This window comes from Priestia koreensis, assembly GCF_001274935.1.
Lineage (GTDB): Bacteria > Bacillota > Bacilli > Bacillales > Bacillaceae_H > Bacillus_AG > Bacillus_AG koreensis.
Genome location: NZ_LILC01000030.1, coordinates 173,014 through 230,684 on the forward strand (window position 1 = coordinate 173,014; position 57,671 = coordinate 230,684).

Consider the following 57,671-nt stretch of genomic DNA (forward strand, 5'->3'; position numbering starts at 1 on the left):
TCGTTATTTTTTATTTGATACACGCCAGCTTCTACTTTCTTTTCTTTAAATAAGCTTTTTAATTCTTTTTTTCGATCCATGTGATCACTCCTTTACTTTTTCACCCAATACTTGCTCCCATCTGCTTCACGATCCAAAAAACCGTACTCAATTAAATATCTTCGTAACAGCACATCATCCTCATACAATCGCTTCAAGCCTTGCTTGACTTCTTGTTCGGTATATACCTTATTTGAATCAAAGATTTTACTAATTTCGGTCAAAAGAATTAGCCGCTGCTTCTCCTTCAGTGGAAATTTATTTAGTTTTCCTTCCAATCCGTCTGGAAGGTATTTGGCGACGACTTTTTCTTTCTCCTCTACCGTAAAGTTATAGCGCTCATCAATCATCTTCGCTTGTTGATGCACAGGTACAAAAGCTGGCGCATGCTCGTCTCGCTCTTTTAACAGCTCCATCATCGTTAGCAACAGCTTTGCCTGACGCTCCTTTTCTTTTAACGCAAAGCGGTGGTGACGAATCGTTGAGGCACTGCCAATACCTGTTTCTTTCTGAACCTCTTGATCGCTTTTTCCTTCATAAAACAGGCGAAGCAGCCGATTCTGATGATCCGTTAGTCCAGTTAGCTTTTTATCCAATCCGATTAGATAATCGAATACTGATCCATGAGACTCTTCAATATGCGCACGCATATAGCGCTCTGCCTCATATAAAACACTCTGATGTGGATAAATGACCCCTTTCTCCACCGCTTTGGAACAAAGCAGGCATATATAATACGTAGGCTCCTCTTTATATCCTTTTTTTAATTCTTCTAAAGACGATTCCCAAAACTGTTCTGAAATACTCATATTAACACCTCTTACACAAACTAATTTAACTATTGTTTGTTTATTTATAAACATAATATGTTATTGTTTAATAAATTGTCAATAAAACAAAAAAAAGAACTATCCGTCTGGAAAGTTCTTTTTTTAATCCTCATCTTTTACATCCATGTCTTCTGGAATTGGTTCGTTTAAAACCTCTTCTACATACTGCTTATATTTCTCTAGCTGCTCAAAATGTGTATCGAACTGCTTCTTATAAACGAGATATTCATTTCCGTCATAAAGTGCACGAATTTTCCCTTGTAAAATGAGCGACTTGACGTATGACTCGTCTACGGACAAATACTCCGCTGTTTCTTGAATCGTTAAATACATGATCATCTTCCTTTTTTATATAATTGACAGCATGATTTAATTGAAGCTACACAGATTCTATTAAATAGTCCCCAAACTTTATAAGTTTAGTAAGTTCCTCTATTATATCAGATCCTGATGTTTTCACGTGAAGCCAATTCGTTTATCTACTTTTCTTGTTCTGGTAAAATAAGGACAAAATATGTGTTAGGAGATGGTTAGATGACAACGCGTACACTTATTGTGGCTCAAAATATTGCTGAAAGCTATGCAGAAAAGATCAAAAAAATCGTACCGGACTGGAATGTTATTGTCGGAAAAGATCCGTCAGTTTGGAAAAATGATTTTTCCGATGCTGAGGTTATTGTCGGCTGGAAAAAAGCGATGGAACAACATCTTTCTCAGACAAAGTCATTAAAATGGATTCAAACGTGGAGCGCAGGGGTTAATAGCCTCCCGTTAGAGGATTTATCTAAGAAGAACGTCACAATTACAAGCGCAAATGGTGTTCACGCTTATCCTATTTCGGAAACGATTTTTGCATTTATGCTTGGATTGACACGAAAAATTCATACATATGTACAAAATCAGCAGGAAAAGAAGTGGCATCACGGCGACCTGAAGCTCGAAATTCACGGCAAAACCGTTGGGATATTAGGAATTGGGGCGATTGGCAAAGAAACAGCAAAAATCGCAAAAGCATTCGGAATGAACGTAATCGGTATGCGTCATTCAGGAAAAGACGCTGATTATGTAGATCAAATGTACAAGCCAGAACAATTGAACGAGCTGCTCCCGCAGTGTGATTACGTTGTCGTTACGCTTCCACTCACAGATGATACCCACCGTTTAATTGGTAAGGAGCAGTTTCAAGCAATGAAAAATACAGCCTTCTTTATTAACATAGGTCGAGGTGACATCGTCATCGAAGAAGAACTCATAGATGCGCTACAAAATGAAGAGATTTTAGGCGCAGGATTAGACGTCTTCGAGCATGAACCTCTCCAAGAAACGAGTCCATTATGGGAAATGGACAATGTAATTATTACACCTCATACTGCTGGCTCAACTGAGCACTATGAACAGCGTGTAATAGAAGATATTTTTCTTCCGAACTTAAAATCCTATGTTGAAAATAGTACCCCCTCTATTAACGTAGTAGATTATAAAAAGGGTTATTGAAAAACTTCGGATTTTTTAGATGATCAGTAGAACGTAAGACAGAAAAGCTGGATCCATTCCGTTTTTGGAATTTCTCCAGCTTTTTTTCATTCTTCCTTTGGTTTCCTTCATTATCTTTCACAATCTTTTTAGGTTGATGCTAAAAATGGCCCTTTCCCCTTGCATTTCCATGCCAACGGGACCCGTAGATGTGGCGACATCATACCCGTGTCTATGCTTTAATTCGTTATTCTTCCCTTCTATTTTAGACCGTTCCTTGGATTTCTCTCCTTGAAGTATGCTTCCTTTTGAATAAATGGATTTCTTTATTATCAAGCAAAAAACGGCCAAGTTCCTTTCGGAATAGAAACTTGGCCGTTCTACCTGATGCAGCCGCTCTAGGTTGTTTGAAACGGAAAGTGCGAGACTCCTGCGGGATTAGCGTGACAGGTGAGACCCCGCAGAGCAGCGAGGAGGCTCACCGCACGCCCCGCGGAAAGCGAAGCGACATGGAGTGGAAATCAACCGACTCCGTTATGAACACAATTCTTTACGTACTTTTTCAGTGACCTCAGGCTGATCCTGTCCTCTTTTATTTATGAAACGCCTCATGCAAGAAGTTTCCAAGCTCCTCTGTCGACTTTCTTCCTTCTGGCATTACGCGGCCGAAGAACGTAAAAATATGAAACATATCCTCCCATACTTTCGCTTCAGCATCGACACCTGCCTGCTTTGCCTTTTCTACAAACGCAAGCGAATCGTCCATTAGAATTTCATCTTTTCCTACATGAACACGTAAAGGCGGCAAGCCTGCCAGGTCTCCATATAAAGGAGATAGTAAATGATGAGCTCGGTCGTGATTGACCGCGTAATCCTGCGCAAAGTTTTCCACGGCTTCATTTGTAAGCCAAGGATCAGACTCTGCACGTTCTTGATAAGACTTACCGCTTAGCTTCATATCTGTCCAAGGAGACATGAGCACGGCTGCTTTCGGAAGTGGTAGTCCCTCGTCCTTTAACGCCAGCATCGTCACAAGCGTTAAATTACCACCCGCTGAATCTCCGGCAATCGCAATATTCTCAGGACTTACGTTTTTTAATAACTCCTTGTATACGGCTAATGCATCCTCTAGCGCTGCAGGGTATGGATGCTCTGGTGCAAGACGATAGTCAACAACAAGTGCTTTACTATTTGCTAATCGCGATAAGTCTGCCGCTAGATGGCGATGCGAAAAGATACTTCCTCTACTATAGCCGCCTCCGTGCAAATATAAGATAACCTTCTCTTCAGAACAGCCCTGAATCGTTACCCACTCGCATTGTACGCCTCTCATTTCAGTCTTCTCAAGCTTCACATCATCCTCTAAATCAAAAAGGCTTTCGGACATTTCATCCATCGCCTGACGCTTTTCTGCTAGCGTTTTTGTTGTTGCATCCTCTCGCTGCTTTTTAATCATTTCTCGTAATGTTTGACTCTCTGGACTTCCCATGTTTTTTCCTCCTCTTGTTTCCTCTATACAATCATCTTTCACTTTATGAAATAAATTGAAACTATTGTATAAGGCCATCTTTTTAGAACTCAAAGTCAAGTGCTTTTCGTCTTTTAATCTAAGTGTGGTTAATAGATAGACGGTTTTGACAAAAGAAGTAGACTCAACAAGGATTGTGTGAAAAACAAGACGATGAGTCACTTTCTATTATATCATGCTGGAACCATAAACGAAGTTTCGTTACCACTACAGACAAGCATCTACGAGCATTTTCACGCTTCTTCCCGTCCATTGACAATCCAGCTATAATCAAGAAAGGGTATAGTGAAATGATTTAAACAACAATGAAAGTAGGTATTAAGGTGACGAACAACAATGAACATAACGTGGAAATACGAGAAGCAGTCGGAAGTGATGCAAAAACAATCATTGATTTCTATCAGATGGTTGGAGGCGAAACCGACTTTCTTTCCTTCGGTAAAGGTGAATTCAAACGGGACGTAATAGAGTATAAGAAAGAGATTGAACAAACGCGCTCGCAGTCAAACTCCATTATGATTCTCGCCCTTATTCAGCATGAAATAGTCGGAATTGCGACCATTCACTCAAGTCAGCGCGAACGCTCAAAGCATTCAGGTACGTTAGGGATTGTCATTGCAAAAGCATTCGCAGGAAAGGGGATTGGCAAAACGCTAATGAATGAGTTACTAGGTTGGGCATCCACAAACGGGATCACGAGAAAAATCAATCTAGCAACGCGTGAGGACAACGCTCATGCCATAAAGCTTTATAAGCAGCTCGGTTTTGAACAGGAAGGCGTTATTCGAAAGGAAACATTTATGAACGGACGCTATTACGACACGATCATGATGGGGTTATTTCTATAACAAAAAGCCCCTCTCTGTAGAGAAGGGCTTTTCAATTAAGCAAGCTTTCTTGTTTCGACTGGTGTTTCTATTTTTACACTTCGAGAAGAAACGAATAGTTGAACGGTACAAACAATGAAATATACAAAGGCTGCTAGCAAAACGTACGTCCACACTTGAGATACAAGCGGTGTTTTCCATACTCCCATTAATGAAAGTAGAGCTGGAACCGTCAGCGTCACCCAGGACTGAACAAACGCAACTTTTCCAACATAGGCATCAATCTTCTTATGAAGGGCCATTGATAAGAAGAATAAGAACCATAAATACGCCCACATCACCCAAGTTAGCGTGCTGACCGTATCATGAAACTTCACCGCAGATACCATCGCATAAACGACCGCAATAACGGAAACCCATACCGAAAACCAGCCTAATCCACTGCCGTTTAGGTTAGCTACATTCGTCATGCCTACGTACAAATACGTAAAACCGAACAAGAATACACAAGCTAAATTAAAAATCGTCCACGTTTGCTGATCGGAAACAGCAATCAAGTAAAAAGGAATGACTACTTGTAGGACCCCAATAAATAGGTTAAACACTCCTACACTTTTCCCATCCGCTTTTCCAAGCAACATCAAACTATTTAAAAACAAGGTTGCGCCAGATAATAATAGACCGACATCTCCCATAGAAGCTACTGAAGAAAATACGTCCTTTCTTCAGCATCTGTCACCTCACTTTTTATTAGGTTTCTAAAAAAGAAAAAGCAGCCCCTTCCATAGGAAATGCTTTTTCAATATAACGACTGAATAAAAGAATCAGTGAGCGGATGTTGCTACTCACTGATCTCATTTACTTATAGGATGAAGCTTACAATAATCGCAGACAGAACGCTTACTAATGTTGCTCCGTAAAGAAGCTTTAAGCCAAATCGTGCTACGACGTTTCCTTGCTTTTCGTTAAGTCCTTTCACGGCTCCAGCGATAATTCCAATTGAAGAGAAGTTCGCGAACGATACAAGGAATACAGAGATGATGCCTAGTGTACGTGGGCTCATTGCAACCTGTACTTTTCCAAGCTCAATCATTGCCACAAACTCATTTGTTACGAGTTTTGTCGCCATAATTCCACCAGCTTTAACTGCTTCACCCATTGGAACACCCATAATAAATGCAATTGGTGAGAAGATATACCCTAAAATATGTTGGAACGTTACTCCGAAGATGAGAGAGAATACGTTATCGATTGCTGCCATTAAGGCTACAAATCCGATAAGCATTGCTCCAACGATGATAGCTACTTTAAAACCATCTAGAATATATTCACCAAGCATTTCAAAGAACGATTGCTTTTCTTCTTCTTGAACCTCAAGAATATCTTCCTCATCACTAACTGTGTAAGGGTTGATAATTGAAGAAATGATGAAACCACCGAATAAGTTCAACACGATTGCTGTTACGACGTACTTTGGTTCAATCATCGTCATGTAAGCACCAACGATTGACATAGAAACTGTAGACATTGCGGAAGCACATAGTGTGTACAGGCGCTGCGGTGATAATTTACCAAGCTGTTTCTTAACTGTGATAAATACCTCAGATTGTCCCACAAGTGCAGAAGCAATACCGTTATAAGATTCTAATTTCCCCATTCCATTGACTTTACTAAGTAAAAATCCAATTCCTTTCATAACGAAAGGTAAGATTTTAAAGTATTGGAAGATCCCGATCAATACTGAAATAAAGACGATTGGAAGTAGTACATTTAAGAAGAACGGCATTTGACCGTCATTGGCAATACCACCAAAAACAAATGATACCCCTTGTCCTGCATACTCAAGCAATTTCTCAAATACGCCCGCAATTCCTTTGATCACCAATAACCCAAACTTTGTATTTAATAAGATGTACGCCAGCACAAGTTGCAGTACAAGCATAATCACGATTGGTTTAATTTTAATTGTCTTACGATTGTTGCTTGCAAGAAGTGCTAAAGCAAGTACGACGACAATCCCAATGATTGAAATGATGTATGACATATTCGTCTCTCCCCTGTTGTCATATGTGTATCAAAAAGCTTTCTTTATCGTTTTCCCCGTTACTTGTTCAAGTCTTTTGATGAAAAGAAACCAGGTAATAGCTCTTCGATCGATGTTTCTACTACGTTGCCTTTTAGATTCGCTAAAATCACTTTCGTTTCTGGAGCACAAAACTCTGCCATTACTTGGCGGCAAGCGCCACAAGGGGAAATAGGTCCTTCTGTATCTCCTACTACCGCAATCGCTTTGAAGTTTTTTTGTCCTTGTGAAACAGCTTTGAAAATAGCTGTTCGTTCGGCACAGTTTGTTAAACCGTATGAAGCGTTCTCGATGTTGCAGCCTTCTACTACTTCATCCTCGTCCGTTAGTAGTACAGCACCAACTTTGAAGTTTGAATAAGGTACATAAGCTGATTCGCGAGCTTTAATTGCTTGTTCCACTAGTTGTTTAACATCCATCGTTCATTCTCCGTTCCCCTGGTTATTTACTCTTGAACAAATGACTATCTTAGTAAGCAGAGTTAGACGTCTGACCATTTACGATAGCGACACCTGAGCTAGCTCCGATACGTGTTGCACCTGCTTTGATCATGTTTTCTGCATCTTCTAAGCTACGAACGCCACCTGATGCTTTTACGCCGATATCTGGTCCAACAGTTTTTCTCATTAATGCGATGTCTTCAACTGTTGCTCCACCTGTAGAGAATCCTGTTGACGTTTTTACGAAGTCAGCTCCAGCTTTCACTGATAATTGACATGCAATTTCTTTTTCTTCATCTGTTAATAAGCATGTTTCAATGATTACTTTTGTTAAAGCTTTTCCTTTTGCTGCTTCCACAACTGCTTTGATGTCATTTTCTACTACATCGTACTCTTTGTCTTTTAATGCACCGATGTTGATTACCATATCAACTTCAGTTGCGCCATTTTCAATTGCATTTGTTGTTTCAAATGCTTTCACAGCGCTTGTAGAAGCTCCAAGTGGGAAGCCAATTACTGTACAAACCTTTACTTCAGGTGCGTCTTTTAAAATGTCAGCCGCTGTTTTTACCCAAGTAGGGTTTACACATACAGATGCAAATGAATATTGTTTTGCTTCTTCAGAAAGCTTTACCACTTGCTCTTTTGTTGCGTCTGCTTTTAATAAAGTATGATCAATCATTCCAGCTAAATTTGTCATTGTTATATGTCCTCTCTTAGTAAGAAGTTAATTGTGTTACAATAAATCGTTACAGAAAGCGTTTTCAACAAGAGTGAAAAAGAGAATGGTTTCTCTTGCTCTTAAGTAGTTGAAAACCTTTGCATGATTACTATATCAATACGACGAACAATTGTAAACATCTTATTGAACAAATGTAAAAAATATTTTTTCCATCTAAAAAGCCCTGCCTATTAGAAAAGAGGAAGAGCTTTTTGTCTATTATTTATCAAGTAAAAAACGAGCGGTGAACTGGTCGGTCACTAATACATTGGCATACCCTGCTTTGAGCGCTCCGTAAATACCATCAATTTTTTGTGGTCCACCTGCAACTAAAACGGAGTATTCCTTTTCTTTTAGATCCTGTAGTTCAATTCCTAACGTTCGCTCATTTAAGCTTTCATTAAAAATATTTCCTTCTGCATCAAAAAAGCGAGAACAAATATCTCCTACTGCCTGCGAATAAATCATGTCTAAGTCTTCTTCAGAGAAATAACCGAGCTGAAATAGTAAGGACTCAGACTTAGTAGGCCCAATCGTAAACAATGCGATATTCGCTGCTTTTCCCGTTTCAAGCACTTTTTTAATATGCCGATCCGCTTCCATCGCCTGCTTGACTACGACATGATCCACAATAGCCGGAAGAGGTAAATGGATAGGATTTGTATTAAATGCCTTCCCAAACAGATATAAAATTTCCGAGTAGTACGTATTCGTCTCTGAATGGCTAATACCACCCTTTAACTGTACGACTTTTACGTCTTTGACAAGCTTCTGCTTCAAGCCGAGACCGACATGGTAGAGAGTTGTTCCCCACGTTACGCCAATCGTATCACCGTCTTTGACGATATCGTGTAAATAACAAGCCGCTGCTTCGCCTAAATAATTCTTAATAATGGTGTTCTCATATTGTGGAATTGATGTAACGACGGCTTTTTTCAAACCGAATTTTTCTTCAAGTTCATTTGATAAGTTTTCAACGTCATCCGTTGGGTCCATAATGGTAATTTGAACAAACCCTTCGCTTTTCGCCATTTGTAAAAGGCGAGAAACAGTTGGCCTTGATATCCCTAGCTTATGGGCAATTTGATTTTGATTGTAATCCAATAAGTAATAAAGCTTTGCTGCTTCAATCGCTTTTTTTACTTTTTCTTGCTCCATGACATCCTCCCACAATCCGCATTTATCTCTTATTTTACCAAATTTCACACAAGATGAACATTTGTAATCTTTATTGCACGCGAAAGATCTATTTAAGCATAAAAAAGAATAAGAAGGAAGACTCCTGCTTATTCTCTTACTAACTTGTGCATATTTTGTCTGCGAACCTCTTGCTCCTCTGGAGATACTAGATCATATTTCTTTAATAAGTGAAATACCTCATTTAGCGTCTCCTGTGAGCGTTCACTACTTAAATAAGTGTGAATTTCCTCATATAAAGAGGACGGAAGAAATTCCTTTTGACTCTCTAATTTTGAGAACACGCTTTCAAGTGAATGATCAATTTCACACGGCATGGTTGTCACCTCTTTTGTATACGTTCTTCCCTTATTCTATCATGAACTTCCTTTGTGTATTGAGACGAAGACTTACTTTACCATCCGAGATATTATACATTCTCACTCTTTACCCATCATCTAGCGCTGCTCTGCATAAATTCCTCTACCTCTTCTACAGTTGGATAAGAAGTTTGTGTACCTCTTTTTGTCACGCTAAGAGCGGCAAACACGGTCGCTGTTTCAAGTGCTTGTAGAACATCACGGGTTTTTACAAAGACGTGTGAAAAGCATCCGATAAATGCATCTCCCGCTCCTGTTGTATCGATCGCATTTACTCGGTGCGAAGAAATCGATTGGGTACGTTCTTTTGTTACCCACATCACTCCTCTACTTCCCATCGTTACAATGACGTTTTTGACTCCCTTCTCGACCAGCATAGAAGCCGCAGCTTGGATTTGTTTATCGGTTTCTACAGGCATATCGGTTAAAATTTCGAGCTCACTTTCATTCGGGACGAAGAAATCACATTTACATACGTAATCAAAATCTAATTCTTTCGATGCCGGCGCCGGATTTAAGATGACAGGAATTCCATATTCATTCCCGAACTCGATGGCATAGTAAATCGTTTCTAATGGAATTTCAAGTTGCAGAACAATAAGCGAACACTTTTTCAGCTGTTCAGCCGCCTCATCAATTGCACGTGGAGTCAAATGAGCATTCGCTCCTTTAATGATTAAAATTCGATTTTTGGACTCTTGATCCACAAATATCGGTGCTACTCCGCTCGACGTTCCGGGAACTTTTTGAGAAAATGCCGTATCAATTCCATATTCCTCAAGGTTACGAATCGTATTATCTGCAAACAGATCGTCACCGACTTTCGTGACCATCATCACCTTCGAACCCATTTTAGCTGCCGCTACTGCTTGATTGGCACCTTTCCCGCCACATCCAATTTTAAAATCAGGTGCCTCAAGTGTCTCACCTTCTTTTGGCATTTTATTAATGTATGAAATAAGATCGACCATATTCGATCCAATTACTGCGATATCCATTCAAAATCCCTCCTTATTTTTTACCTGTTCGAACTGTAAATGACCGTTCTTCCCCTGCCCCTAGCTTAATTAGCGTCCCTGACTGCTCAGCTGCTAAAAAGCCTTCTGGACGGCAAGTAGCTGGTAACACAAACGCACCAACCTGCTGGTCTTCGTTGTACAATAACCATCTTGTTGCATGGTTTAATTCCTCCGTTGAAAAGGACGTAAACAATGTCACCCCATTTGGTGATGTCATCGTAAATTCTACTTCTGTTCCGTACTGACTTAGCTGATCAGCAAAAAACACAATCTCTGGATCATACATGTCTGACTGATTTAACGTCGTCAATACTTCATCTCCAGCTAACAGTCTTTCATTGTAATCCAGCCATTTTTGAGTCGGTTTTACGTGCTCAGGAATTGATTTTCTAAGTGAAAAGACATCGTCTGGAACAGTTTGTTTCATCACGGCCCCTTCAAGATATGTATAGTTGGTATGACACATGTATTGTAGCGGCATTTCAACGCCTGCCATATTTTGAACTTTCATTGCAATATCAACATACGTTTGATCCGCAAACATCTCAACAGTCGGGCTTGCTAAATAGTGATGACCGAAACCTTTTACATATTCTGTTTCACCACATACTTTAATCCCTGTATCTGTCACCTCTAACCAAGCGCGGTCCATCTCAGCGCAAGCCATTTCTCCATGCAGTTCATGCTGATCATTAGGACCGGGACAGCCATTACTAATTAATCCCGAATGAAAAGCAAAACAGCCGTATGTATCTACAATGTTCGTTGCCTTTTTAGGCTGGCGAAACATATTTTTCATCTTTAAATCAATATCGTCAAATTCCAAATCCCAAATAATCTGTCCCATATATGGCAACACAATCATTTTTCCGTGTGCATTGTTAATTTCTAATGCTTCAATACCTGTTGAATAACGAAAAAGGTGAACGGTTAGCTGATCATTTTTATAAAAAAGCTTCTTCTCTTTAAAAAAGTCACGCTGTAATTCTATCGTTGCTTTCATACTCTTCATTCCTTTCTGATTTAGGCAAACCAGATGGCTAGACCATCTGGTTTGCCTGCACTTCTATTGAACGATTTCCATTTTTTTAGCCGGTTGAACTGATTTTTGCTTCTTCATTTCTCCGAAGAAATAGAAACCAATGTACACGAAACAGCCAAGTGATACGATAAAGGCCATTTGCATAGAGCCTAGCTTATCGGACACAAACTCTTGTAGTGCAGGGATAAATGCGCCTCCTACAATGGACATAACAAGAATTGCGCCTGCCATTTCTGTGTAGCGTTTCTCTTTTACTACTTCTAATGTTTCTGCGTAAATTGTTGCCCAGCAAGGACCAAATAACATACTCACACCGATTGCTGCATAAACAGCTGTCATATTCGGAACGAGCATAACGTAGACCATTAACCCTGACCCGATAATAGAATATGCAAACAGTACGGTCGAAGATGAAAAACGAGTCATAAGGAAATTCGCAATAAACTTACCGACAAAGAATGCAGCAAAACTATAAACCATAAAGTTTGAAGCCGTACGCTCATTAATATCTGGATTTAAATCCAGTGCAAGTCGAATCGTAAATGACCATACCGTTACCTGCATTCCTACATACAAGAACTGTGCGACAATCCCTTTACGAAAGCGAGCATTGCTAGATAAATATTTTAATGTATCCATAACCTTCGCAGATTTCTGTGAGCTGCCTTTTTGACTAGCAACAGGCTTACAAACGGGAAATTTCGTAAGAATGAATAGAATTAACACGCCGACTAGCACAAAAATAATGTATTTATATGGCTGCAACGTATGCTGTAGCATCTGCAATCCAAACGCTTGTGCTTCTGTAGGCGACATTTTCGCCATTTGTGCCTCCAAGCTTGCGCCTTCTTGGAATACTAAGTATTTTCCAAGCAAAATCCCTGCAATTGATCCTAGAGGATAAAACGTTTGGCTAATGTTAAGACGTAAAATAGAATACTGACGTGGGCCAATCATTGAGCTGTACGTATTGGCTGCCGTTTCAAGGAAACCTAAACCGATGGCAATTGAAAAAATAGCGAATAAAAACATTGTGTATGTAGCCATATGAGAAGCTGGATAAAACAACGTACATCCAACAATATAGAAAAGTAATCCTGTTATAATAGCAAACTTATACGTTGTCTTTTTAATAACGATTGATGCTGGTATTGCCACTAAAAAGTAACCGCCGTAAAAGGCACTTTGAACCAATGCACTGGCAAAGTCACTTAATTCAAATACATGCTTAAATTGCGTGATCAAAATATCATTTAAACTTGCAGCAACCGCCCAAAGTGGAAATAGCATAGACAACAAAATAAATTGAAAAATTGGTGTGCGATTTAAATACCCATCTGAAAGCTGAATTAACTGTTCATTTCTCACACATAACATCCCCTTGTATAAAAGTTTTTAAGTCTTCTCCCCTTAAATCCAATTCCTTAATAAAGCGCTTACATTTATATGGAAACTGAAAAGGTATTACTACCTCTTCAACCTCTACCGTTATGAAATTGAGGCAATCGACAAGATCCTCTTACAATAAGCTCAGGCGATAACAGATACTCACGTTTCGGCATGGCATCCTTAAACGAGATACGATCATGAAGCAGCTGAAATGCAATTTCCCCGACCGTGTTCATCGGACGTGTTACAACGCTTAGCTTTGGTTCCATAAACGTCGCAATATCTACATCGTCAAACCCAATAAAGGAAACCTCTTCTCCTAGCTTCCAACCTAAATCCTTTAGCGATTTCATACATCCAATAGTCATTAAGTTATTAGAAGAAAAGATAGCCGTTGGTTTATGCTCCGTATGAAACAACTTCTGAGCTGCTTCATAACCGCTTTTTTCGCTAAAGTCACCTTGTACAATATAACTTTCATTAAGTGGAACATTGTAATCCTCTAATGCCTTTTGATATCCTAGAAATCTCTCTAATCCTGGTTTTGTATTTTGCGGCCCACAAATAATCGCAATATCACGATGTCCTTGTAGAATAAGGTGTTGCACAGCTTGATAGGTTCCTTTTATGTTGTCGACGAACACACTGTCTACCTCGAGCTTTTTAATGCTTCGGTCTACCGCAACAACCGGAATTCCTTGTTCTTGAAGAAGGTTTAGGTGATCACCGTTTTCATTAGCCGTCGTAATAATGACGCCGTCTACACCACGCTCAATGAAATTTTTAACGATCTCCTCTTCCACAATCGGTGACTCGTTGGTGCTACTTAAAATAGTGAAGTACTCTTTTTCTCGTGCCTTCTGCTCAATTCCAGCCATTACAAGTGGAAAAAACGGGTTTTTAATGTCAGGCACGATTACACCTATTGTTTTTGTTTCCTTATTTTTCATCGTTCTGGCAGCGGCATTACGAATATAACCAAGATCTTGAATCGCTTTTACAATACGATCTTCGGTTGCTTTCCGTACTCCACCCTGATTATTAATAACTCTTGATACTGTTGCAATTGATACATTTGCAAGCTTTGCTACGTCTTGTATATTTGGCTTAGACTCCATTTTCAACGCCCCTAAAATGTAAACGTTTAGATTTTTTAAGAAAAAAATAGATTTATAAAGATTTTAATAGATATTTATCTGAATATATTTATGTAAACGTTTAGATTTCTCTTGGATTTACATTAACACCGCCCTAACCAAAAAGCAAGATATTTTTGTATGCGTTTTCAAAATAAAGATTTATTGTACCGTTTATTTCTTATAAGTTTAATTATCTGACGATTAACTATTATAGTGGTAAAATAAAGATGAAATTACATAGTCTTACATGAAGGACAATTGGGGAGGAATTACAATGACAACAAAACGTGTAGCGGTAATTACAGGCGGTGCAAGCGGAATTGGTCGTCAATCTTGCTTAAAATTCGCTCGTAAAGGGGATCAAGTCGTAGTCGCAGATTTTGATGGTGTTCGTGGGCAAGAAACGGTAGACCTAATTGCCGCTGAAGGTGGGGAAGCTCTTTTCGTTCAAACAGATGTATCAAAGTTTGAACAAGTAGAGGCTCTCATTGAGGAAACTGTTAATCGTTTCGGACGCATTGACGTAATGTTCAATAATGCGGGAATTGGTACACCTACACCTGTACTAGATCAAAAACTTGAAGACTACCATCGTATTATTGATATTAACCAGCACGGGGTTGCTTACGGGATTATTGCAGCTGGTAAAAAAATGCGTGAGCTGAACATTAAAGGGGTTATCATTAACACCACATCCGTATTTGGGGTTCTTGCTTCTCCTGGAACATTCGCTTATCACGCAACAAAGGGAGCCGTTAATATGATGACGAAATCAGCAGCTCTTGAGCTTTCTCCTTATGGAATTCGCGTGGTTGGAGTAGCGCCTGGAGTAGTTGATACACCAATCATTCAAGGTTACAAAGATAAAGGAATTATTGATGCAATGAAAGCAAAAGTAATGGGCAACAAGCTTACTCAGCCAGAACAACTAGCAGATGCGGTCTATCTTCTATCACTAGAAGAGGCAAGTGCAATTAACGGCAGTGTGGTAATGGCTGATGAAGGATATGCTTCTTTCAAATGATAAACAAAAGGCTCAGATTTTGCTGAGCCTTTCTTTTTATACAAATGGATTGTAAAAGCGATTGCCATCCACAAAGGTAACAACCATTGATAGAATAACTAATAGGGCGATGAATGTTAAAGCCATATAGTCTCTCTTCTTAAAATCGCGTGCACTAAACCATGTGCGCTTTTTATTTTTTCCAAACCCTCTTAGCTCCATCACATTGCTAATTTCTTCAATTCGATCCAAACTCGATAAAATGAGTGGCAAAATAATGCTAGATGCATTTTTAAGACGTTTGGACAATTTCTCTTTTTTAGACATATCCAACCCTCTTGCCTGCTGAGAAAGGGCAATATTATGATAATCCCGCTGAATATCTGGAATATATCGAAGAGCAATTGCCACAGAAAAGGCGATTCGATAGCTTACACCTATTTTATTAAGCGAGGAAGCAAATTCACTTGGATGAGTGGTCACAATGAATAATAGAGCAATTGGAATGACAATAAAATATTTTAGTGTAATATTACCTTGATAAAAAAGCTGCTCAATCGTGACGTTATATCGACCATAAAGATCTATAAGAACGTGTGCTGTGCCGTATATCTTCACACCCTCTTGAGGAGAAAAGATATAAATCGCGATGTTGTTAAGAAGTAAAAAGACGGCAATAAATCCTAACACAAACCCTACTTCTCCTATTTTTATCTTTGAAAAATAAAAAATAAATAGACTCACAGCAAACAATCCTAAAAGAATTCGTGTGTCATAAGTCAGCATGACGGCGAATGACCACAAAATGAAGCATATAAGCTTTGTAGCACCCGTTAATTCATGTACAGAAGAGCGACGGTCGATATAAGAAAGCATTTCTACTGCCATACTCGTCCCACCGCCTTTTCTTGATGGATGAATCGCTTTGTGAAACCTTCTACATCTTCAATGCCTGCGCGCTCGGCTAATTCAAATAATGAGGTCTCTTTTAAATTTGCCTCTTTGATTACAAATTCATCGCGCAGAGCACTAACGGTAGAACCATCCGCAATTTTTTCTCCGCTTGAAATTACAATCACTCTTTGCGTATATTCCAGCATTAAATGCATGTCGTGTGTGATGATTATAATGGTAACTCCTTGCTGATTTAATTCTGTGAGAAATTCCATAATTTCAGTATAATGACGGTAATCCTGTCCGGCTGTCGGCTCATCGAGAATAAGAATGTCAGGATTTAAGGCGAGAATAGAAGCAATGGTTACGCGTTTCTTTTGACCAAAGCTCAGTGCTGAAATAGGCCAATTACGAAATGGAAGTAGCCCGCATATTTTGAGCACCTTTTCTACTCTTTCTCTAATCTCCGCTTCCGCTACTCCTCTTAGCACTAAACCTAGTGCCACTTCATCATAAATCATATGCTTTGAAATCATATGGTTCGGATTTTGCATGACAAGACCAACTTTATCTGATCGCTCTTTAATACTATCCCTGATTGCATCTACTTCGTTAATTCGAATCGTCCCACTGTTTGGCTGTTCAAAATGACAGATAAGCTTCGTTAACGTAGACTTTCCCGCCCCATTATTTCCAGCTATGCTGACCATTTCACCTTTATACACTGTAAAAGAAATGTCATGGATAATGGTAGGACTAGACGGATACTTAAAATTAACGTTCTCAAGCTGTAAAACAGGCTCATCAAATATAGGATCTTTTTTTTCACGCGACGCTTCAAACCAATCCCTTAATTGACTTTCCCACTCCTTCATAGGCAACGAGGAGAAATTTTCAGGATGACTTTGTGGCGTTATGTGACAACCCGCATACTTAAGAGCTCTTATATAAAGCGGTTCACGAATATCGCATTCTTCTAGTATATTGGTGGCAAGAAGATCAGAAGGAGGAAGATCAGCTACTATTTTCCCATCGTACACGACAATAATGCGATCAACGTGTCGATAAAGAACATCTTCTAAACGGTGCTCAATGATTACGATCGTTTTATTCATTTCTCGATGAATACGATCAATTAATTCAATGGCGTACTTTCCCGTTGCTGGATCAAGATTTGCAAGGGGTTCATCAAATAAAAGAATATCCACATCATCGATCATGACCCCTCCCAAAGCAACTCTCTGTTTTTGTCCACCTGAAAGCTGATGAAGAGAGGAGTGGAGATGATCTTCCATCTCCACCATTTTAGCAACCGCTTTTACCCTTTCTTTCATATCCTGTTGTGGTACCATATCGTTTTCAAGCGAAAAGGCAATGTCCTCTCCTACGGTCAGTCCGATAAACTGACGATCAGGATCTTGAAGTACTGTACCTACCTTTTTAGACAGTTCAAAGATTCCCTGCTTTTTTGTGTCTTTTTCTGCTATTTTTAAACTACCTGTGACTTCTCCTTTATAAGAGAACGGAATTAAGCCATTTAAACAATGTCCTAACGTGCTTTTCCCAGAGCCAGATGGCCCTACAATTAAGATTTTTTCCCCCTCGTATATCGTTAAATCAATACCTGAAAGGGTCGGTTCCTCTTGACTTCGATACTTAAATCCAAAATGACTAAATTCAATAATAGGTTTCTTCATAGTTCTTCTCCTACGTGTTAAAGCTCATTCTACTGACAAATACTAAAAATTAAAGCGTTTCTTCTTTGCGGAGACTACCTGTTTTACTGCGTGTTTTAGCGTAAGTTGCTAAGAGGAATGTCCCGATGACTCCTACAGTTACGATATTAGAAAGTGCTGCAACAATTCCTTGTACATATACTTTATTTGCTGGCTCTGCATAGATGAGAATATCCAGCGTTGGGGCAATAACTACCCAACCGATTAGTTGGACCACCACTTGTGCCGCATTAAACGAAATGATTTGTTTTTTACCGAATTCGCCCTCTTCTACATTGATCTTGCGTGTTAAGAACCCGATCAATAAACCGACAAATGCCGATACAATTACCCAGCTCCACCACGGTGAGCCATAAAAAATAGCATCTTTTAGTGAATGTCCAATTAAACCAATGAGTCCTCCAGCAATCGGACCAAAAATAACGGCCATTAATGCAAGAAATGCGTAAGAGGTTTCAATATTTGTATTAGGAATACCAGACGGGATAGATCCAAATCTACCTAAAATAACAAAGATAGCTGCGCCAATCCCAATCGCCACAATCGTTTTTGTTGTTAACTTATTTTCCAATACGATCAGCTCCTTCTATAAACCAAATTCTTATTGCACTTTTTTCAATGTGACGGACCAATTTGAACCCGTTCCAACCCGATAGGCTTGAGAGAATGATCCTTGGTTAATTGCAATAGCTCCATTATCTAGCGAATTAATATAAACAATCGGCTCATTTATAGAAGTTGCAGCAAACGAACGGCCAAATATCATCGTATTGTTATACACTTGATGATTTGGCTGACCAATCGTCACATGTAATCGATCACCGTAGTGAATGCCTGCTTCTTCAAATAAGTATCTCGGAATATTCGTCCAGAGGTTGCCAAAACGAACATCTAAAATCTCGACTACTCCTTTTACGATTCCTGCCTTTTGTTCTGGGTGGGTTAAAGGTAGATTCACGATATCTCCTAACTCCATAGGTGGACCCACCCCATCAAATTGAATAACTCCGGCCGCTAGACGAGCACCCGTATAAGCATAAATATCTCGACCGTGAAACGTATAAGAATGCCCTGAGCGTGGTAAGCGGTTAATTGTCTCATCGAGCTGTCGTACTTCAACGATTCCGAGAACTTCTTGAAGGTGTGTAAGCGTGCCATTATCTGGGGTAATAATGTATTTGTGGTCAATGGTTTTTGCGACCACACTCTTTCGCACAGATCCTACTCCAGGATCAACTACGGAAACAAATACCGTTCCTTCAGGCCAATATGATACGGTCTGCAGTAATCGGTAAGATGCTTCCCATATGTTATAGGGAGGAATATCATGTGTTAAATCAAAAATACGGATCAAAGGACTTACAGAATACGCCACTCCATACATAGCACTAACTGCTCCATCACTGATACCAAAATCTGATTGTAAAACTAATGCTTTACTCATCACATCCACCCTTTCTATCTCTCATTCTCGTTAGACCCTTCTGTGTTACCTCACCTCCTTTTTCAAAATAAAAAACACCACACCCTCATCATTACTTTGATAAGGACGTAGTGTTGTGAACACACACGTGGTACCACCTTAATTCGTTACGAAAACGCAACCTCTATTCGTGCAAAAACACGATCGGTGTTGGTAACGAGCACCGCTTCTCGTCGCAGCCTACTAAGATAATCTTTTCGGAACGAAGCTCCGAGGCCATCCTTCAAGTCATCATTCTGCTTCTTTTCACCAACCGAAGCTCTCTATAAAGAATAATATGACCTTACTTCTCCTCATCAACGCCACTTATTAATCCAAACATTCAGAAAATATTATCATTATCATACACAAAACCTTTTTTAGTTTCAATACTAATTTTAGAAAATTTCATCTATTCACAGAAAATCATTTTCAGGTAGGTAATCTTAAACCTTTTCTTTTACATCGGAAGATAAAAGAGAGCGTTGCTGAATAATTTCTGCGTATCGATACGCACTGTCTTTCCAGATGCGCTCTTGGGAGTTGAAATCTACATAGAGAATGCCAAAGCGCTTGTCATAGCCAAAGCTCCATTCAAAGTTGTCCATCAGTGACCAAAGGAAATAGCCTTGAACATTCATACCTTCTTCATTTAAATCCGAAACGGCCTGCAGATGCTGCTCGATATAATCGACTCGTTCATGATCGTGCACCCTTCCGTTTTCTAGCTGATCATCAAAAGCGGCTCCGTTTTCTGTAATATAGATAGGAAGGTCCGTATAGTCTTGGCGAATACGACGAATCAAATCTTTAAACTCTAATGGTGAGATATCCCAGTCCATTCCCGTTTTTTGATAATCAGAGTGAGCGCCTCGATACATGAAATCATTCGCTGCATTAAACTCAACAAACGCTCTGCTGTAAAAGTTAATGCCTAAAAAGTCACACTCAGTCGCAATAATCGAGAGGTCACCTTGCTGTATAAAGTCATATGAGTGAACGTATTTAGCAAATAAATTCATCATATCCACTGGGTACGCACCCTTAAATACAGGATCTAGGAACCAACGATTTGAGTAGCCGTCCGCATTGTTACGAGCAATTTGATCGTTCATGGAGTCCGTTTTTGAATAGACTGGAGATAGATTAAGAGTGATACCGATTGGCGTTTTTGATCCTAGCTCTTTTTTTAACAATTGCACCGCTCTTCCATGAGATAGAAGGATATGATGAATCGCCTTTAGTGCCTCTTCCAAGTTCGTGTGTCCTGGTGCATGAACACCCTGATGATAGCCTAAAAATCCTGCACACCAAGGTTCATTGTGCGTAATCCATGAATCCACGTCTACATCTAATTCCTGAAAACATACTCGTGCATAATCTACAAACCATTCGACAGATTCACGATTCACCCAGCCTCCCTCTTCGTGTGCCCACATAGGCAAATCCCAATGATAAAGCGTGATGGCTGGTTTAATCTGTTCTTTCTTCAACTCGTTCACAAGGTTTTGATAAAACGCCATTCCCTCTGGATTGTATACCCCCTTTTGTGGGAAAATTCGTGACCATGAAATTGAAAAGCGATACGAGTCCACCCCTAGACGCTTAATATGCTGAATATCTTCTTCGTATCGGTAATAGTGATTGCAGGCGACGTCTCCATTATGCTGCTTATACACCCTTCCTGGAATATCACAAAACATATCCCATATGGACGGTGTTCTTCCACCCTCATTATGAGCCCCTTCGATCTGATACGACGATGTTGCTGTTCCGAAAACAAACGTTTGATCAAATTTCATTGAAATCATTCCCCTTTATTCTTTAATAGATCCAGCAGAAATGCTGCTGACAATGTATTTTGATAAAAACAGAAATGCTACCATGATAGGCACAACTGAAATCGCAATTCCTAAGTACATAGATCCTAGGTTTTGTGCCACCTGCGACCCTTTTAAAAAGCCCATTAACACCGGGAGCGGATATTTTTCCGGTGAGAACAAAATGACGAGTGGTGTAATGTAGTTGTTCCACGAGCCAATAAACGTAAAGATCGACATCGTGGCAACAGCTGGCATCATCACGGGAATCGCCACCGTATGAAAGATTTTAAACTCACTCGCTCCATCAATTCGAGCTGCCTCAATTAAACTCGGATGAAGCGTTGTTTGTAGATACTGACGTAGAAAGAAGACTACAAACGGGCTCGCTACGGCCGGTACAATTAATGGAATGAACGAATCTAAAATTCCTAAATTTTTACTCAACTCATAAAAGCCAATTAAGCCAAGCTGACCTGGAACCATCATCATGACGAGCATAAATACAAATAAAAAGTTCTTTCCTTTGAAGGTATAAAAGGCAAAGCCATAAGCCGTTAAAGCCGAGAAATACCCAGATAAACAGGTAACTAGAATGGAAATAATTAAGCTATTTTTAAATCCTGACCAGATATTTATGTAATCCATCATTGTCCGGTAGTTTTCCATCAGCGCGTGCCCTGGAATTAACGTGAATCCAGCTAAGATTTCTTCGTTTGACCTTGTCGCATTCACCATCATCATTAGAAATGGAATAAAGCAGATGACAGCCGTAACGATGAGCCCGATATAAATAATAGGCTTTACAAGCTTACGTATTTTTTTAGGGCGATTTGTTTCGATAGAAGATTGCGGAGCTTGCTCAAACTCTCTAACTGCTGTTCGTTCGATCATATCTACACCTGCCCTTGCTGTTTTCGTTGATTTCCATACATTCCTTTAAATACAATCAGGGAGAAAATAAGCGTGATGACGAACAAGCCGTATGCCACAGCAGCTGCATAGCCGTAGTTATTGTATTTGAATGCCTGATTATATAAGTACAGAACCATCGTGCTAAGTGATCCTTCAGGTGAACCGATTCCATCCGTTAAAAGCATCGGTAAATCAAACAATTGAAGGCCGCCAATAAGAGACGTAATCATGATGTACAATAAAATAGGCTTTAAAAGTGGAACGGTAATTCTAGTGAACGTTTGCCAGCGATTTGCTCCGTCAATTAACGCCGCTTCGTAATAATCCTTTGAAATCCCTGACACCCCTGCCATTACGACGATAAAAGAGTGACCAAACCACATCCACGTCAAAATGAGTGATACAGAAATTTGAGCACTAGCAGGCTCGTTCAGCCAATTAATAGGTTCAGATATAAGTCCAATCTTCATCAGCATCATATTTAGTGACCCATGCTGCCAATCAAGTAAAATTCCGAATAACAGTGCTACCGAGCTGATTGTAATAAGGTTTGGCAAGTAAAAAATGGAGCGAAAAAACGCAAGACCGCGAAGCTTCATGCGCATATCTGAAAAAATCATTGCTAGTAAAAGGGCAAGACCCATCTGAAGGACAAAGTTCACTCCCCAGATCTTCCACGTGTTAAAAAAGGCATCAATGAAATAGTGATCGGTTATTAACCTTTTATAATTTGCTAGTCCAACAATTTCTGCTGCCCCACTACCTGTGTAGTTGGTGAAACTATAATAAAAGGTTAAGGCAACTGGATAAATACTAAAGATTAAAAAGACAATCCAAAACGGTGCAATGAATAGATAACCATATCGATTGACTTTGCTCATTTCCCCCGTCTCCCTTCGTCAAATTCCTAGCAGCGAGTGGAGAATTGAAACTCGTACCCGCTGCATATAGGCTTACTTCTTTGGTACTTTTAGTTCTGGAAATGCGTTTTGTGCTTTTTGATAGAAATCCTTAATGGCTGCTTCTTTTGACTTTTTACCATCTACATAGTCACGAACAGCGTTTCCATAAAACGTATCTAGCTGCTGGTCATACTTTGTCACGATTCCTGGTTCAATTTTCTGTGCTTGATCAAGGAAAAACGTATAGTTATTTTGTCCACCAAGGAACTTGTCACTAAAGTTGTCTTTAATGGAATCTGTTACCGGTAAATAAGATAAAACGTCTCCTGTTTCCTTACTCCACTTTGTTAAAAATTCATCGTCTTGTGTCATCATTTTGACAAAGTCATACGCAAGCTTTTTATTTTTGGATTTGTTGTATACGCCTAACCATGTTCCGCCCCAGAAGTACGGGCTAGGTCCACTTGTTACTGCCCAATCCCCGACCGATTTTTTTACGTTGTCCTTCAACACACTATGAAGACCCCAAGTAGGAAGAACATATGAGAAAACCTGTGTTTCAACTTCTTTTCCACCTTCTTTTACTTTGACAGGCTTATCCATGGATTCATACCAAGCAGGAGACCATTCACTCGCTAGAGCCGTATAATTCTTTTTGCGTAGCTCTTTTGCATAGCTCATGAATTCAATTTTTTCATCTGTTAACTGTACTTTTTTATCTTTATCCACCCAAGCAGTTGGGTTATTTCCTTGAGAGAACCAACGAATAGATCCTTCATCTGGGAACATACGGTAGCCCTTCGCCTTCATTTTCTCTGCTACCGCAAATACGTTGTCCATTGAATTTAACATCTCACCAATCTCCGTAGGATCATCTGTTCCAAGCACCTCTTTCGCAATGCTGCGCTTGTAATAAATCCCTCCTGGAGTCGTTTGCCAAGAAAGTGCTCTTACATTTCCATCCTTGTCTTTTCCTAGATCAAATACATATGGAGTATACTTGTCTGCTAGTTTATCGACGTTATAAGGCTTCTCAGATAAGTTCTCCCAATACCCCGCATCAACCCATTGTTTTAAAAAGGCAATTTCCCCTGTGAATACATCCGGAGCACCTACTCCACTTTCAAGAACAGGCTTTAGCTTTGTCGGATAATCAGCAATTGGCACAATGGTCAGCTCGACCTTCACACCATTTTTCTCTTCAAACGTTTTAATTGGTTTCTTTAATTCATCCGTGAATGACCAAATGCGTAGGTCTACTTTCTTACCGTTTGAACTTCCACCCGCTTCTTTATTGCTACAGCCAGCAAGTAACCCAATTGCTAGAATTAGTGCCATTAGAACCGTAATCGTCTTTTTCATCATATAGCCCCTTCTCTTTCACGAAAGCGGTTTCGCTAATGTTTTTTAAAAAAACCGAAACCGCTTTCGATTGTCATTAAAAAAATTATTTTTTTCTTTTTTCTCTATTCGGCTCGCTACAAGATTCACGAATCATTAATTCCACTGGTATACGTTCAGAAACAATCATCTTATTTTTCTTATTGATTTGTTCAATTAAAATTTCAGCGGCTCGCTTTCCAATCTCTTCTGTATCTTGACGAATCGTCGTAAGCTTCGGCGTAATATACGAAGCCATTTCAATATCGTCGTACCCTATCACTGAAATATCTTCAGGCACTAATAGCCCATGCTCTTTAATCGCTTCGATTGCACCAATCGCCATATGATCACCTGCAACAAAAACTGATGTTGGTGTTTCAGGCAAATCTAATAGCCGCTTCATAGCCTGTTTACCACCTTCAATTGAAAACAATCCCCCATCGATTAAATACTCTGGATTATAGGGAAGCTGTAGCTCTTTTAACGCTTCTTCATATCCTCTAATTCGCTCATTTGATACATCTGAAGAACGAACACCCGCAATGTGGGCAATTTTAGTGTGGCCGAGATCATACAGATGACGAACAGCCATTTTTGCTCCCTCCACATTATCCGATTTGACGATACTACAGTTTTGATGATCCATATCAATAATGATGACGGGAAGCTCGCTTTCAACGATCTCCTTCACCTGTGGGTCCGTAGGGTCTGAACAGATGACGATCACCCCATCTACAGCACGGTGTAAGAAGTGTTCAAGATAGCTAGTATCTCTTGTTCGCAGATTACGAGATGCTAAGATTAAGTCGTATCCTCCTCGCTCGGCATACTTGCGAAAACTTTCAATAACCGCACTGAAAAAAGGATGCTTCATTCCAACTTCATTTGCTTCTGAAAACATGACGCCAAGCGTCCATGACTTCTTAGTAGACAGATACTGCGCATGGGCATTTGGTAAGTAACCCATCTCTGCAGCCGTCTCTAAAATTTTCTTTTTTGTTTTTTCACTTACATCTGAATAATTATTTAAAGCTTTAGACACGGTGGTACTCGAAAAACCACTCTTTTTTGCTACGTCATAGATTGTAACCATTACTATCTCCTCTTTATCGAAAGCGCTTTCGTTATTGTTATTATAGCTCACCCGTTTTGATGATTCAATATACTTTTTTACTATTTATCCAGTAATTTCAAAAAATAAAACAATGAAACATTTTACATATCGACTATTTTTCTGTTAATTTATTACATTAAATAGGTTTTCATGTAAAATCAATCGGGAAATTGAAAGATTAGGAAATTGGAGGGGTTTTATTGATCATCCTTCTTTTGTTTGTGGTTAGTATTTATTGTTTGATGGCGGCCATTGTTGTTTTTGTCATTTACCAAATGATCGTTAAAAAGAAGTGTCCTACTTCCTTTTATACTCCTTCTAATCATATTACTGGTCAAAGTATCACTAGCCTCTATGAAGGAAAAAAATACAAGGTAAAAGAGGATGATTCAGGTGATGGTAAAAATTAGATATAAAGAACCCGGATTCTACAAACCCTCTACTATCAACGGTTTACAATATACAAAACTTATCCATAATCGGTAATCACTAGTGTGATTGGGATCTTCTGTTTCCCTTTCGTAATACAACCTATATAATAGACACTGTGAAAAAATGAACCTACATAAATAGCAAATAAGGGAGAGAATAATATGACTACAATTGGAATTGATTTAGGGACTTCTAACAGCCTTGTTGCTTATTGGTCAGAAGATGGACCGAAAATCATCCCTAACGTATTAGGCAAAAACCTTACCCCATCTATTGTTAGTGTGGATGACAACGGTGAGATTTTAGTTGGGGATGTTGCTAAGGAACGTCTAATTACTCACCCCAACCTTACCGTTTCCACGTTTAAACGACATATGGGTACAAACAAAAACTACATTCTTGGATCGCATCGATTCTCACCGGAAGAATTATCTTCATTTGTTTTACAATCACTTAAAAAAGACGCCGAAGCTGCGTTAAATGAGGAGATTACAAGCGCTGTTATAAGCGTTCCTGCTTATTTTAATGACCGGCAGCGCAAAGCTACGAAGCGTGCCGCTGAATTAGCGGGGCTAAAGGTAGAACGTTTAATTAGCGAACCAACGGCTGCAGCCATCGCTTACGGCTTTCACCAACATGAAGATGATACGAAGTTTCTTGTATTTGACTTAGGCGGTGGAACATTTGACGTCTCTATTCTAGAGCTTTTTGATGGCGTAATGGAAGTAAAATCAATTGCTGGGGACAACTTTTTAGGTGGAGAGGATTTTACAGAGCTTCTCATGAACTATTTCGTTAGCGTTGAAAAGATTGACCCAAATTCTCTTACTCCACAGCAGCTATCCGTCCTATTCAAACAAGCTGAACAGTGTAAACGTCAAATTGGGGAAATGAATCAAAGTGCTGAAATGAACCTACACCTTGAAGATCGCCTACATACTGTAACAATCCAGCGCTCACAGTTTGATAAGCTTACACAGCCTTTATTACTTCGCGTTCGCAATCCAATTGAACGTGCGCTTCGAGATGCCGATCTTCACGTAAGCGAAATCGATGCAGTTATTTTAATTGGAGGCGCAACGCGTATGCCAATGATTAAAAATACTGTAAGCAAAATGTTTGGAAAGCTTCCTTTCCTAACCATTCACCCGGATGAAGCCGTTGCGCTAGGCGCAGCCGTACAAGTTGCGTTAAAAGAGCGAAACGAAGCGGTAAGCGAGCTCATTCTAACAGACGTCTGTCCATATTCACTTGGCACAAGCATATCAAGACAAGTCGGATATGATCAGTATTCATCTGGTCATTTTCTACCGATTATTGAACGAAATTCACCTATTCCTATTAGTCGGGTAGAGCGCGTTAATACGATTTACGATGGGCAAAAATTCGTGCGAATCGATGTGTATCAAGGTGAAAGTCGAATGGTTGAGAATAACCTCAAACTTGGTGAATTCGATGTCGCCATTCCACCTGCACCTGCCGGACAAGAACAAATTGATATTCGCTATACGTATGACGTTAACGGTCTTCTAGAGGTTGAAGCAACGATCGTAAGTACTGGTGAAAAAAAGCACATGCTTATTGAGCAAAATGAAGGTGGATTAACGGCTTCGGAAATGGCAGAGCGTATGGAACGATTAAAAGATATTAAGGTTCATCCACGTGAACGCACGGAAAACCGTCTGTTACTTGCACGCGGTGAACGTCTATATGAAGAATCCTTAGGAGACAAAAGACACATTGTGGCACATGCAATTGAACGCTTTGAACAGGCACTTGCCACGCAGGATGACAAAACGATTCGCCATGCAGCAGTAGATTTTACAAAAGCATTAGATGAATTCGAAAGTTGGCAACCTGTATGAAGTCACCTTGGGATATTCTTGAAATTGAGCCAACAGACGATCTTTCGGTGATTAAAAAAGCTTACTCAAAGAAGCTGAAGGTGTATCATCCGGAAGACGATCCAGAAGGGTACCAAATGCTTCGAGAAGCGTACGATCAGGCATCCAAACAAGCAAAGCGGAAGAAAAAGCAACGCGTAGCGGTACCGGACATACCTGAGGAAGAAGTAAATGATCAATCTACTCGAAATATTGAAGAAGAACTAAACGATCAACCTATCCTAAACGTTGAAGAAGAAGAACAATTTGATATTCCTTCTCTCATTAAGCTACCATCCCATCAAAATTTAGAGTGGGATAAAGAGGATGCGATTGAGCAGTTCTTCGATAACGCAGAAGATCTTTACAATGACTTCCCTTCTCGTATTGAGGAGGAAAAGTGGCTAGAGCTATTAGATGACGATCTCCTTTGGGATATGGAGCTAAAGCAACGTATCAGTGAAGATCTGCTCATCTTTATTACGCAGCATTACACCTTACCAAAACACATTTGGCTGCTGCTAGAAAATCAGTTTGCATGGCGAGCGATGATGGAATCCGGAAATCATGGATTAGACCCTGAGTCTACAGCGAATTTCTTACGCTTTTATAAACAGCGAATTGGTATTTATCCAGCTCTTTCGTTTGAAGCAATTAAGTATGCCAACATTGATCATGATGAGTTTCTCTCTCAGCGTGAAGAAGCACTCGGTTACCTTTTAGCAAACGAATTAGACGAAGCACTGCTCTCGATTGAACGTGCAGAAGCACTATTTGCAGACGATCCTGACCTTCTCCGGATTAAAGCAGATACGTTGTTTAAGCTTGGCATTGTTACAGAGTCCATTGCTTTGTGGAAGAAATATCTCACGCTTCGACCAAACGATATAGATGCCAAAATGTTTTTAGCCCGTGCGCTGTATACTCAAAAAATGTTTAGCGAAGCACAAGACCTATGTGACGAGCTTCTAGCCTCTCATCCTGAGCATACAGGGGCAATTAGCTTAAAGGGAAAAATCCTTCTAAAAGAAGGACGACTTGAGGAATCAAGACAGCAGTTCAAGGATCTCAAGAGACTTGTTCCATATGATGCGGAAGCTGTTACATACTTAAGTGAAATTCACCAACTAATGGGGACACCTGCATATCGAAAGAAGTATAAACACATTTTCCCAAAAGCATCCTTGCGTCGGGAACTGCAGGAAAAGAGTTTCATGAATAAGCTTGGTTCATTCATATTTAATCAGTTTCGACTTAGAACCCTTATCCCGATTATCCTTATTTTCGTTTTTTGGAACATGATTGGAATTGGTGGCAATGACTTCACAAGCGATGTACCACGGTGGGCTCTCATTATGGGGTCTATTACTTTTTTATTGACGGACCCCACTGCCGAACCTTTCTCAATCACGATTCCGACAGTTCTATTGTTTCTTTTAATCATACTATGTATGGTCAAAATTTTAAGAGAATGGAGACATCTCATTCGCGCCATGAAATAAAAAGGAGGAGAATCGAGTCATGCATAAACAACAAAGACGATTTATTTCCGCTCTTGCCTCCACTCGTTTTTATGGGCACGGCGCTTATTATTCAATGGTGAGATACACGACAAGCAGGAGATCAAACGGCCTGTCTAAGCGAGTATCCAAAAAAAACCTTGAATCCATTAACGTGGTTGACAACGAAAGTGCTCATCAAATGTTAAGCTGGATGGTGGAAACTGGTTCTCGCACTGAGTTTTATCGAATTCAAAACCTTTTATTGTTGCTTTCCAAAGAGGAACAGGACGCCCATATTGACTCCTTGACAGATGAACCACTAATCGTAAAGTTTCGAGTCGCTCAAGCATATCTTCATCGATTACCGGATGGTGGCGATGCGAACATTGGTGCGTTTGATTATGCTGGCTGTGTTCTATTTGCAGATATGGCACATCAAGTCGGTTATCTTTCAAAACAAGAAGCAGCTTACTATGAACGGTTATCCGCTCAAAAATCACAGGAGCATTACCAGAATTGGCAAGAGTATATTACCTCCGTCACCGCCGGAGTTCACTTTTCTCAGCTCAACGAGGAGCATCTACAGAGGCTGATTAGTTATCAGGAACATTACCTTGTTCGATCACTCGTTTCAAAAACAAGTCCATTAAGAAAAGTTGATTGGAATACGGAAATAAGTTAAAAAAATCAAAAAAGAGGAGCTAAATGCCCCTCTTTTTTTTATGCATGAAAATTAGTACCGTCTGTTGTTGCTTTGATGACTCCTGTGCGAATCACGAAATCACCAAAATGCTCTCCGTCTTGACGCTCTTTCGCATAGCTTGCAAGTAGACCACGAAGCTCGGTTAGAATCTCCTCTTCCCCGATGTTTTCACGATACATCTTGCTTAGACGACTGCCATCAAACGCTGCTCCAAGATACATGTTGTACTTTCCTGGTGCCTTTCCGATAAATCCAATCTCAGCAAGCGCATGTCGAGCACATCCATTCGGACAACCCGTCATACGAATCGTGATTTCCTCATCACGCAGACCGTTCTCATCAACGATTTCTTCGATTTTATCAATTAGCTTTGGAAGATAGCGTTCTGCTTCTGCCATTGCTAATCCACACGTTGGCAGTGATACACATGCCATTGAGCTACGGCGTAGGGCGGAGTAATTTTTTCCGTCGGTTAACCCGTATTCCTCAATTAGTGCATTGATCGCTTTCTTTTTCTGACTAGATACATTGGCGATGATTAGGTTTTGATTAGCCGTTAAGCGATAATCTCCCTTATGGACTTTTGCAATTTCGCGCAGTCCCGTCATCAGCTTATATCCGTCGTAGTCTGTCACGCGTCCACCCTCTACGAAAAGAGTGAAGTGCCATTTGCCGTTTGAGCCCTTTACCCATCCATAACGGTCACCGTTATGTGTGAAGTTGTATTCTCGTGCTTCTTCTAGGCCCCAGCCAAGACGATTTTCGAGTTCAGCTTTCACATTTTCAAGTCCTAGGCGATCAACCGTATATTTGAAACGCGCATTTTTACGTACAGAACGGTTTCCATAATCACGTTGAATCGTAATTACTTTCTCCGCAAGATCAAGGATCTGCTCAGGCTTACAGAAGCCAATGACTTTTGCCACCTGAGGATACGTTTCAGTATCACCGTGCGTCATTCCCATACCGCCACCGATTGCAACATTGAACCCAACAAGCTTGCCGTCTTCTACTACCGCAATAAATCCTAAGTCTTGTGAGAATACATCAATATCGTTGGAAGGTGGAACCGCGATCCCAATTTTAAATTTACGAGGCAAGTAAAGAGCTCCGTACATTGGCTCTACTTCCACATCCGGTGTTCCTTCGATCTTCTCCTCATCTAACCATAGTTCATGATACGCACGCGTGCGAGGAAGTAAGTAATCACTCAATTTTTTCGACCACTCATACACTTCACCATGGACGTCTGATTGATCAGGATTCGGGTTACACATGACGTTACGGTTTACGTCACCACAAGCCGCAATCGTATCTAAAAGAGACGCATGAATTTCTTGAATCGTCTTTTTCATATGCCATTTTAAAATACCGTGCATTTGGAACGTTTGACGAGTCGTTAGTTTCAGTGTTCCATTTCCATACTTTTGTGCTAGTTCATCCATGACTAGCCATTGCTCAGGTGTTGCGACTCCACCTGCCATACGAACGCGAAGCATAAATTGATAGGCTGGCTCTAGCTTTTGTTTTTGACGCTCGTTACGTAGATCACGATTGTCTTGCAAATAGCTTCCGTGGAATTTCATCAGGCGATTATCATCTTCTGAAATACCTGAACTGATTGGCTCAAGCATAGATTCTGCAAGCGTTCCGCGCAAGTAATTACTTCGCTCTTTAATTTCCTCCACATCACTTGGAGGGCCATCTGGTGCTTTTAACTTTGTGTTTACCATCTATAAAAACTCCTTTCCGTCAAACAGTTAGTGCATCAAGAGTATGATCAATATACATCACGCTGATAGCGTTTCGTTTGCTGCATATTCGCAAGGTATGCTTCCGCCTTTTCGTGGCTCATATTACCTTCTTGTTCAATGATTGTGAGAAGCGTTTCTTGAACATCGTGGGCCATATTCTTTTCGTCTCCGCAAATGTACACAGCCGCTCCTTCTTCTAACCAAGCAAACAGCTCCTTGCTCTTTTGAAGCATACGGTGCTGAACATAGACCTTTTCATCCGTATCACGAGAGAACGCAACGTCCATTTTCGTTAATACGCCTTCTTTGATCCATTTTTGCCATTCTGTTTGATATAAGAAATCCGTCACAAAGTGCTGATCCCCAAAGAATAGCCATGACTTTCCTTCGGCTCCTGATTCTTCTCGCTCCTGCATAAACGCACGGAATGGCGCAATGCCAGTTCCTGGTCCTACCATAATAATTGGGGTATCCGCATTTTCAGGAAGCTTGAAGTTTTGATTGTGCTGAATGTACACAGGAATCGTATCGCCCGGCTGCAGGCGTTCAGATGCTAGAACAGAACAAACACCTTTGCGCTCACGTCCATGTGCCGTGTAGCGTACAGCTCCAATCGTTAAATGAACCTCTTCAGGATTTGCTTCTAAACTACTCGCAATGGAATAGAGTCTTGCAGGCATCTTACGAAGAATCGAGACAAATTCCTGTGCGGACCCTTTCCAAGGACCGTAATCACGCAGCAAGTCGACGAAATCGCGTCCATTTATATAAGCCTTTAAGCTCTCTTCATTACCTTTTGCTACAAGCTCGGCTGTAGCCTCACTTTCAAGATAAGCGACAGCTTTTTCTAGCACGGGCTTCGTTAACGCTGTAATTTCAAAAGAAGATGTTAACGCGTCTTTTAACGTCGCACTCTCCCCTTGTTTGTTGATCACTACCTTATCGTCTGCGCTCCAGTTCCCTGCTTGCAGTAAAAGTTCGACTAGCTCCGGATCGTTCGTTGGGTAGATCCCTAAGCTGTCTCCTGGCTGATACTGAATCCCTGAACCTTCAAGAGACAGTTCTAAGTGACGCGTTTCCTTATTCGAGCCGCGTCCGTTCAAATTTAAGTTCTCAAGCACTTCTGCTTGAAAAGGATTTGTGCGTGAGTAAGAAGATGTTGCTGATGTTTGCGTCGTTTCTTGCACAGAAACCGTCGCACTGCTTTGACCCTCACTAAGTCCATCAAGCACACCCTGTAACCACTCAGATGCAGGTTCGTCGTAGTCTAAATCACAGTCGACGCGATTATATAAGCGCTCAGCACCTAGCTCAGCAAGACGCTCATCAAATTCTTTTCCTGTTTGACAGAAAAACTCATATGAACTGTCTCCTAAAGATAAAACCGAGTAACGAAGAGACTCAAGCTTCGGTGCTCTTCTGCCATGTAAAAATTCATGGAACGAAAGCGCATTATCAGGCGGGTCTCCCTCGCCGTGCGTGCTGACGACAATTAAAAGGTTCTCAAGTTTCTTTAAGGTATTGGGCTTAAAATCATTCATTGAAGAAAGAGTTACGTTAAACCCTTTTTCCTCTAGCTTTTTACCCGCATTTGTCGCAAGGCTCTGTGAATTGCCCGTTTGCGATCCGTACAAAACGGTTACGTCTTTTGATACAGCTTGTGTCTGTGGTGCAGGTGTTGGCGCTGTAGCCGCTTCCCCTTTCCCCTGAATAGCTGCTAAGTAGCCGCTTAGCCATATTTTTTGTGATTCCGTTAATGTTGGCAAAAGACGATTAAGAAGTTCTGCCTGCTCCTCATTAAATGGACTGTTCATAACTTGAAATTGCAACGATATCCACCTCTCAACAAAATCTCAACGATTCGTTATTCTCTTTATATACAAGGATGGTCGTTCCCCGTCCTTGTATTCCAATCTCCTAAAATTTTTCTCAATTCTATTTTCCCTATAAATTAAGTTGGTTTTTAGAAGATGAAATATTAAAAAAGTTTCTAATTCTTACTTTACCCAAAATGAACGCATTAGTAAAATAAATATAACTTATTATAACTATTAAGATTATTAATAATAAGGAGGGTCTCTAGTTGTACTATGATGAGTTAAAAACGTTTGTTACGCTTGCGGAAGTAAAGAACTTCACGAAAACAGCGAAGCTACTCATGATTTCTCAGCCAAGCGTGAGTTCTCATATAAAAAATCTCGAAAAAGAATTTCAAACAAAGCTGTTTGAGCGTTCACCAAAAGTATTAAAAATTACGCCTACAGGGGAAATTTTATACGAGCGTGCAAAGCAAATGATTATGATTTATGACCAGACTCGTCAAGAAATACTCGAGCATCATCATTCGATCAAGGGTGAATTAAAAATTGGTGCTAGTTTTACGATTGGTGAATATATCTTACCTTCTCTTCTACGGGATCTTCAGGATCACTATCCTGAGCTTGAACTTCAGGCCGTAATCGGAAACACGGAAGAAGTGATTCAGTATGTACGTCGCTTTGAAGTAGATATTGGGCTAATTGAGGGTCAGACTAATGAAAAAACGCTCTCTGTTCATCCCTTTATGCAGGACGAGCTTTTTATCACAGCTTCTACACAGCACCCTCTCGTACAGAAAGAAGAAATTACAGTAGCGGAGCTTCAAAATCAGTCGTGGATTACCCGTGAAGTCGGTTCAGGAACGAGGGAATATCTTAATCATGTTATTCGTTCAAATGGCTTAAAAGTAAAGTCACTGCTGACCATTAGCAGCAATCAAGGTATTAAGGAGTCACTCATTAGCGGAATGGGTCTGTCGCTTCTCTCGAAATATGTCATTGAGCGCGATGTGCGACAGAACAACCTATCTGTCGTAAAATTAAAGGATTATTCGTTTACTCGCACTCTATCTTACCTTTATGCGCCCATCATGGAACAAAAAAAGAGCGTAAAGATGTTTATTGAACTACTAGAAAAGAATGAGCGGAGCGAATAGACGTCCGTTTGCTGTTTATTCACAAGAATTTTGGAGAAACATATATAATGGACTTATCATCAGGTTTTTATTTTACATAATTGAGGTGCGTAACGATGCAATCAAAGAAACAACTACTTTTAGGTATTTTATATCTCGTCATTGTCTTGGCGGTTTACCTGTTCCACTTGCCACTAAGGGCTGCTTTCATTATTTTAGGAATTGTGGTGCTTGTTGATCTTCTTCTATCTATTGGAGAGAGAAACAAATTCAAAATCATTATGAATGCCATTACGCTTGTCGTGTTGGTTACAGGAGCAATTCTTCTGTAAGAAAAAAATCCCGTGCTCGTTATGCGACGAGCACGGGATTTTTATTAAAATACTTTTGCTTCTGATGCTGCTTTTTCAAGACCTGCTTCGACAATTTCACCCGCACGGTCTGGAAATTGATTATGTCCTTCAATAATGACACTGTTTAAGTTCGTAATACCGAAGAATGTCATAACATTGCTTACATAGTTTACAGCCATTTCAACTGACGCTGCAGGACCTTCTGAATAAACGCCACCACGCGCATTAAGAAGCATCACTTTTTTGTCACCAAGTAGTCCTACAGGACCTTCTTGTGTGTATTTGAACGTTTTCCCTGCTTGACTTAAATAATCTAAGTATGTGTGTAGTACGGCAGGTACTGTGAAGTTCCAAAGTGGGAATGCAAGTACGACTTTATCTGCTGCTACGAATTGATCTAAGTAGCGGTTTGCAACGTTTGCTGCATGTTGTTCTACTTCTGTTACGTCCATTCCGCGTCCAAGCTTAAATTGACCGTTAATTGTATCGGCATTTAAGTATGGAAGCTCTTCGTTGAATAGATCTAGCTCAACGACTTCCTCAGTTGGATGTGATTGTTTGTAGCTATTTAAAAAAGCTTCATATAGCTTTACTGTTGTTGATTCAGCTGATGTTCGGTTGTTTGCTTTTACAAAAAGAGTATAACTCATAATATGACCTCCACAAAGTTGTTTACAGTCATATATTACTCCCTTTTCACGCTCACTTCGAACGGCTTTGGTCTGAACTTATCTCAGACTTTAGACTGAGACGAGACCTCCATCTCCCAGCGCTCCTGCTCCGTCTTTTTCAACTGATCCTCTGTTTCTTGTGGGTGCACGATGCGAAATTTATGGTGGTCTTTCGGGATAACCTCAATCATTTTATAAATCATATCCTCAGGGTCAAACTGATCCTGTAACCCTTCTTCCTGCTTTTTCATCGATTCTCTGCTCGTCAAATGATGTTCTTCATCATACCATTTGTATTTTTCTTCTGCCGCACGATCATTAAAGCCCGTCTTATAAGCGCCAGGATTAATAGTGGCAACCTGCACATCAAATTCCTCTAGCTCGTTCTTTAGCGTCTGAGCAATTCCTTCGATCGCATGTTTCGTTGCCGTATAAGGCCCAACATACGGAGTAGCCGAGATTCCTGCCATTGAGCTCATAAAGATAATTTTCCCGCTGCGTTTCTTCATAAATTGTTGTGCTGCGAGCTGTACCGTTTCAAGTGTGGCAAATACATTCACCTCAAAAAGAGCGCGGAACCGGTCCATCGGCACTTCTGCAAGAGGTCCTCCTTCATTAATCGCAGCATTGGCAACAAATATATCAAAATCATATGCTAAGATCTGTTTGCGATCGCGTTCATTTGTGATATCCAGCTTAAATACTTCCACGTCTAGTCCCTTTTCCTCTACCTCTCTCAGTAAATCCGTTTTTTGTGCAGTCAGCTCCGTCGTTGCGATGATTCGGTGCCCCTGTTCCGCAAGACCAATCGCAGCTCCGCGGGCTAGTCCTGTTCCAGCTCCAGTAAAAAAGATTGTTTTTCCCATTGTAATCCCTCCAGGTAATTTAGCTTATGCTCGATTTTTCCCCATTGAGTTATTGCGCTAAACAATATAAGAGGTTTTTGACCTTTTTAAAAAAGTAACCCTTCTATCAGTTTTTTTCGTAAAAGCAACTTTTTTCACACCCTAAAAAAGTGCTGAACATTACTAAAAAGGTTGCTATAGACCCACTCAGCCACCGCTTGATAGTATAAAAGTAAATCATTTTCAAAGGAGCGTGAAACTAGTGAAAAATAACTCTGCTCGTATTGCCTTTTTGTCCGTAATCAGTAACAGCACTGTCGTCGTGTTAAAACTAATCGTAGGATTACTGACCGGTTCAGTTGCTGTTTTATCAGAAGCCATCCACTCTTCGCTCGATTTACTTGCTTCGTTAATTGCCTTCATTTCTGTTCGTATCTCTGGAAAACCTGCCGATAAACAACACCCTTACGGCCACGGGAAAGTAGAAAATATCTCCGGAACCATCGAAACGTTACTAATCTATGTCGCAGGGATATGGATTATTTACGAGTGTGTTCATAAGCTCATTGCGCCTGAACCTCTTAAACTTCCATGGCTCGGTATTGCAGTAATGTTTGTTGGTGCTCTTATTAATTTCATCGTATCTAGAGTTGTGAATAAAGAAGCAGAACGAGTGAACTCTGTCGCAATGAAATCAAATGCATTTCACTTATTAACCGATGTGTATACATCTCTTGGTGTTGCAGGGAGTTTAATCCTTGTTTCTCTTACAAAGTGGACGTTCTTAGATCCTATTATTGGTATTGTATTAGCACTTTATATTATGTTTGAAGCGACTAAATTGATGAAGGAAGCCTTCCCTCCTCTATTAGATGCTCGTTTAACAAAAGACGAGGAAGCCACTATTTTAAAAGCGATTGAATCATTTAAACACGAATATATTGAAGTGCACGATTTCAAAACGAGAAGAGCCGGATCTGAACAATATATTGATTTTCACCTCGTTGTACCTTCCCACCACAGCATTGAACGTATTCATGAGTTATGTGATCGAATTGAGGAAAAAATTCAGCGTCATTTTGAAAATGCCTCTATAATGATTCACCCTGAGCCTGAAGGGCATCAGTTGAAGAAAAGTCAGTAGGAACAGAGAACCGTTCATAAAACAATAAAACCCAAGAGGAGATTTTTGTCCTCTTGGGTTTTATTATGAAAACACCGTAATAAGAAATGCCGCAATACCTGCTAGATAATAGACCGCGGCAATAGCTAGTCCACCTGTTAATAATGTAAAAACACTTACCCCAATCGCAATTTTCGTTTTCATTCTCCGACACATCCTCTGATTGAATTAATAGTATAAGTATGTCCAAGAATGAGAGATTTATAACTATCATCTGCTAAAAATTTATGAGATCGTCCTACCGTTCTAAAATTAGCTATGCGGTCATACGCTGTTAGGAAGTTCGGATATGTTTGAAATGGGGGATGACAAATGGTAGCCGTACATTTTTTTGAAAATAAAACGCTCTTACTGAGTCAACTGCGACAAAATGTCCCTGCTACGGGAGAAGAGTTAAAAATTAAAGGGAAAAAGGCAAAGGTGCTTCTTGTAACAGACGTTGATGATGCAAACGTTCATATACAAGTAGCAGTGGAGAAAATTGTGAAGAAAAATCCTGTGGATGAAGCAAAGAAAAAACGCCGATAACGCACAGAACACCTCCAAACAGATGGAGGTGTTTTTTACATAAAAAAAGCACTCTACTGACCTGCAATAGAATGCTTCTACTTTTTATCCTCTATATTGTACCGTTAGACCACGAATGAACTTTCTCGCAAAGTTATCGCCACACTCTTTGTAATTTTTATGACCTTCTTTTCGTAATAAAGCACCAAGCTCACCCTTAGATACCGCAATACCACCGTCATCAAATATATCAAGCATATCTTCGCTCGTAAGGGACAGCGCAATCTTTACTTTCTTTAAGATGCGGTTATTCATGTTCACCGTATTTTTAACCGGTGGCTCTGGTTTCACCACTTGTCCTGGCTTTGGCTCCTGCTTTCCACGTTTAAATGTAATAAGACCATTTAAAAATGAATCGAGCATGATGTTATCACACGTAATGCGATCATCGTGTGCCGACAAATCCTCGTCACTGTCATAGCTCTCAGGCGACTTTGTTAAAATCTTGAACAGCTCTTCCTTTGTTACCTCTACTCCACCAAGCTTAAACATTTCAATCATATCTGTATTTTTAATATCCAGCGCATAGCGCAAGCGAATTAAAACATCGTTATTATCCATTTATAACTCTCCTATAACTTGTTGATTTATCCATAGTTTTGGTTAGTTTTTGTCAAACTAAACGCCAATTACGTTCTTCCGCACAAAAAGAAAAAGGCGATTACATCTTTTTCATTTATAAACCAAAATGAAAAAGTATCAGCCTTATCTACTGCTCATTATATCAAACTGTTCGTAGAGAACGAAGAATAATTTTATCGAAGAAGGTGAAATACCCTTATAAAATTTCTTAATGGATCAGGTTTCAAAGCATTCTTTTAAAGGTAAATTTTTGAAAGAACTGTTTTTACATGATACCCTTAAGAAAACCCACCTTTGCATCGCAAAAAGGTTTTTCCTCGATTTTAGCGTTACGAAACTATCAATAAGGAGAATCACAATGATCCAACTAACGAAAAAAGGACAATCAATTAACCTCTCAAAAGACACACATACCTCTCTAGGCGAAATTTCAGTAAATTTAAACTGGAATCAAAAATCAAGCTCTGGTGGCTTTTTTAAAGCTTTGCTGGGCGGAAACAAAAGCGCTGATCTTGATCTCGGATGCTTATATGAGATGCAGGACGGACGACGTGGCTGCGTGCAAGCACTCGGAAATGCCTTCGGAAACCTACAAGGAGATCCATACATACAGCTAGATCACGATGATCGTACAGGAGCATCAACAAACGGAGAAAACCTTCGTATTAACGGAGATAAACTAACGGATATTAAGCGAATCCTCGTTTATACCTTTATTTATGAAGGTGCTGCCAACTGGAATGAAGTTGGTGGCGTTGTAACGCTGAAGTATAAAAACGGAGAAGACATCGTCGTGAACATGGACGAGCATCGTAATGGAAAAATCATGTGCGCTATTGCCATGATCGAAAATGTCCAAAACCAAACGTTTAACGTTAAACGTCTTGTTGAATATTTTGACGGCCATCAGCAGATGGACAAAGCCTATAAATGGGGCATGCAGTGGACAGCTGGGCGAAAATAATAAAAGAAGGGCCTTTTATAGGTCCTTCTTTTGTTAGTAGTCTAGAAATTACTTTGGCATATACTCACGATTAAAATCAGCTGTTACCAAACGGATAGTCTTGTTCATGTATCGTTCTCATGTGTAATAAATTGAAGATCGCGAACTCCCTTTACCTTGGCGTTTTGATCTAGACTTTCGAGCTTTTCTTTGTTCTATCTATTTGTGGCAAAAGTGTTTACTTAAATCATTTACTCAAAAGCTTAACTGAGCCTAATTCTTAAAGGTAACGTGATCCAAATACAGCCCTTCTGCTTCAGCCATTCTTCCTGTCTGAATACGCTCTTTAGATGCTAAAATGCTTGGAATACTAGCAGCGTCTACATTCCCTACGCCTACTTCAATTAACGTACCTACAATTTTTCGTACCATGTTATATAAGAAGCCGTTTCCGCAAACCTTGATCTCAATAAAGCCATCATTTCTTTCAATCGTTAAGGAATAGATTTCACGCACCATCGACTTTTTCTTCGACTTAGCGTTTGAATACGAAGTAAAATCATGCTCACCGAGAAAATACTTGGCAGCCTCCCTCATCTTTTTAAAATCAAGCTGCTCTGGAACGTGCATGCTATATTTTCTCATGAACGGATGCGTGTATTTCTTATTCCAAATTTTATAGGAATACGTCTTCTCTTCCGCATTATAGCGAGCATGGAAACGATCATGAACCATCTCGACCCTTACAACGCTAATATCATTTGGAAGATAGTGATTTAAATAGTCCATTACTTCTTCCGTCGTCACATTTTTCTTCATTTTAAAATTTGCTACTTGAGCGAGCGCATGAACACCGGCATCTGTTCGTCCAGATCCAATAATTTCAATCTTCTCTCCCGCAAGTTCTGTTAACACATTCTCAATTTTACCCTGAATCGTACTATCACTATTTCCAAGACGCTGCCAGCCTTTGTAGCGAGCACCATCGTATTGAATCGTTAATTTATAGTTGTTCATGTGTTCTCCTTTTTAGTGAATTCTTCTTATATAGATTACCAGAGAGTAGAGATCTGTGAAATGCTTTTCACTCTTTCCATAACTGCTTCTATCAAAGGTTATTACTATTAATTATGGTCATTTTTCTGTAAAATAGAAACCGAATCTCCTATATGACATTTTTTTACACGTTTTCATATAGGAAGCGACAATACAGACGTTACGTAATATAAAAAATCTATACTGTTTAAAGGAGGCCATCATTATGGCATTATCATTGTCAAAAGGTCAAAAAGTCGATTTAACAAAAACAAATCCTGGTCTTACAAAAGTTCTCGTAGGACTTGGCTGGGATACAAACAGATACGATGGCGGAGGAGATTTTGATTTAGATGCCAGCGTGTTCCTTCTAGACTCTACGGGAAGATGTGCTTCTGAACGAGACTTTGTGTTCTATAACCAGCTTGAAGGTGGAAATGGTTCTGTTGTTCACACTGGAGATAATCGAACTGGTGAAGGTGACGGAGACGACGAGCAAATTAAAGTAGACTTAGCAAACGTGCCAGCAAGCGTTGAAAAAATTTCGTTCGTGATTACCATTCATGATGCGAATGAGCGCTCTCAAAACTTTGGTCAAGTATCCAACGCTTTCTGCCGAATTGTAAACGAAGCGACAAACGAAGAAGTTATTCGCTATGACCTAGGTGAAGATTTCTCCATTGAAACAGCGATCATCGCCGGTGACCTATACCGTCACAACGGCGAATGGAAGTTCTCAGCTGTAGGAGCTGGCTACCAAGGCGGATTGGGCCGTATTGCAACGGACTTTGGATTAGACGTTTAATTCTTTTTAAATGAGTTAATTAAATAGACTTAGCAACTAAAAAATAAGGATCCGATGACTGGTCCTTATTTTTTATGAATCGCGTTAGGCATGATTTTAGAGGTCAAACTCAAGGATTCTTTCCTCCAAAATATGTTACATTAGAAGATATCCATTCAGAAAGAAGGCTTTAACAATGATACCAACTACTATAGAAGAATTGGATCAAATAAAAAAAGAATGTACGAAGCTTGTAAACAAGCGAGCATCAGCCTCAGGTCTAGTCGCGGTTATTCCTGTTCCAGGTCTTGATGTAGGTGCAGATGTCGGGATTATGATGGAGCTAACGAGTAAAATTAATAAAAAGTTTGGATTATCAAGCGATCAAATTGACGAACTTGATACCGAAACAAAGCGTATTCTAATGATGATTATTAGCTCACTTGGTGCGGAACTAGCTGGAAAATTAATTACGAAAGAATTGGTCGTACAGCTTCTCAAAAAAGTGGGCGTTAAAGTAGCCACAAAAGCTTCTGTTAAGTTTGTCCCTATTATCGGACAAGCCGCCGCTGCAGGAATTAGCTTTGGAGCCATGAAGCTCCTCGGACGATCTCATGTGGAAGAATGCTATAAGATTTGTAAGAAGTATATTGAAGACCAACAGCAGGAACAGGTTTCTGAATTTGAGACGGTTTCTTCTAAATAATAAAAACAAGCGTAACCCCTCTGTGTTGAAACAAACATAGAGGGGTTTTTATTAACAAAATGCCCCCCTCTTCTTCTTTTTCAAAGGAAAGAGAACATTTTATAGCGAATAATTACATAGACTAATTTTAATTACGTAGACTACTATTTTATTTTCTAGTAAAAACCAAGGGGCTGTTATCTTTGAATATTGTCGATCTTGTTCAGTCACAGGTTATTGCATCCGTCAAAAGTGAAGCTGATATTGAGAAGGCGATCGCAAGTAATTGTGATACGGTTTTTCTTCTAACAGGGAATCTATTAAACATGCAAAATTACCTCGAACGACTCAAACGAGCAAAAAAACATATTTTTATTCACATTGATTTTATTGAAGGTCTTTCTAATACAAGAAGTGCTATTAAATACATTGCACAAATTTGGCAGCCAACAGGGATCATTACAACAAAGAACAGCCTTATTAAATTTGCAAAAGAGGAAAAGCTGATGACCATTCAGCGTATTTTCCTCATTGACCGCGCTGCCCTTCAAAAAGGGATTGAAATGTGCAAAACGTATAGTCCAGACGCGATTGAGATTTTACCTGGCTTAATGCCAAGTATTATTGATCAGCTTACAAGACAAATTAACCTACCGATTATTGCGGGTGGCTTAATTAGTACGAAAAATGATATTCTTCAGGGATTAGAAGCAGGCGCTTTGGCGATTTCGTCAGGTGATCCTTCGCTTTGGAATTTTGATATTTGACGTTGTTATTTTATGTATCTTATGTTATTATCTAAATAATCAGATATTTTATCATTACCGATCGTTGGGTAGAGATATGGAGAACCCTGTGATCTTTAAGTATATTACGAAACAAGTAGTATATTTGAAGATCGCAGGGTTTTTTCACGTGATTATATAATAATCTCTGACTTCAATCGTAGGAAAAGGCTGATAGGGTAATCTGATCTATGAAAAGGAAGGGATGGGAAGCAAATGGGAATGAGCAAGTCATACAGATGGGGGATTTATTTAGTGGTGCTCCTTTTAGCACTAGGGAATAGTGTACTATTTCCTGTTTCCAAGTCAGCAGCCGTTGAAAATACGGTGCCTCAGCTATTAATTACAGAAGTTATTCCGGACACGGATAACTATTCTAGCTATGATGCCTATGAATACGTGGAAATTTACAATAACAGTGACAAAGAGGTTAACCTTCAAGGATATCACCTAAAATCTAGTAGCTGGAACAAAATAATTGAGCAACCTGCCAAAATAGCTCCGTGGGATACGATGATTTTTTGGACGCAAAGACAAGAAATTCAGCCACTTTCATTAGAAGGCTTTAACCAATTTTACTTTTCTTCTTATAAAAGCAAACATCTTACTGAAGATCGTGTACAACGACTCGAAAACATTAGTGGATTGGTAAATAGCGGACAACAGACCGTATCCCTTACAGATCAGAATGGGAAAGAAATTGTTAAAGCCATTTATAAGGGTGAAAACGTTGTTGCCAATAAATCAATTACCTTCCGTCATCCACAAGATGGTAGTCGCACCATGCAAATCATTTCTGGTAATCAAACACCTACACCTGGTTGGATTTATCTTGATCAGGCTCCTCCTAGATCAAAAACAGATGATGTAGCACCCCAAACCCCTAGTAATATCAAGGCAACTGCCGGAAACGGTGAGATTTCATTAACATGGGACCAAAATGCAGAATCTGATCTTTACCGATATAACATATACCGAAACGATAAACTTGAATTTTCTGTACCTGCATCAAAACAAGAATTCACCCTGTCCCTACTTACTGGAAATGTCGATTATGATCTCCAAATGACCGCTGTTGATTATTCGGGAAATGAATCAGAAAAATCGCCTGTTTATACACTAAAACCTGGTCATCAGCTTATTACACAGGTAGAACGATCTCCAAACGATAAAAATCCAAACTACCAGTCACTTTGGAATATTAGCAGCGATGGTCCAATCATACCAGGACTGGCGCAAGATTTAGTACCTCAAGGACTTGGTTATTATAAGAAGAAGAATTGGTTGTTTACCATTAATTATTTGAATGACGGCAGACCTGGAACGCTATGTGTCATTGATGAAACGACCGAAAAATTAATTAAATCGGTTGAATTGTATAATCCAGACGGTACGCCGTACAGAGGCCACGCAGGTGGTGTAGCAGTAAGTAAAGAACATGTCTGGGTTTCTTCGGAAAATTACCTTTTCACATTAGATATTAATGATATTGTCAAGGCTCAAAATAATGACGAAGTTACGTTTACGGACCAAATTCCTGTTCCTGTTGAAGCAGCTTACGATGTGTACGACGATGATTATGGCATTCTGTGGGTAGGAGAATTCTACGAACCGAGCAGTTATCCTACAGATCCCACTCATCACTTAGTTAATCGAGGTGGTGAAATGCAGTATGCTTGGATGGTTGGATATAAAATTAAAAGCAGCACGGATATGCTTTCGACCGAACAATGGAACAAAGACTCTAATCAGCCTGCCACTCCTGATTATGTTTTATCGACAACAGGAAAAGTGCAAGGAGCGATTGTTCAAAAGAAAGGAATTTCATTAGTAACCTCTTATGGCCGTGCAAATGATAGTGTTTTATATCGTTATAATGACCCGCTAAAAGAAGAGCCACATCAGTACGTAAAAATAGGTGAAAAACAGGTTCCGCTATGGTTTTTAGATGGTGAAACAGCCAAGCCAGTAGAAAGCCTTGTTGCCATTCCTATGAAAGAAGGAGCGGTCTTAGTAAAGAAGAATCTATACGTCTCTTTTGAATCTGGCGCAAACAAGTACCGTTACACGGGCAAATACCCAACAGATCGCATGCTAAAAATTAATATGAAAACGTTAATGAAAGATGACCATGATCTAGAAAAAGAAGAGAAAAAGAACAATTAAATAGATTACAGTAAAAAGGGGAAGCGACCAATATCGCTTCCCTTTCTTTATTCAGCTAGAATTATTACGGCCCTTAGCCACTAATCTCTGGGTGATAAATTTCTTCTATTTTTGCAATGCTATTATAAAAGTCATAAATGTCTTCGCGATAGCTTACCCTCACCTTTAGCTGAAGCGAATACGTTGAATCCCCTAATTCTTTTATTTGAAAATGATCAATCTTCATTTGATATTCCTTCAATTCGCTTATTACTTTTGGAATATCTACTCTATTTTTCAAAATGAATTTTAGGGCGAGCTCCTTTGAGTGAAGCTTTTTTAACCCAACCACTTTAACCAGACCTGGAATTAGCTCGACGCTAATAATTAATAACACGACTCCTGCAATGGCTTCTATATAGAAGCCTGCGCCCGTAGCGATCCCAATCCCAGCGGCACCCCAAACCATCGCAGCGGTAGTTAATCCTGATATTGTATCATCATCTTTTCGAAGAATAACCCCTGCCCCTAAAAAACCAACACCAGATACAATTTGAGCAGCTAATCGTAAGGGGTCCATTTGAATTTTAACAAAATCAGAATCTGGAAACAGATAGGCAGATTGTATGGAAACAATGGTCAATAAACAGCTAACAATGGAAATGACGAGACAAGTTTTCAATCCCAGCGGCTTCCTCTTTAATTCGCGCTCTAATCCAATTGCTAAACCCAATACAGCAGATACGGTAAGCTTCACCAACATTTCCATATCAAAAGCTTTCATAACATCAATCATTTTCATCCCCTCCATTTCTCTATCTAGAATGAGGACTAAAACGTCTTCGTAATCTCCTTTATATCCGTCATATCCTTAATACTTTCCAATATAAAATCAGGCTTATAAGATGAGCCCTTCACCATGTCAATTGTCGTAATTCCTGTTAGCACCAGTACCGTTTGTAGCTTATTTTCATAGCCCATTTTGATATCCGTCTCTAGACGATCTCCGACCATAAAGCAGTGCTCAGGCTCTAGTTGCAAAATATCTTTTACTACAAAATCAGCAGCGAGCTTTGACGGTTTGCCCATAATATGATCGATGGGCTGACCGGTAGCTCCTTCAAGTGCACCAATCATCGCTGCGCAATCAGGAAGCTGACCATCTGCCGTAGGACATGTACGATCGGGATTTGTGGCTAAAATGATTGCCCCATTTTTTGCCCAAGCTTTGTACGCATTATTTAGCTTTTCGTAGGTGAACTGCCGATCCCATCCTAGCACGACATAGGTCGCCATAGCTGGATCGTCAGCTAGTTTAATATTTGCGAGCTTCAGTTCTTCAAACAATGCCGCTTCCCCAATCACATAAACAGAATCTGTGCTAATCATATTCTGCTTCAAATAATTTGCTGTAATATAGTTTGAGTTTATAATTTCATCTAGTTTTGTCTTGATTCCGAGCTTTGTTAATTTTGCAAGATACTCTTCACGAGTGGATATCGATTTATTGGTAAAGAAAACAATTCTATGACCTTCCTGACGTAAATAATCGATGGCCTCCATTGCTCCGTCAATCAGATCATTGTCTAAATAAATCGTTCCATCCAAGTCAAAAATAAAACCTTTCACCATCTTGTTACCTCCGATATGTTCTTCATACGTGTCATAAATAAAAAAATCCCCAGCTAAAAAACCTTTTATAAGGTGTTTATTAGCTGGGGTTTCTCTTATTCTCTACCCGACTGTATGCTGTTTTTTTTGTTGCGGTATTTCTATGCTTTTTCCTTTACCTTTGATACGTGAGCAATAATATCTGTTAAAGAGTATTTATACGGGCTAATTTCATAAACGACAGGTCCACTGTAGCTCTTACTTTGTAAATACTCGAATAATCCTCTTGATAAGTCGTTCCCTTCGCCAGGAAGCAAGTGAAGATCGGATTTTGCGTCGTTATCAGATAGATGCACTGCTCCTAACGAATCTCCTAATCTCGTAATTGCTTCTTCCCAACTCGTTTCCATCATCGCCAGATGGCCAATATCTAAGCATGCTTTGATATTTAAAGACTTCACTAAATGAAGCCACTCCTCTGTATTGGACGCGATATGGTGACAATAATTTAGTCTGTCAGGAATTAAATTTTCCAGTAGCAGCTCCATCCCATTCTCATCCGCTACTTTCTTAAGTCTTGAAATTCTCTCGCAGGCTCTCAATATGGACTCATCACGTTCCTCAGATGACCATGCATATCCACCATGAAATGTCGCATGCTTCGCCCCGTATTTTGCCATTGTTTCAAGCCACTCGCTTAACACATGAATACTTCTTTCTGTTACAGCATGATCAGGAGTAGCGAGATTCAAATCATGAAATGGTAAATGAACGCCGACTTTTAAATCGGATTGATGGGCATACTCCAAGTATTCTTTTGATTTCAGCTGCTCTGCCCAAATTTCAACTCCATCAAATCCACCCATTTTAATTTCATTAAATTCTTTTATGGTACCGAACTGACCAATCGACCAAAGACTAAGCCACGTTTCCATCCTTACACTCCTAACGTATTTTTGTTATCGCTAGTATTTAATGGTAAATCAGCATTTAGCTCCTCCAAATTTTTACCTTTTGTTTCAGGAGCAAGGATTCCAGAAATAATTAATCCTATTAAACTAATCCCAGCAAAGAACCATAGTGCCTTGCTATTTCCCCATGCCGCAACTAAATTTGGAAAAACGAGTATTCCCATAATGGAACCAATTCGGCTAACACCGGTCGCTAGCCCTGAAGCACTTGCACGGATTCCGGTCGGGAATAATTCAGTAGGGTAAACGAAGTTTAAAATTCCTCCGCCCATATTAGCGAATAAAACTGCCATACTAAACAGAATCACTAAGAACTGAAAGCTTGGAGCTGGGTTAAGTGCTAAAACAATCAAGGCGAGAGATAAACCTGTGAATGACGTGATAATAAGCGGCCTTCTGCCAATTCGCTCAACAAGATTTAGCCCAATAATTGCTCCTAAAAGCCCTAACACACTTACTGTTCCAGACCCTAAATAGACTAACAATTGCGATCCGTTTGTAAACGGCTTCAATATAGTCGGTGTATACATGGAAATTCCGTAATATGCTACGGCATAACAGAACCAGAATCCACACACAAAGAACGTACGACGGAAAAATGATTTAGAGAAAAGATCCCCCATTTTTTGCTTTGGTTTCGTACTTGGTGGGATGATGACTTTTTGACCTGTAATCTTTAGCATGATTTCTTCTGCTTCTTTTTCACGACCTCTCGACGCTAACCATCGAGGTGATTCTGGCAGTGTGACCCTAAAGAAGAACACGATTAAAGCAAATACGGCTCCAATTAAAAGCATGTATCTCCAAGCGCTATCGCCAAGTGGTAACAGCAGAACTCCCACGATATAAGCGGTAACAGCTCCAACAAACCACATGGCACCTAAGAACGTACTGTATTTTCCTCGTTCCTTCGTAGGGCTAAACTCAGACACAAGAGTAGCTGAAATTGGATAATCAGCTCCAATTCCGATTCCTAATAAGAAGCGGAATAAAATGAGCTGCCAGGGAGCCTGCGCGAAAGCCGTCAATGCGGCAAATATAACAAAAGCTAATAAGTCCACAACATACATTGCTTTTCGGCCAAACTTATCGGTTAAGTTCCCAAGCCAAAGTGCCCCGATTAGTGATCCAATAACGGCTGAAGAAGTAATCATTGCCTGCACACCTGGACCAAATCCCCACTGACTCAAAATCAACGGCATCGCAACGGCAATAACCGTTAAATCAAAACCATCGAGAAATGTTCCTGCTGCTGACAGCATGGTGATTTTCCTTTGAAAGCGCTTTAATTTCGGTGAATCCAACTGCTCAAAACTCATAAAAATTCTCCCCTCTCATGCTTTCCCCATCACCCATGAGCAGAAAAAAGAAGCCATAGTCAAATAGAAACATGAAATCCATGTTTTCTGACTATGGCTTCTCTTCGTCTCCGGCCATATGGTACAAAATTTAATAATCTCTATACGCTATTTATATAATATTCAAATTAATCTGTCAACAACTATTTTTACTGTAATTACCATTTGCCATTTAGATATTATAATCAGTATGAGGGTTGGAATATAGAAAGACCGCTATCCCTTAGGATAGCGGTCCTTTAAGTGATTATTTTAATGTAAGTACAGCCACATTCTCCACGTGCGTAGTATGCGGGAACATATCCACTGGTTGTACTTCCCTCACCTCGTATCCACCTTGCTCTAGGATTTGGAGGTCTCTTGCTAGTGTTGCTGGGCCGCATGATACATAGACGACGCGCTTTGGTTTCATTTCAATAATCGTATTTAGTAGGGACTCTTCGCAGCCTTTGCGCGGTGGATCGACGACGATCACGTCTGCTTGGATGCCTTGGTCTTTCCATGCTGGAATGACCGTTTCTGATTCTCCTACGGCAAATTCAACGTTATGAATATCGTTTAGTTTGGCATTGCGTTTTGCATCCTCAATTGCCTCTGGAACAATTTCAACGCCGTATACTTTTTTCGCTTTTTTTGCGAGGAACAGAGAGATTGTTCCGATTCCGCAGTAAGCGTCAATGACCGTTTCTTCACCTGTAAGCTCGGCATATTCGAGCGCTTTGTCATAAAGCACCTTCGTTTGCTCAGGATTTACTTGGTAGAAGGATTTCGCTGAGATCGCGAATTTCACATCGCCAATGTAGTCATAGATGTATTCTTCTCCCCAAAGAACGTTCGTCTTGTCTCCGAGAATCACGTTCGTTCTCTTGCTGTTGACATTTTGAACGATCGACTTCACACTCGGAACCGCTTCTACAATGTCACGAACGATTTCGTTCTTGTGCGGAAGCTCTTCTGTTCTTGTTACAAGCACGACCATTAGTTCTCCCGTCACTAAACCATAGCGAACCATCACGTGGCGAATCGTTCCTTTGTGCTTTTCTTCGTTGTACGCACGAACATCATATTTATTTAGGATGTCCTTTACAAGCTGTACAACTTCATCATTCTCCGTATGCTGAATAATACATTCGTTCATATCAATAATTTCGTGGCTGCGCTTTTGGTAGAATCCTGCGATCAAACGACCATCATGCTCACCTACAGGAACCTGTGCTTTGTTACGGTAGCGCCAAGGCTCCTCCATACCAAGAACAGGGTGTACGGGTACATTCGGCAAACGTCCGATGCGTGCCATTACGTCCTGCACCTGCTTTTGTTTAAATTGAAGCTGCCCCTCATAGCTCACATGCTGAAGCTGACAGCCTCCGCACTGCGTATAAATCGGACACGGCGGCTCCATGCGGAACTCACTGTCTTTTGTACGCTCCATTAAACGTCCGAATGCGTAGCCCTTCTTAATCTTCGTTACCTTCACTTGCCCTTCTTCACCTGGCAATGCGTTCGGTACAAAAATCGGAAAGCCATCAACCTTCGCAACACCTGAACCATCGTGTGTTAAGTCTTCAAAACGAGCATCTATCATATCATTCTTTTGAATTGGTGGAATAAATTTAGCCATTATCGTTACATCCTTTATCTTAAAATGCTGAACTGATTGTACCACAAGGAGACGAAAAGAGAAAACGCCCCTCCTATAAAATGATTGAAAAAGGCATGACCCTCAGTTGGTCATGCCTTCAGACTAATCTAACATAATGTCTGCTTTTTCTTTTGGTACAAATACTTCAATATGACGATATAAATTAACAAAATGACCAGGTAATAATCCACCGAACTCACCGTCTAGGTTAAGCTGCATTTTGTCTTCTGTATAAAGTTTTACACTGCTTGCCTTTGTATAAATAAGGTTTGGATCGTTGACGTGATCACCGCGCAGTGCAAGTGTTGCAATACGAATCAGCTCAGCCAAATTCGTTTTCTTTAAAATAATTAAATCAAATAGGCCATCGTTCAAAGAAGAATCCGGTGCGAGCTTCTCAAAGCCCCCTACAGAGTTTGTAAGAGAGACTAAAAACAGCATGATTTCGCCTTCAAAGCTTTTTCCATCATACTCGATTTGAACGTTCGTTGGTTTGATGGATGGAAGCATCTCCATTCCTTTTAAATAATATGCAAGCTGACCAAGCATCGTTTTTAGCTTACTTGGTACTTCGTACGTTAATTCCGTTAGTCGGCCGCCACCAGCGATATTAATGAAATATTGCGTTTTTCCATCGTTCGTTACACAACCTAAATCAATTGGAGCCGTAATCCCTTGTGCGATAATTTCACATGCCGCATCGATGGAGCGTGGTACACTGATTGCTCTTGAGAAGTCGTTTGTCGTTCCCATCGGAATGATCCCGAGCTTCGGACGGTAATCTTGTTCCGCGATTCCATTGATGACTTCATTAATCGTTCCGTCTCCACCAGCTGCGATGACCACATCAAATTTACGCTCTACCGCTATGCGGGCTGCTTCTGTCGCATCTCCTGCACACGTTGTGGCGTGACAAGATGTTTCATATCCAGCTTTTTCTAGCTTTTGAAGTACTTCTGGTAAGTTCTTTTTGAACGCCTCACGACCAGAGGTAGGATTATAAATAATTCGTGCTCGTTTCATTTTCATCATCCTATTTAATGATTAATTTTTCATACACTTTTATTATCATAGACAATCTCTACTCTGAATATAGTCTCAATTGTCCTTTTTTACAAACAAAAACACCTTAGACATACTAAATCCCAAGGTGCTTTTATCGTCATAGATGTTAGAAAAAGCAGGCGGCCCTTTAAAGGCTGCTTACTCTTCTAGTTCTGCCAAGTTATCATTTCTTAGCGCTTGTTGATTTCTTCAAGCAAGATTTTGTTCACCATTGGCGGGTTTGCTTGACCTTTTGTTGCTTTCATAATTTGACCTACTAAGAAGCCAACAGCACGGTCTTTACCGTTTTTGTAGTCTTCAATGGATTGTTCATTTGCATCTAACGTTTCCGTTACGATTTTACGTAACGTACCTTCATCAGAGATTTGAACTAACCCTTTGTCTTTTACGATTTTCTCTGCGTCTCCACCGTTTTCAATCAATTCTTTGAACACTTTTTTCGCAATCTTAGAAGAGATTGTCCCTTTTTGGATTAAGTTAATCATTCCAGCAAGGCCTTGTGGTGTTAATGCTACGTCAGCTAGCTCTTTTTGCTCTGCATTTAAGTAGGCAGATACTTCACCCATTAACCAGTTAGAAGCAAGCTTCGCGTCTGCACCGTTTGTTAACGTTTCTTCGAAGAAATCAGACATTTCTTTCGTAAGCGTTAGAACCATTGCATCATATGCAGGTAAGCCAAGCTCATTTACATAACGTGCTTTACGTGCATCTGGAAGCTCAGGAATGCTTTCACGAACGCGTTCTTTCCATGCATCATCAATGTGAAGAGCTAAAAGGTCTGGCTCTGGGAAGTAACGATAATCGTCAGATCCTTCTTTTACACGCATAAGAAGCGTTGTTTTTGTTGACTCATCGTAACGACGCGTCTCTTGTTGGATTAGTCCACCAGATAATAATACTTTTTCTTGGCGCACTTGCTCATGCTCAAGACCTTTTTGGACGTAAGTGAATGAGTTTAAGTTTTTAAGCTCAGCTTTCGTTCCGAACTTTTCTTGACCGTATGGACGAAGTGAAATGTTCGCATCACAGCGAAGAGATCCTTCTTCCATCTTACAGTCAGATACGCCTGTATATTGAATGATGGATTTTAATTTTTCTAGGTATGCATACGCCTCTTCAGGAGTACGGATATCTGGCTCAGATACGATCTCGATTAACGGCGTACCTTGGCGGTTAAAGTCAACAAGTGAGTAACCGTCGCCAGTATGCGTTAATTTACCAGCATCTTCTTCAAGGTGAAGACGTGTGATCCCGATGCGTTTCTTTTTCCCTTTTACTTCAATTTCAATCCAACCATTTTCACCGATCGGCTTATCAAATTGAGAAATTTGGTATGCTTTCGGATTATCTGGATAGAAGTAGTTTTTACGGTCAAATTTCGTATCCGTTGCGATTTCACAGTTCAGTGCCATCGCTGCTTTCATTGCGAATTCTACCGCTTGTTTATTTAATACTGGTAGTACACCTGGGTACCCAAGGTCAATTACGCTTGTTTGCGTATTTGGATCTGCTCCAAATTCTGTTGGACTACCAGAGAAAATTTTAGACTTTGTTTTTAGCTCGACGTGGACTTCAAGACCAATAATCGTTTCCAAGTTCATTGTTTTCTCACCCCTTACAGCGCTGGTTTTTCTTTGTGATGCTCTGTTGCTTGCTCGAATGCATTTGCAACACGGTAAATTGTACGTTCATCAAAGTGCTTACCGATAATTTGTAATCCTAAAGGAAGACCGTTTGAGAAGCCACAAGGAACTGAGATTCCTGGTACGCCCGCAAGGTTTACTGGGATTGTTAAAATATCGTTCGCATACATTGTTAATGGATCATTCGTTTTCTCACCAATTTTGAATGCTGGAGTTGGCGTTGTAGGCCCGATGATTACATCATATTTTTCGAATACGTCTTCGAAATCTTTTTTTATTAATGTACGAACTTGCTGTGCTTTTTTGTAGTAAGCATCATAGTAACCAGAGCTTAATGCGAATGTTCCAAGCATGATACGGCGTTTTACTTCGTCACCGAAGCCTTCGCTACGTGTTTGCTTGTACATTTCGATTAAGTTTTCTGCATTGTCTGCACGGTAACCGTAACGAACACCATCAAAGCGTGCAAGGTTAGCAGAAGCTTCTGAAGAAGATAGTAGATAGTAAGTTGCTAGAGCGTACTTAGAGTGCGGTAAGGAAACCTCTTCCCACGTTGCTCCTAGTCCTTCTAGTACTTTTAAAGCATCTAAAACAGATTGACGAACTTCTTCGTCTACACCTTCACCTAGGTATTCTTTTGGAACACCAATTTTAAGACCTTTTACATCTTCTTTAAGAGCCGATACATAATCAGCTACTTCCACATTAGCAGAAGTAGAATCCATTGGATCTAAGCCTGAGATCGCTTGTAGAAGGTATGCATTGTCTTCAACATTACGAGTGATTGGTCCGATTTGGTCTAATGATGAAGCGAATGCTACTAGACCGTAACGGGATACACGTCCGTATGTAGGTTTTAAACCGACTACTCCACAGAAAGAAGCAGGCTGACGGATTGAACCACCTGTATCAGAACCTAATGAGAATGGTACTTCTCCAGCCGCTACAGAAGCTGCTGAACCACCGCTTGATCCACCAGGAACATGATCAAGGTTCCAAGGGTTTTTCGTTACCTTGAAGCCAGAGTTTTCTGTTGATGAACCCATCGCAAACTCGTCCATGTTTAATTTACCGATTGTTACAGCCTCTGCACTACGAAGCTTGTTCACAACCGTTGCATCGTAAATTGGATCGAAGTTTTCAAGGATTTTACTTGAACATGTTGTACGTAAGTCTTTTGTTACGATGTTATCTTTCACACCGATTGGCATACCGAACAATAGGCCAAAGCTGTCCTTTGTTCCTAATGCCCCATCTAATTCTTTTGCGTAAGCGCGTGCTTTATCTTCGTTTAAAGCTAAGAACGCTCCTACTTTGTCATCTACTTCCCCAATGCGTTTGTATGATTCTTCTACGAGATCCTCAACACGAAGTTCTTTTTTATGTAAAAGACTATGTAATTCTGAAATCTTGTGATCAAAAAGTGACATGAGAAAGCCTCCCTTCTTACTCTAAAATAGTTGGTACTCGAACGTATCCGTCTTTATGGTCTGGTGCATTTTTTACCACGTCTTCAATTGGTAAACCTTTTTTCGGCTCATCCTCACGCATTACGTTTTTCATTGTTAATACGTGTGAAGTTGGTTCAACACCTGTTGTATCTAATTCATTTAACTGCTCAGCGTATGAAATGATGGCATCAAGCTGACCAGCGAACATTTTTGCTTCTTCTTCTGTAATGGCTAATCGAGCTAAATGTGCTACGTGTTTTACTTCATCTGTTGAAATTCTTGACATTTATCCTTCACCTCCGAATATTCGTCCCACTTGCAATATACTGATAATACCAAACTTCATTAGTATCAGGCAACACTTGTGAAGTAGTTGACATACGGTTCTTTAAAAGAACCATTTATACAATGAAAATTACCTTATCTATCGATCTAGTATTTCCAAAATAACCAATAAAAAACCAGCCCCACAAGACTGATTTAAGAAAACGTATAACCTCTACTAAAAAATAAAGGGCTCTAAGGTTACCCAGCCCCCAAGAATTCTCCCAAAAAGTTCTAAAGGTTTGCCTAAGTGGAGGAGGCTAACCCCGCAAGGGGAGCCTCCTCCACTTAGGTCTATTAAAAAGACCCTAACAGCGCTACACTGTTAGGGTCTTCTTTAATAGGTCAACAATCACAGGGTTTCCGACGTTGTTTTCGCTTGCATGTGAAGCACCAAATAATCAGGTCCACCCGCTTTTGAATCTGTACCTGACATGTTGAACCCACCAAATGGTTGGTAACCAACGATCGCTCCAGTACAACCACGGTTGAAATAAAGGTTTCCAACGTGGAAATCTTCACGAGCTTGCTCGATGTGTGCACGGTTGTTTGTGATCACAGCACCCGTTAACCCGTATTCTGTGTTGTTCGCAATCTCTAATGCATGATCGAAGTCTTCTGCTTTTGATAACGCCACGACTGGTCCGAAGATTTCTTCTTTCATGATGCGAGCATCAGCAGCTACATCAGCGAATACAGTTGGCTTAATGAAGTAACCTTTAGAGTCGTCGCCTTCTCCACCTGCTACAAGCTTCCCTTCATTTTTACCAATCTCAATGTATTCCATAATTTTATTAAATGCGCTTTGGTCAATAACAGGACCCATGAATGTTTCTTGAGTTGTTGTTTCGCCAAGCGTTAGTTTGTTCGTTAATTCAATCACGCGATCTACGACTTGATCGTACACGTCTTTTACGATGACAGCACGTGAGCAAGCAGAACATTTTTGTCCAGAGAATCCAAAGGCAGAAGAAACGATTGATTTCGCTGCTAATTCTACATCTCCCTCTTTATCTACGACAATTGTATCTTTACCGCCCATTTCAGCGATCACGCGTTTTAACCAAATTTGTCCGTCGTTCAGTTTTGATGCGCGCTCGTTAATACGAAGACCTACATCACGTGAACCTGTGAAGCTGATGAAACGAGTGCGTGGATGATCGACTAAGTAATCTCCAACTTCTGCACCGCTACCCGGAACGAAGTTAAGTACGCCTGCTGGCAGACCCGCTTCTTCCATTACTTCTACAAATTTAGCCGCTACGATTGGCGTTGTAGATGCTGGTTTTAATAATACCGTGTTTCCTGTTACGATCGCAGCTACTGTTGTTCCTGCCATGATTGCAAACGGGAAGTTCCAAGGCGAAATGATAACGCCTACACCTAACGGAATATAAGAATAACGGTTGTACTCACCAGGACGACTTTCTACTGGTGCACCGTCTTTTAATTTCAACATTTGACGTGCGTAGTATTCCATGAAGTCAATTGCTTCTGCTGTATCTGCATCTGCCTCATTCCATGGTTTACCTGCTTCTTTTACTAATAAAGCGGAGAATTCATGCTTGCGGCGGCGAACGATCGCTGCTGCTCTGAATAATACGTCTGCGCGTACTTCAGGCTTTACTTTTCTCCAAGATTCAAACGCCTTGTCTGCTGCTTGCATAGCTTTTTCCGCAAGCTCTTGGTTTGCTTTTGAAACGCGACCAATAACCTCTTCTTTATTAGCAGGGTTAGTCGATACAATTTTATCATCTGTAGAGATACGCTCTCCACCAATTAATAAATCATAATCTTTACCTAAATACGCTTGAACTAGCTTAAGGCCTTCATTGAAAGCGTCTGCATTTTTTTGCACAGTGAAATCTGTAAACGGTTCATGTTTGTAAGGTACTACCATTTTTATATCCGCCTCCTAATGCTATCTACAAACCTAAGAAACTTACAAATCCTATTCTACTAAAATATACTGACTACTTCAAACCTTAAAATTATTCTGTTCAATACTTTTTCTTCCTTTAAAATACTTTTTATAACCATTAAGTAATAATTATCCATAAAAATGAGAACGCTTTATTAACCGTTACAACAAAAATTCCTCTTAAAATTCTTATATAGCCGAAAAAAAGAGGAAACAGAACTTTTTTCCTGTTTCCTCTTTTACTCGCATTATTTATAAATATGAACAAATGGCTTATCTTGATTTTTTTTGCGAACGATAATACTTTCAGGGCTTTCAACCGACTGAATATTTACATTCGTCTCAATATTTTTCGGGAAATATTTCGTCATTTCCCCCGCCACAAATTGCGTAAATCCGACCAATTCTCCTTTTCCTTTAAACTGAACCTCGATCGTGATATCCAGCTTTTGAAGAGAACCGTCCTTATAGAACCCTTGACCTACCGCACTTGTGAAGTTTGGAAAATACTTTTCAATTTGCTTTTTAAAGTTGTTAAACTTTGTCGCATGAACGCTATGTTCAT

The 57,671-nt window shown here is 40.0% G+C and carries 57 protein-coding genes, 1 pseudogene and 1 other annotated feature (2 of these 59 only partly in view); of the genes and pseudogenes, 17 read left to right on the plus strand and 41 right to left on the minus strand.

Features of this window, described 5'->3' with window-relative positions; all coding sequences use genetic code 11:
- The 3 genes from AMD01_RS19695 to AMD01_RS19705 all read right to left on the minus strand — a co-directional run.
- A protein-coding gene (locus AMD01_RS19695) for a GIY-YIG nuclease family protein (RefSeq protein ID WP_053403154.1) crosses the window boundary here: on the minus strand, positions 1–80 show its beginning. 280 nt of this gene lie to the left of the window's left edge; 80 of the gene's 360 nt are visible here — the first part of the coding sequence; the start codon lies at positions 78–80; the stop codon falls past the left edge of the window.
- 12 nt (positions 81–92) lie between these two features.
- Positions 93–848, minus strand: a complete 756-nt coding sequence (locus AMD01_RS19700) for a DUF2087 domain-containing protein (protein ID WP_053403155.1) — start codon at positions 846–848, stop codon at positions 93–95.
- Positions 849–971: 123 nt separating this feature from the next.
- Positions 972–1,202, minus strand: coding sequence for an excisionase family DNA-binding protein (locus AMD01_RS19705; RefSeq protein WP_053403156.1), 231 nt, complete (start codon positions 1,200–1,202; stop codon positions 972–974).
- Positions 1,203–1,403: 201 nt separating this feature from the next.
- Here AMD01_RS19705 and AMD01_RS19710 point away from each other — a divergent pair, with 201 nt between their 5' ends.
- Entirely contained in the window at positions 1,404–2,363 is a 960-nt protein-coding gene (locus AMD01_RS19710; protein WP_053403157.1) for a D-2-hydroxyacid dehydrogenase, read from the plus strand.
- 117 nt (positions 2,364–2,480) lie between these two features.
- On the opposite strand, the pseudogene AMD01_RS23740 reads toward AMD01_RS19710, so the two are convergent.
- Positions 2,481–2,630 (minus strand): annotated as a pseudogene (locus AMD01_RS23740) (IS5/IS1182 family transposase); the annotation flags it as partial.
- An 83-nt stretch (positions 2,631–2,713) separates the two neighbouring features.
- Here AMD01_RS23740 and AMD01_RS24300 point away from each other — a divergent pair.
- The gene (locus AMD01_RS24300; protein WP_157052800.1) at positions 2,714–2,911 is read left to right on the plus strand and encodes a hypothetical protein; all 198 of its coding nucleotides are present in this window, start codon (positions 2,714–2,716) and stop codon (positions 2,909–2,911) included.
- Between the two features lie 23 nt (positions 2,912–2,934).
- Here AMD01_RS24300 and AMD01_RS19715 read toward each other — a convergent pair whose 3' ends face one another.
- Complete coding sequence (locus AMD01_RS19715) at positions 2,935–3,831, minus strand: alpha/beta hydrolase (protein WP_053403158.1); 897 nt, start codon at positions 3,829–3,831, stop codon at positions 2,935–2,937.
- 344 nt (positions 3,832–4,175) lie between these two features.
- Between AMD01_RS19715 and AMD01_RS19720 the strand changes: the two genes are divergently transcribed.
- Positions 4,176–4,718: a GNAT family N-acetyltransferase gene (locus AMD01_RS19720; protein ID WP_053403159.1), complete on the plus strand. Its 543-nt coding sequence runs from the start codon at positions 4,176–4,178 to the stop codon at positions 4,716–4,718.
- 35 nt (positions 4,719–4,753) lie between these two features.
- Here the strand turns inward: AMD01_RS19720 and AMD01_RS19725 are convergent, their stop codons facing one another.
- The 10 genes from AMD01_RS19725 to AMD01_RS19770 all read right to left on the minus strand — a co-directional run bounded on the left by AMD01_RS19725 (position 4,754) and on the right by AMD01_RS19770 (position 14,065).
- Entirely contained in the window at positions 4,754–5,392 is a 639-nt protein-coding gene (locus AMD01_RS19725) for an AmiS/UreI family transporter (RefSeq protein ID WP_053403160.1), read from the minus strand.
- Positions 5,393–5,559: 167 nt separating this feature from the next.
- Positions 5,560–6,741 (minus strand): NupC/NupG family nucleoside CNT transporter, encoded by a 1,182-nt coding sequence (locus AMD01_RS19730; protein ID WP_053403161.1) that lies wholly within the window; start codon positions 6,739–6,741, stop codon positions 5,560–5,562.
- A gap of 59 nt (positions 6,742–6,800) precedes the next feature.
- On the minus strand, positions 6,801–7,199 hold the full coding sequence (locus tag AMD01_RS19735; RefSeq protein WP_053403162.1) for a cytidine deaminase: 399 nt from the start codon (positions 7,197–7,199) through the stop codon (positions 6,801–6,803).
- A gap of 49 nt (positions 7,200–7,248) precedes the next feature.
- Positions 7,249–7,920, minus strand: coding sequence for a deoxyribose-phosphate aldolase (gene deoC / locus AMD01_RS19740; protein WP_053403163.1), 672 nt, complete (start codon positions 7,918–7,920; stop codon positions 7,249–7,251).
- Between the two features lie 240 nt (positions 7,921–8,160).
- Positions 8,161–9,099, minus strand: a complete 939-nt coding sequence (locus AMD01_RS19745) for a DNA-binding transcriptional repressor DeoR (protein WP_053403164.1) — start codon at positions 9,097–9,099, stop codon at positions 8,161–8,163.
- 128 nt (positions 9,100–9,227) lie between these two features.
- Positions 9,228–9,455 carry a hypothetical protein gene (locus tag AMD01_RS19750; RefSeq protein ID WP_053403165.1) on the minus strand — a complete coding sequence of 76 codons (228 nt, stop codon included), beginning with the start codon at positions 9,453–9,455 and terminating at the stop codon, positions 9,228–9,230.
- A 116-nt stretch (positions 9,456–9,571) separates the two neighbouring features.
- On the minus strand, positions 9,572–10,495 hold the full coding sequence (gene rbsK / locus AMD01_RS19755; protein ID WP_053403166.1) for a ribokinase: 924 nt from the start codon (positions 10,493–10,495) through the stop codon (positions 9,572–9,574).
- Between the two features lie 13 nt (positions 10,496–10,508).
- Positions 10,509–11,519, minus strand: a complete 1,011-nt coding sequence (locus tag AMD01_RS19760) for an aldose 1-epimerase family protein (RefSeq protein ID WP_053403167.1) — start codon at positions 11,517–11,519, stop codon at positions 10,509–10,511.
- Positions 11,520–11,582: 63 nt separating this feature from the next.
- Positions 11,583–12,926, minus strand: a complete 1,344-nt coding sequence (gene fucP / locus AMD01_RS19765; protein WP_211263415.1) for an L-fucose:H+ symporter permease — start codon at positions 12,924–12,926, stop codon at positions 11,583–11,585.
- Positions 12,927–13,033: 107 nt separating this feature from the next.
- Positions 13,034–14,065, minus strand: a complete 1,032-nt coding sequence (locus tag AMD01_RS19770; RefSeq protein WP_053403169.1) for a LacI family DNA-binding transcriptional regulator — start codon at positions 14,063–14,065, stop codon at positions 13,034–13,036.
- Between the two features lie 295 nt (positions 14,066–14,360).
- Here AMD01_RS19770 and AMD01_RS19775 point away from each other — a divergent pair, with 295 nt between their 5' ends.
- Positions 14,361–15,110, plus strand: coding sequence for an SDR family NAD(P)-dependent oxidoreductase (locus AMD01_RS19775; RefSeq protein ID WP_053403170.1), 750 nt, complete (start codon positions 14,361–14,363; stop codon positions 15,108–15,110).
- A gap of 36 nt (positions 15,111–15,146) precedes the next feature.
- On the opposite strand, the gene AMD01_RS19780 is transcribed toward AMD01_RS19775, so the two are convergent.
- From AMD01_RS19780 to AMD01_RS19820, 9 genes are all read right to left on the minus strand, one after another.
- Positions 15,147–15,977: an energy-coupling factor transporter transmembrane component T family protein gene (locus AMD01_RS19780; RefSeq protein WP_053403171.1), complete on the minus strand. Its 831-nt coding sequence runs from the start codon at positions 15,975–15,977 to the stop codon at positions 15,147–15,149.
- On the minus strand, positions 15,968–17,680 hold the full coding sequence (locus AMD01_RS19785) for an ABC transporter ATP-binding protein (protein ID WP_053403172.1): 1,713 nt from the start codon (positions 17,678–17,680) through the stop codon (positions 15,968–15,970). The genes AMD01_RS19780 and AMD01_RS19785 overlap by 10 nt, the downstream gene beginning before the upstream one ends.
- Before the next feature lie 49 nt (positions 17,681–17,729).
- Entirely contained in the window at positions 17,730–18,290 is a 561-nt protein-coding gene (locus tag AMD01_RS19790; RefSeq protein WP_053403173.1) for an ECF-type riboflavin transporter substrate-binding protein, read from the minus strand.
- A 30-nt stretch (positions 18,291–18,320) separates the two neighbouring features.
- Positions 18,321–19,166: an SAM hydrolase/SAM-dependent halogenase family protein gene (locus AMD01_RS19795; RefSeq protein WP_157052801.1), complete on the minus strand. Its 846-nt coding sequence runs from the start codon at positions 19,164–19,166 to the stop codon at positions 18,321–18,323.
- Positions 19,167–19,261: 95 nt separating this feature from the next.
- Positions 19,262–19,511: a binding site (T-box leader), on the minus strand.
- Between the two features lie 116 nt (positions 19,512–19,627).
- Positions 19,628–20,983: a GH1 family beta-glucosidase gene (locus AMD01_RS19800; RefSeq protein ID WP_053403175.1), complete on the minus strand. Its 1,356-nt coding sequence runs from the start codon at positions 20,981–20,983 to the stop codon at positions 19,628–19,630.
- A gap of 15 nt (positions 20,984–20,998) precedes the next feature.
- On the minus strand, positions 20,999–21,895 hold the full coding sequence (locus AMD01_RS19805; RefSeq protein ID WP_083446641.1) for a carbohydrate ABC transporter permease: 897 nt from the start codon (positions 21,893–21,895) through the stop codon (positions 20,999–21,001).
- A 2-nt stretch (positions 21,896–21,897) separates the two neighbouring features.
- Complete coding sequence (locus tag AMD01_RS19810; protein ID WP_053403176.1) at positions 21,898–22,797, minus strand: carbohydrate ABC transporter permease; 900 nt, start codon at positions 22,795–22,797, stop codon at positions 21,898–21,900.
- A 72-nt stretch (positions 22,798–22,869) separates the two neighbouring features.
- Positions 22,870–24,183 carry an ABC transporter substrate-binding protein gene (locus AMD01_RS19815; protein ID WP_342667006.1) on the minus strand — a complete coding sequence of 438 codons (1,314 nt, stop codon included), beginning with the start codon at positions 24,181–24,183 and terminating at the stop codon, positions 22,870–22,872.
- 82 nt (positions 24,184–24,265) lie between these two features.
- Positions 24,266–25,294, minus strand: a complete 1,029-nt coding sequence (locus tag AMD01_RS19820; RefSeq protein WP_053403177.1) for a LacI family DNA-binding transcriptional regulator — start codon at positions 25,292–25,294, stop codon at positions 24,266–24,268.
- Positions 25,295–25,515: 221 nt separating this feature from the next.
- On the opposite strand from AMD01_RS19820, the gene AMD01_RS19825 reads away from it, so the two are divergent.
- The 4 genes from AMD01_RS19825 to AMD01_RS19840 all read left to right on the plus strand — a co-directional run bounded on the left by AMD01_RS19825 (position 25,516) and on the right by AMD01_RS19840 (position 29,814).
- Positions 25,516–25,725, plus strand: a complete 210-nt coding sequence (locus AMD01_RS19825; RefSeq protein ID WP_053403178.1) for a DUF3951 domain-containing protein — start codon at positions 25,516–25,518, stop codon at positions 25,723–25,725.
- 183 nt (positions 25,726–25,908) lie between these two features.
- Complete coding sequence (locus tag AMD01_RS19830) at positions 25,909–27,612, plus strand: molecular chaperone HscC (RefSeq protein WP_053403179.1); 1,704 nt, start codon at positions 25,909–25,911, stop codon at positions 27,610–27,612.
- A complete protein-coding gene (locus AMD01_RS19835) occupies positions 27,609–29,132 on the plus strand; it encodes a J domain-containing protein (protein ID WP_053403180.1) in 1,524 nt (507 codons plus the stop codon). Before AMD01_RS19830 ends, AMD01_RS19835 begins: the two co-directional genes overlap by 4 nt.
- Positions 29,133–29,151: 19 nt before the next feature.
- Entirely contained in the window at positions 29,152–29,814 is a 663-nt protein-coding gene (locus AMD01_RS19840) for a DUF1266 domain-containing protein (protein ID WP_053403181.1), read from the plus strand.
- Positions 29,815–29,852: 38 nt separating this feature from the next.
- On the opposite strand, the gene cysI is transcribed toward AMD01_RS19840, so the two are convergent.
- Both cysI and AMD01_RS19850 read right to left on the minus strand, forming a co-directional pair.
- Complete coding sequence (gene cysI / locus AMD01_RS19845) at positions 29,853–31,568, minus strand: assimilatory sulfite reductase (NADPH) hemoprotein subunit (RefSeq protein ID WP_053403182.1); 1,716 nt, start codon at positions 31,566–31,568, stop codon at positions 29,853–29,855.
- 47 nt (positions 31,569–31,615) lie between these two features.
- A complete protein-coding gene (locus AMD01_RS19850) occupies positions 31,616–33,418 on the minus strand; it encodes an assimilatory sulfite reductase (NADPH) flavoprotein subunit (protein ID WP_053403183.1) in 1,803 nt (600 codons plus the stop codon).
- A 254-nt stretch (positions 33,419–33,672) separates the two neighbouring features.
- Here AMD01_RS19850 and AMD01_RS19855 point away from each other — a divergent pair, with 254 nt between their 5' ends.
- A complete protein-coding gene (locus tag AMD01_RS19855) occupies positions 33,673–34,563 on the plus strand; it encodes a LysR family transcriptional regulator (protein ID WP_053403184.1) in 891 nt (296 codons plus the stop codon).
- A 95-nt stretch (positions 34,564–34,658) separates the two neighbouring features.
- On the plus strand, positions 34,659–34,874 hold the full coding sequence (locus AMD01_RS19860) for a hypothetical protein (protein WP_053403185.1): 216 nt from the start codon (positions 34,659–34,661) through the stop codon (positions 34,872–34,874).
- A gap of 44 nt (positions 34,875–34,918) precedes the next feature.
- Here AMD01_RS19860 and AMD01_RS19865 read toward each other — a convergent pair whose 3' ends face one another.
- Complete coding sequence (locus AMD01_RS19865) at positions 34,919–35,545, minus strand: FMN-dependent NADH-azoreductase (RefSeq protein ID WP_053403186.1); 627 nt, start codon at positions 35,543–35,545, stop codon at positions 34,919–34,921.
- Between the two features lie 83 nt (positions 35,546–35,628).
- Entirely contained in the window at positions 35,629–36,432 is an 804-nt protein-coding gene (locus AMD01_RS19870; protein WP_053403187.1) for an SDR family oxidoreductase, read from the minus strand.
- A gap of 241 nt (positions 36,433–36,673) precedes the next feature.
- Here AMD01_RS19870 and AMD01_RS19875 point away from each other — a divergent pair, with 241 nt between their 5' ends.
- Positions 36,674–37,555 (plus strand): cation diffusion facilitator family transporter, encoded by an 882-nt coding sequence (locus tag AMD01_RS19875; RefSeq protein ID WP_053403188.1) that lies wholly within the window; start codon positions 36,674–36,676, stop codon positions 37,553–37,555.
- A gap of 351 nt (positions 37,556–37,906) precedes the next feature.
- Positions 37,907–38,122, plus strand: coding sequence for a hypothetical protein (locus tag AMD01_RS19880; protein ID WP_053403189.1), 216 nt, complete (start codon positions 37,907–37,909; stop codon positions 38,120–38,122).
- Between the two features lie 84 nt (positions 38,123–38,206).
- Here the strand turns inward: AMD01_RS19880 and AMD01_RS19885 are convergent, their stop codons facing one another.
- Positions 38,207–38,722 (minus strand): YehS family protein, encoded by a 516-nt coding sequence (locus tag AMD01_RS19885; RefSeq protein ID WP_053403190.1) that lies wholly within the window; start codon positions 38,720–38,722, stop codon positions 38,207–38,209.
- A gap of 379 nt (positions 38,723–39,101) precedes the next feature.
- Here AMD01_RS19885 and AMD01_RS19890 point away from each other — a divergent pair, with 379 nt between their 5' ends.
- The gene (locus AMD01_RS19890) at positions 39,102–39,707 is read left to right on the plus strand and encodes a TerD family protein (protein ID WP_053403191.1); all 606 of its coding nucleotides are present in this window, start codon (positions 39,102–39,104) and stop codon (positions 39,705–39,707) included.
- Between the two features lie 252 nt (positions 39,708–39,959).
- On the opposite strand, the gene truA is transcribed toward AMD01_RS19890, so the two are convergent.
- Positions 39,960–40,703 (minus strand): tRNA pseudouridine(38-40) synthase TruA, encoded by a 744-nt coding sequence (gene truA, locus AMD01_RS19895; protein WP_053403192.1) that lies wholly within the window; start codon positions 40,701–40,703, stop codon positions 39,960–39,962.
- A gap of 244 nt (positions 40,704–40,947) precedes the next feature.
- Here truA and AMD01_RS19900 point away from each other — a divergent pair, with 244 nt between their 5' ends.
- From AMD01_RS19900 to AMD01_RS19915, 4 genes are all read left to right on the plus strand, one after another.
- Positions 40,948–41,526 (plus strand): TerD family protein, encoded by a 579-nt coding sequence (locus tag AMD01_RS19900; protein ID WP_053403193.1) that lies wholly within the window; start codon positions 40,948–40,950, stop codon positions 41,524–41,526.
- A 175-nt stretch (positions 41,527–41,701) separates the two neighbouring features.
- Complete coding sequence (locus AMD01_RS19905; protein ID WP_053403194.1) at positions 41,702–42,211, plus strand: hypothetical protein; 510 nt, start codon at positions 41,702–41,704, stop codon at positions 42,209–42,211.
- 182 nt (positions 42,212–42,393) lie between these two features.
- Positions 42,394–42,957, plus strand: a complete 564-nt coding sequence (locus tag AMD01_RS19910; protein WP_053403195.1) for a glycerol-3-phosphate responsive antiterminator — start codon at positions 42,394–42,396, stop codon at positions 42,955–42,957.
- A gap of 240 nt (positions 42,958–43,197) precedes the next feature.
- Positions 43,198–45,141, plus strand: a complete 1,944-nt coding sequence (locus tag AMD01_RS19915; protein WP_053403247.1) for a lamin tail domain-containing protein — start codon at positions 43,198–43,200, stop codon at positions 45,139–45,141.
- Between the two features lie 73 nt (positions 45,142–45,214).
- Here AMD01_RS19915 and AMD01_RS19920 read toward each other — a convergent pair whose 3' ends face one another.
- The 11 genes from AMD01_RS19920 to AMD01_RS19970 form a co-directional block, all read right to left on the minus strand.
- Positions 45,215–45,904 (minus strand): MgtC/SapB family protein, encoded by a 690-nt coding sequence (locus tag AMD01_RS19920; RefSeq protein WP_053403248.1) that lies wholly within the window; start codon positions 45,902–45,904, stop codon positions 45,215–45,217.
- A gap of 47 nt (positions 45,905–45,951) precedes the next feature.
- Positions 45,952–46,752: an HAD-IIA family hydrolase gene (locus AMD01_RS19925; protein WP_053403196.1), complete on the minus strand. Its 801-nt coding sequence runs from the start codon at positions 46,750–46,752 to the stop codon at positions 45,952–45,954.
- Positions 46,753–46,892: 140 nt separating this feature from the next.
- A complete protein-coding gene (locus tag AMD01_RS19930) occupies positions 46,893–47,666 on the minus strand; it encodes a sugar phosphate isomerase/epimerase family protein (protein WP_053403197.1) in 774 nt (257 codons plus the stop codon).
- A 2-nt stretch (positions 47,667–47,668) separates the two neighbouring features.
- The gene (locus AMD01_RS19935; RefSeq protein ID WP_053403198.1) at positions 47,669–49,021 is read right to left on the minus strand and encodes an MFS transporter; all 1,353 of its coding nucleotides are present in this window, start codon (positions 49,019–49,021) and stop codon (positions 47,669–47,671) included.
- Positions 49,022–49,307: 286 nt separating this feature from the next.
- A complete protein-coding gene (rlmD, locus tag AMD01_RS19940; RefSeq protein WP_053403199.1) occupies positions 49,308–50,681 on the minus strand; it encodes a 23S rRNA (uracil(1939)-C(5))-methyltransferase RlmD in 1,374 nt (457 codons plus the stop codon).
- A 123-nt stretch (positions 50,682–50,804) separates the two neighbouring features.
- Positions 50,805–51,725, minus strand: a complete 921-nt coding sequence (locus tag AMD01_RS19945) for a diacylglycerol kinase (protein ID WP_053403200.1) — start codon at positions 51,723–51,725, stop codon at positions 50,805–50,807.
- A 212-nt stretch (positions 51,726–51,937) separates the two neighbouring features.
- Positions 51,938–53,368: an Asp-tRNA(Asn)/Glu-tRNA(Gln) amidotransferase subunit GatB gene (gene gatB / locus AMD01_RS19950; RefSeq protein ID WP_053403201.1), complete on the minus strand. Its 1,431-nt coding sequence runs from the start codon at positions 53,366–53,368 to the stop codon at positions 51,938–51,940.
- 14 nt (positions 53,369–53,382) lie between these two features.
- On the minus strand, positions 53,383–54,840 hold the full coding sequence (gatA, locus tag AMD01_RS19955; protein ID WP_053403202.1) for an Asp-tRNA(Asn)/Glu-tRNA(Gln) amidotransferase subunit GatA: 1,458 nt from the start codon (positions 54,838–54,840) through the stop codon (positions 53,383–53,385).
- Positions 54,841–54,856: 16 nt separating this feature from the next.
- Entirely contained in the window at positions 54,857–55,147 is a 291-nt protein-coding gene (gene gatC, locus AMD01_RS19960; protein ID WP_053403203.1) for an Asp-tRNA(Asn)/Glu-tRNA(Gln) amidotransferase subunit GatC, read from the minus strand.
- 390 nt (positions 55,148–55,537) lie between these two features.
- Positions 55,538–57,085, minus strand: a complete 1,548-nt coding sequence (pruA, locus tag AMD01_RS19965; RefSeq protein ID WP_053403204.1) for an L-glutamate gamma-semialdehyde dehydrogenase — start codon at positions 57,083–57,085, stop codon at positions 55,538–55,540.
- 269 nt (positions 57,086–57,354) lie between these two features.
- Positions 57,355–57,671 carry the 3' portion of a CamS family sex pheromone protein gene (locus tag AMD01_RS19970; protein ID WP_245638988.1) on the minus strand. Its footprint extends 853 nt past the window's final position, so the window shows 317 of its 1,170 coding nt (coding positions 854–1,170); its start codon lies beyond the right edge, outside the window; the stop codon is at positions 57,355–57,357.

Bases quoted from the DNA above. Each gene is read 5' to 3' on its own strand.
- AMD01_RS19700 (WP_053403155.1), bottom strand. From the start codon at position 848: ATGAGTATTTCAGAACAGTTTTGGGAATCGTCTTTAGAAGAATTAAAA.
- AMD01_RS19705 (WP_053403156.1), bottom strand. From the start codon at position 1,202: ATGTATTTAACGATTCAAGAAACAGCGGAGTATTTGTCCGTAGACGAG.
- AMD01_RS19710 (WP_053403157.1), top strand. From the start codon at position 1,404: ATGACAACGCGTACACTTATTGTGGCTCAAAATATTGCTGAAAGCTAT.
- AMD01_RS19715 (WP_053403158.1), bottom strand. From the start codon at position 3,831: ATGGGAAGTCCAGAGAGTCAAACATTACGAGAAATGATTAAAAAGCAG.
- AMD01_RS19720 (WP_053403159.1), top strand. From the start codon at position 4,176: ATGAAAGTAGGTATTAAGGTGACGAACAACAATGAACATAACGTGGAA.
- AMD01_RS19725 (WP_053403160.1), bottom strand. From the start codon at position 5,392: ATGGGAGATGTCGGTCTATTATTATCTGGCGCAACCTTGTTTTTAAAT.
- AMD01_RS19730 (WP_053403161.1), bottom strand. From the start codon at position 6,741: ATGTCATACATCATTTCAATCATTGGGATTGTCGTCGTACTTGCTTTA.
- AMD01_RS19735 (WP_053403162.1), bottom strand. From the start codon at position 7,199: ATGGATGTTAAACAACTAGTGGAACAAGCAATTAAAGCTCGCGAATCA.
- deoC (WP_053403163.1), bottom strand. From the start codon at position 7,920: ATGACAAATTTAGCTGGAATGATTGATCATACTTTATTAAAAGCAGAC.
- AMD01_RS19745 (WP_053403164.1), bottom strand. From the start codon at position 9,099: ATGGAGCAAGAAAAAGTAAAAAAAGCGATTGAAGCAGCAAAGCTTTAT.
- AMD01_RS19750 (WP_053403165.1), bottom strand. From the start codon at position 9,455: ATGCCGTGTGAAATTGATCATTCACTTGAAAGCGTGTTCTCAAAATTA.
- rbsK (WP_053403166.1), bottom strand. From the start codon at position 10,495: ATGGATATCGCAGTAATTGGATCGAATATGGTCGATCTTATTTCATAC.
- AMD01_RS19760 (WP_053403167.1), bottom strand. From the start codon at position 11,519: ATGAAAGCAACGATAGAATTACAGCGTGACTTTTTTAAAGAGAAGAAG.
- AMD01_RS19770 (WP_053403169.1), bottom strand. From the start codon at position 14,065: ATGGAGTCTAAGCCAAATATACAAGACGTAGCAAAGCTTGCAAATGTA.
- AMD01_RS19775 (WP_053403170.1), top strand. From the start codon at position 14,361: ATGACAACAAAACGTGTAGCGGTAATTACAGGCGGTGCAAGCGGAATT.
- AMD01_RS19780 (WP_053403171.1), bottom strand. From the start codon at position 15,977: ATGGCAGTAGAAATGCTTTCTTATATCGACCGTCGCTCTTCTGTACAT.
- AMD01_RS19785 (WP_053403172.1), bottom strand. From the start codon at position 17,680: ATGAAGAAACCTATTATTGAATTTAGTCATTTTGGATTTAAGTATCGA.
- AMD01_RS19800 (WP_053403175.1), bottom strand. From the start codon at position 20,983: ATGAAATTTGATCAAACGTTTGTTTTCGGAACAGCAACATCGTCGTAT.
- AMD01_RS19805 (WP_083446641.1), bottom strand. From the start codon at position 21,895: ATGATCGAACGAACAGCAGTTAGAGAGTTTGAGCAAGCTCCGCAATCT.
- AMD01_RS19810 (WP_053403176.1), bottom strand. From the start codon at position 22,797: ATGAGCAAAGTCAATCGATATGGTTATCTATTCATTGCACCGTTTTGG.
- AMD01_RS19815 (WP_342667006.1), bottom strand. From the start codon at position 24,183: ATGATGAAAAAGACGATTACGGTTCTAATGGCACTAATTCTAGCAATT.
- AMD01_RS19820 (WP_053403177.1), bottom strand. From the start codon at position 25,294: ATGGTTACAATCTATGACGTAGCAAAAAAGAGTGGTTTTTCGAGTACC.
- AMD01_RS19830 (WP_053403179.1), top strand. From the start codon at position 25,909: ATGACTACAATTGGAATTGATTTAGGGACTTCTAACAGCCTTGTTGCT.
- AMD01_RS19835 (WP_053403180.1), top strand. From the start codon at position 27,609: ATGAAGTCACCTTGGGATATTCTTGAAATTGAGCCAACAGACGATCTT.
- AMD01_RS19840 (WP_053403181.1), top strand. From the start codon at position 29,152: ATGCATAAACAACAAAGACGATTTATTTCCGCTCTTGCCTCCACTCGT.
- cysI (WP_053403182.1), bottom strand. From the start codon at position 31,568: ATGGTAAACACAAAGTTAAAAGCACCAGATGGCCCTCCAAGTGATGTG.
- AMD01_RS19860 (WP_053403185.1), top strand. From the start codon at position 34,659: ATGCAATCAAAGAAACAACTACTTTTAGGTATTTTATATCTCGTCATT.
- AMD01_RS19865 (WP_053403186.1), bottom strand. From the start codon at position 35,545: ATGAGTTATACTCTTTTTGTAAAAGCAAACAACCGAACATCAGCTGAA.
- AMD01_RS19870 (WP_053403187.1), bottom strand. From the start codon at position 36,432: ATGGGAAAAACAATCTTTTTTACTGGAGCTGGAACAGGACTAGCCCGC.
- AMD01_RS19880 (WP_053403189.1), top strand. From the start codon at position 37,907: ATGGTAGCCGTACATTTTTTTGAAAATAAAACGCTCTTACTGAGTCAA.
- AMD01_RS19885 (WP_053403190.1), bottom strand. From the start codon at position 38,722: ATGGATAATAACGATGTTTTAATTCGCTTGCGCTATGCGCTGGATATT.
- AMD01_RS19890 (WP_053403191.1), top strand. From the start codon at position 39,102: ATGATCCAACTAACGAAAAAAGGACAATCAATTAACCTCTCAAAAGAC.
- truA (WP_053403192.1), bottom strand. From the start codon at position 40,703: ATGAACAACTATAAATTAACGATTCAATACGATGGTGCTCGCTACAAA.
- AMD01_RS19900 (WP_053403193.1), top strand. From the start codon at position 40,948: ATGGCATTATCATTGTCAAAAGGTCAAAAAGTCGATTTAACAAAAACA.
- AMD01_RS19905 (WP_053403194.1), top strand. From the start codon at position 41,702: ATGATACCAACTACTATAGAAGAATTGGATCAAATAAAAAAAGAATGT.
- AMD01_RS19915 (WP_053403247.1), top strand. From the start codon at position 43,198: ATGAGCAAGTCATACAGATGGGGGATTTATTTAGTGGTGCTCCTTTTA.
- AMD01_RS19920 (WP_053403248.1), bottom strand. From the start codon at position 45,904: ATGAAAGCTTTTGATATGGAAATGTTGGTGAAGCTTACCGTATCTGCT.
- AMD01_RS19925 (WP_053403196.1), bottom strand. From the start codon at position 46,752: ATGGTGAAAGGTTTTATTTTTGACTTGGATGGAACGATTTATTTAGAC.
- AMD01_RS19930 (WP_053403197.1), bottom strand. From the start codon at position 47,666: ATGGAAACGTGGCTTAGTCTTTGGTCGATTGGTCAGTTCGGTACCATA.
- AMD01_RS19935 (WP_053403198.1), bottom strand. From the start codon at position 49,021: ATGAGTTTTGAGCAGTTGGATTCACCGAAATTAAAGCGCTTTCAAAGG.
- rlmD (WP_053403199.1), bottom strand. From the start codon at position 50,681: ATGGCTAAATTTATTCCACCAATTCAAAAGAATGATATGATAGATGCT.
- AMD01_RS19945 (WP_053403200.1), bottom strand. From the start codon at position 51,725: ATGAAACGAGCACGAATTATTTATAATCCTACCTCTGGTCGTGAGGCG.
- gatB (WP_053403201.1), bottom strand. From the start codon at position 53,368: ATGAACTTGGAAACGATTATTGGTCTTGAAGTCCACGTCGAGCTAAAA.
- gatA (WP_053403202.1), bottom strand. From the start codon at position 54,840: ATGTCACTTTTTGATCACAAGATTTCAGAATTACATAGTCTTTTACAT.
- gatC (WP_053403203.1), bottom strand. From the start codon at position 55,147: ATGTCAAGAATTTCAACAGATGAAGTAAAACACGTAGCACATTTAGCT.
- pruA (WP_053403204.1), bottom strand. From the start codon at position 57,085: ATGGTAGTACCTTACAAACATGAACCGTTTACAGATTTCACTGTGCAA.